Below are 57274 nucleotides of genomic sequence, written 5' to 3'. Positions count from 1 at the left end.
CGGCTGTTTTGCTTCTTCAGCCTGCGCGATCGGATTCTCGATGATAAAGGTCATCACATCCCAGCAGAGATCTTTCACCCCTAGCTGACTGGCGGCGGAAATCAGATAGTATTTCCCTTCCCAGCCCAACGCTTCGGCGATCGCTTTCGCTTTCTCTTCCGCTTCGGTTTTATCCATCAGATCGATCTTGTTGAACACTAACCAGCGCGGTTTAGCCGCCAGATCCTGGCTGTATTTTTCCAGTTCGCCAATAATGATACGGGCGTTTTCCACCGGATCGGAACCGTCGATCGGATCGATATCAATGAGGTGCAGCAGTACGCGGCAACGTTCGAGGTGCTTCAGGAAGCGAATCCCCAGGCCCGCGCCTTCCGCCGCGCCTTCGATCAACCCCGGAATGTCGGCCACCACAAAACTCTTTTCGCTGTCCATACGTACCACGCCCAGGCTCGGCACCAGCGTGGTAAACGGATAGTCCGCGACTTTCGGTTTTGCTGCCGATACCGCGCGAATGAACGTTGATTTACCGGCGTTTGGCATCCCCAGCATCCCGACATCCGCCAGCAGCATCAGTTCCAGCAGCAGGTCGCGCTTATCGCCCGGCGTACCATTGGTTTTCTGGCGCGGCGTACGGTTAACCGAGGATTTAAAACGGGTATTGCCTAACCCATGCCAGCCGCCCTTCGCGACCAACAGACGCTGACCGTGTTTGGTCATGTCGCCCATCGTTTCACCGGTTCCCTGGTCGATAACGCGCGTACCGACCGGCACTTTAATGGTCACGTCTTTACCGCGTTTACCGGTACAGTCGCGGCTCGCGCCATTCTGACCACGTTCAGCGCGGAACGATTTTTCAAAGCGGTAATCGATCAGCGTATTCAGGTTTTCATCGGCTTCCATCCAGACGTCGCCGCCGTCGCCGCCATCACCGCCGTCCGGGCCGCCTTTCGGGATATATTTTTCGCGGCGGAAGCTCACACAGCCATTACCGCCATCGCCTGCAACGACCAGAATCGATGCTTCATCAACAAACTTCATTTTATTCTCCGTAAATCATTCGCCTGAGCGGGGTTGCGAAACCACCGTTTCATGCTTGCGTAAACCGCCCCAAATACGATGACCAATGGCGGAATACATCGCGCCCGCAACCACGACAAACGCACCGAGATAACCTAAAAGGTTTAACATCGGTCTGGCGAAGAAATCGGGCCAGGCCATAGATAAAAGATCTGAAAACAGCAGGGTAAATAGCGGTGTAAGCGTGATTATCGCGCTCACCTGCGCCGCCTGCCAACGCGCCATCGCTTCCGCCAGGGCGCCATATCCTACCAGCGTATTTAGCCCGCAGAAAATCAAACAGGCGAGCTGCCAGTCGCTCAGTTGCGCTATCACCATCGGTTTTGCCAGCGGCAAGAGCGCTATCGTACATAAAGTGTACAGTAAAAACAGGATCTGCTGCGAGGCCAGACGTCGCAATAATACTTTTTGCGCCACGCCATAGCTCACCCACACCATCGCCGCGCCTACGCCAAAAATAACGCCCCAGGTGTAGTCGGTCAGTCGGGTAAAAATCTCGATCAGACTGGTGTTAAAAAACATCACCAGCCCGCTCAATAACATCAGCGCGCCAATCACCTGCGTACCGCGCATCTTTTCTTTCAGAATAAAGACGCTGGCGACCATCATGCCAACCGGCGAGAGCTGGCCGATAACCTGCGACGCGGTTGGGCTTAAATATTGCAGGGAAGAACTGAACAAAATGAAATTACCGAACAGTCCGCAGGTCGCTATCGCCAATAACACCAACCAACGCGGCTTACGAAAAATACGCAGCGGCGGCAGCTTTCTTTTTACTGCCAGTATCGCCCCGAGGCCAATACTGGCCATTAAGAAGCGGTAGAAGACAATGGTTGAAGGCTCCATCACCTCCAGCACTTGCTTCATTGCTATTGGCAACGCTCCCCAGCACATCGCGGTAGTGAGCGCTAAAAGAATGCCAATGCCTGCCTGCTGCTTCATGCCGTGTTCCCTGCAAAGACCCGTTAACGGCATTCGCACAGCCACACGGGTATATTTTAGTCGGCCATCGAATGTAAAAAGCCCCGCAACAGGTGCGGGGCTTTCATCCGTTACCGGACCACAAAAAACTTACTCAGCAACGATGCTGATGTATTTACGGTTTTTCGGGCCTTTAACTTCGAATTTCACTTTACCGTCTGCTTTAGCAAACAGAGTGTGGTCACGACCGCAACCAACGTTGGTGCCAGCGTGGAATTTAGTACCACGTTGACGAACGATGATGCTGCCTGCCAGAACTGCTTCACCGCCAAAGCGTTTTACGCCCAGACGTTTAGCTTCAGAATCGCGACCGTTACGAGTCGAGCCGCCAGCCTTTTTATGTGCCATTTAATCTGCTCCCCTAATCTTAAGCGCTGATGCCGGTAATTTTCACATCAGTGAACCACTGACGATGGCCCTGCTGCTTACGGTAGTGTTTACGGCGACGAAACTTAACGATTTTAACTTTCTCGCCACGACCGTGGGCAACAACTTCAGCTTTGATTACGCCGCCATCAACGAAAGGAACGCCGATTTTGACTTCTTCACCGTTTGCGATCATCAGAACTTCAGCGAACTCGATAGTTTCGCCAGTTGCGATGTCCAGCTTTTCCAGGCGAACGGTCTGACCTTCGCTTACTCGGTGTTGTTTACCACCACTTTGGAAAACCGCGTACATAAAAAACTCCGCTTCCGCGCACACCTTTCAATGATTCAGAGCGCGCTATAAATATTCACAATAGGGCGCGAATATTACGCAAATTGCACGGCTTTGACAAGTGCTACCATCAATACATGAAGAAAAAAAACACAACGCATACGGTAACGTTTATCTGCGGCGTTTTTTCAGTACAATCAGGGTATATTTCTAACCATAAACCCTACGTTACCTCATTCAGACATGGGATAATCGGGGCGATAAGCCCGGCTTTTGCGATGAATTTAGAAAAAATCAACGAGTTAACCGCGCAAGATATGGCGGGTGTCAATGCGACAATCCTTGAACAGCTTAATTCCGACGTTCAACTGATTAATCAGCTAGGATATTACATTATTAGCGGCGGCGGAAAACGCATTCGTCCGATGATTGCCGTTCTTGCCGCGCGTGCGGTGGGTTATCAGGGTAACGCGCACGTGACTATCGCCGCTCTGATCGAGTTTATCCACACGGCGACGCTGCTACATGATGATGTGGTGGATGAATCTGATATGCGTCGCGGCAAAGCGACGGCAAATGCCGCTTTCGGTAATGCCGCCAGCGTGTTGGTCGGCGACTTTATCTATACCCGCGCCTTCCAGATGATGACCAGCCTCGGCTCGTTAAAAGTGCTGGAAGTGATGTCGGAAGCGGTCAACGTGATTGCAGAAGGCGAAGTGCTGCAATTGATGAACGTGAATGACCCGGACATTACCGAAGAAAATTACATGCGGGTGATTTACAGTAAAACGGCCCGTCTGTTCGAAGCTGCCGCCCAGTGCTCCGGTATTCTCGCTGGTTGTACGCCTGAGCAAGAGAAAGGGTTGCAGGACTATGGCCGCTACCTTGGTACGGCTTTCCAGCTCATTGACGATCTGCTGGATTACAGTGCCGACGGCGAGCATCTCGGTAAAAATGTGGGTGATGACCTCAATGAGGGCAAACCCACCTTACCGTTGCTTCACGCCATGCGCCACGGTACGCCAGAACAGTCAGCGATGATCCGTACCGCTATTGAACAAGGTAATGGCCGTCATCTTCTGGAACCGGTTCTGGAAGCGATGACCACCTGCGGCTCGCTGGAATGGACGCGTCAGCGAGCGGAAGAAGAAGCCGACAAAGCGATATCCGCGTTGCAGATATTGCCGGATACCCCATGGCGTGAGGCGCTAATCGGTCTCGCACACATCGCGGTGCAGCGCGATCGTTAATGCCGTTCTCTTATCCCGCGTACTGCGCGGGATATCCCATTAAGTTCTAATAAACTCCAGATACCCTATCGCCTGTTTTTCACATACTCATCCAGGATTTCCCCTGGCATATTCTGAATATTGCCGCCACTTACATGAACTTTTTAGAACATTCCTTCACGAAGCGTTATAGTATCGAACGTCGTCGGGTTGTTAAAACCGTAAGTGATTAATCTAAGGAGTGATGGATGTATGGAAAGCAAGCTTATTGACTGGCATCCGGCCGATATCATTGCCGGACTACGTAAAAAAGGGACTTCAATGGCCGCTGAGTCACGTCGGAATGGATTGAGTTCATCCACGCTGGCCAATGCATTAACGCGCCCATGGCCGAAAGGAGAGTTGATTATCGCGAAAGCATTGGGAACGGAACCCTGGGTTATTTGGCCATCGCGTTATCACGATCCGCGCACGCATGAGTTTATCGACAGAACGCGGCTTATGAGAGCGCGTAATAAAAACAAACAGAATGTAGAGTAAGTGCCTGTAAAACAACCCCCGCATCGCGTTCGCGGGGGTTATTCAGCGTACAGAAGGTTATTCGCCTTTCACGCGTTCAATATTCGCGCCTAGCGCGCGCAGTTTGTCTTCGATGCGCTCATAACCGCGATCGATGTGATAAATGCGATCCACAATCGTCGTGCCTTCCGCAATACAGCCCGCCAGCACCAGGCTCGCAGATGCCCGCAGATCTGTCGCCATGACCTGGGCGCCAGAGAGCGTTTCTACACCATGGCATATGACGGTATTGCTTTCAATTTCCGCACGCGCGCCCATGCGGCTGAGTTCAGGCACGTGCATAAAACGGTTTTCAAAGACGGTTTCAGTGATAAAGCCCGTCCCTTCCGCCACCAGGTTCAGCAACGTGAACTGCGCCTGCATATCGGTCGGAAATGCCGGGTGCGGCGCGGTACGGACATTGACCGCCTTCGGCCGTTTGCCGTGCATGTCCAGACTAATCCAGTCCTCGCCCACTTCGATATCCGCGCCAGCATCGCGCAGTTTCGCCAGTACCGCGTCCAGAGTGTCCGGTTGCGCGTTACGGCAGAGGATTTTGCCGCGAGAGATCGCTGCCGCCACCAGGAAAGTCCCCGTTTCGATACGATCCGGCAGCACACGATAAACGCCGCCGCCCAGACGCTCTACGCCCTCGATCGTAATACGATCGGTGCCCTGCCCGGCGATCTTCGCCCCCAGCGTAACCAGGAAGTTAGCGGTGTCGACAATTTCCGGCTCGCGCGCGGCGTTTTCAATGATGGTCGTCCCTTCCGCCAGCGTGGCGGCGCACATAATGGTGACGGTCGCGCCGACGCTGACCTTATCCATCACGATATGCGCCCCTTTAAGACGCCCTTCGACGGAGGCCTTTACGTAGCCCTCTTCCAGCTTGATGGTCGCACCCAGTTGTTCCAGACCGGTAATATGCAGATCAACCGGACGCGCGCCGATAGTACAGCCCCCCGGCAGAGAGACTTGTCCCTGACCAAAACGGGCAACCAGCGGCCCCAGCGCCCATATCGAGGCGCGCATGGTCTTAACCAGATCATAAGGCGCGCAGAACACGTTCACCTGGCTGGCGTCAATGTGTACCGATCCATTGCGTTCCACTTTCGCGCCTAATTGGCTCAGGAGCTTCATCGACGTATCCACGTCTTTCAGTTTTGGAACGTTTTGGATCTCTACCGGTTCTTCTGCCAGCAGAGCGGCGAACAGGATCGGCAGCGCGGCGTTTTTGGCGCCGGAAATTGTGACTTCGCCCTGGAGCGTCGTTGGCCCCTGTACACGAAATTTATCCATTATTGTATTCTCAGTTAAGCATTCATCTCCGCTACCGGCAGGTTACCCGTAGCTTAAAATCCGTTAAGTTTACGATCGCGCGCCCATTCCGCCGGGGTATATGCTTTGATCGATACGGCATGGATACGGTTGTCCGCAATGTACTCCATTAGCGGCCCATAGACCGTTTGCTGTTTCTTGACCCGGCTCATGCCGTCAAACATCTCGCCCACGGCAATAACCTGAAAGTGACTGCCATCGCCGGAGACGTGGACTTCCTGGAGGGAGAGGGCATTCATCAGCACACTCTGAATTTCATGATTTTCCATGGGTTCTTTATTCGTCAAATAGTGAAAACAGCCCAACATCTTAGAGCAAAGTCGCGCCGTCTTAAATAAGCAAAAGATTACGCTGATAAATCAGCGCGGTAAAAGTGCCGGATGGTGCTGCTAACGCAACTTATCCGGCCTACGGGGATCATGCGAAGTGTAGGCCGGATAAACCATCCGGCATTCATTACATACGGGGAAGTACGTCTTCGGGCAAGTTATATAATTGCGCCAGCGCGTAAACCTTGTCGTTAACGCCAGACAGCGACACGGCATTGCCCTGCTTTTTTGCCTGGTTCACAAGGTGCGCCAGCAGCGCCAGTCCCCCCGTATCCACCCTGGAGATCTGGCTCAGGTCGATACGGGTAACGCCAGTCATCGCTTCTACGCGCGCGTCCCATAGCGGCGCCAACACGTCCTGATCCAGCTCTCCCGCCAGCATCAGAGTGTCCGCCTCACGCGTCCAGGTGAGTTGCGGCGTCATTACTGTTTCTCGTCCAAAGTAATTTTCTGTTGAGAGATAGATTTCAGTTGTGCGGTCAGGCCGTCGATGCCTTTAGTACGCAGCAGGTCGCTCCACTCATTTTGCTTGGTGGTGATCATGCTGACGCCTTCCGCAATCATGTCATACGCCTGCCAGTTGCCGGTCTGGGTGTTTTTGCGCCACTGGAAATCCAGGCGTACCGGCGGACGACCGTTGGGATCGATAATCGTTACGCGGATAGGCACAATGGTCGCATCGCCCAGCGGTTGCTCAGGCGCTATCTGGTAAGTCTGACCGTGGTACATCGCCAGCGCCTGACCGTAGGCCTGTTTCAGGTATTCGCGAAACGCGGCAAAATAGGCTTCACGCTGCGCCGGGGTCGCCTCTTTGTAGTAGCGGCCCAGCACCAGCGCGCCGGCATATTTTACCTGCACGTACGGCAGAAGTTCCTGATCAACAACGTCGCGCAGGTAATCCGGATTGGCACGAATTTTCGGCTGTTCGTTTTTCAGGCGATCAAACGTTTTCTGCGCCGCCTCGTTCATCAGTTTATAAGGATTGCTCTGATCCGCTGCCGTTGCTGCGCTTAATGGCGCAATGATCAGCAGGGCCACCATCATCAGTCGTTTAAACATGCCTCAATTCTCCTGAGATTATTTCGTTGCGCCCGCGGGCGTTGTGGCTTCAGTATGGTCTTCCGTTGCGGCTGGCGCATCGCCAGAATTCTTATTGTCGTCGCCTTTGCTGTTATAGAGGAACTGACCAATCATATCTTCCAGCACCATTGCAGACTTGGTGTCCTGAATCGTACTCCCATCTTTGAGGATAGACGTTCCCAGCTCAGGATCTTCAAAACCGACGTTTAATGCCAGATATTGCTCCCCCAGCAGTCCGGAAGTACGAATACTCAACGAGCTGGTATCGGGAATATGGTTATAACGCTCTTCGATGTCGAGCGTTACGCGCGGCAGGTATGTTTTCGGATCAAGCGAGATATCTTCAACCCGCCCGACAACCACCCCGCCGATGCGTACCGGGGAACGCACTTTCAGACCGCCGATGTTATCGAAGGTCGCATAAACCTTATAGGTCGGCTCCGTGCGCATAGAGGTCACATTTGCCGCCTTCAGGCAAACAAACAGCGCCGCCAGCAACGCTACCAGCAAAAAAACGCCTACCCAAATTTCATTTTTTTTCGTTTGCATGAACTCAATTCCCAAACATCAGTGCGGTCAGCACAAAATCCAGCCCCAGAACGGCCAACGATGCGTGGACCACGGTACGCGTCGTTGCCCGGCTAATCCCGGCAGAAGTCGGTATTGCGTCATAACCGTTGAATAACGCAATCCATGTTACCGTAATGGCGAACACCACGCTCTTTATCAGACAGTTCACCAGGTCCATACGCCAGTCGACGGCATTCTGCATCGCGGACCAGAAGAACCCGGCGTCGATTCCCTTCCAGCTTACGCCGACCAGCGAGCCGCCCCAGATACCGACCGCCACAAAGATAATGGTCAGTAGCGGCAATGAAATCACGCCCGCCCAAAAGCGCGGCGAAATCACCCGGCGCAATGGATCGACCGCCATCATCTCCATACTGGAGAGCTGCTCCGTCGCCCGCATCAGGCCGATTTCCGCCGTCAACGCCGACCCGGCCCGCCCGGCAAACAGCAACGCCGCGACCACCGGCCCCAGCTCGCGCAGCAGCGAAAGCGCCACTAACATGCCAAGACTGGTCTCCGCGCTGTAAGTAGTCAGAACCAGATAGCCTTGCAGCCCCAGCACCATACCGATGAATACGCCGGAGACAATAATGATAAGCATCGACAAGACGCCCACATTATAAAGCTGGCGCACCAGCAGCGGCGCATGTTTGCGAAACTCCGGCTTACCGATAATCGCATTGAATAACATTAACCCGGCGCGCCCGAACGTCCTGACGGTTTTGATCCCGCTGTGTCCGAGTGCTGCCAGCGCATTTAACAGCATGAGTGGCTTAACTCCCTGTTTCGAGTAAATCAAGGTGATAGTCGCCCGCCGGATAGCGGAACGGAACCGGCCCGTCGGCAATACCGTCAAGGAACTGACGCACGCGCGGGTCCGTATTCTCCTGCAACGCCTGAGCGCTACCGTGAGCGACGATTTTTTTGTCCGCCATGATCCAGGCGTGATCCGCAATACTGAGCACCTCTGGCACATCATGCGAGACCACCACGCAGGTCACGCCCAGCGCGCTGTTCAATTCTGAAATCAGCTTCACCAGAACGCCCATGGTAATCGGGTCCTGGCCGACAAACGGCTCATCGAACATGATGAGATCCGGTTCCAGAGCGATGGCGCGCGCCAACGCGGCGCGGCGCGCCATCCCACCGGAGAGCTCGGAAGGCATCAGTTTTGCCGCGCCGCGCAGCCCGACAGCTTCCAGTTTCATCATCACGACGCTTTTTAGCAGCGGCGCGGGTAAATTGGTGTGCTCCCGTAGCGGATAGGCCACATTGTCAAACACGTTCATGTCGGTAAACAGCGCTCCCGACTGAAACAGCATACTCATACGTTTACGGACGGTGTAGAGCCGCGAACGGGACATGGCCGGCACATTCTCGCCATCAAATAAGATCTCGCCCTTATCCGGCGGGATCTGTCCGCCAATCAGGCGCAACAGCGTGGTTTTACCGATGCCCGACGGCCCCATGATCGCCGTGATCTTCCCGCGCGGCACCGTCAGGGAAATATTATCGAAAATGCAGCGTTCGCCACGGGAAAAGCTGACGTCGCGCATATCGACTAAATTGGCCGCAGACTGACCCATTGATTCATCCTTCGTATTGCCTTGTTGAGGTAACCATGGCGCTGAATTTAACCATGGGTTCGACATAATTACAGAATATTAACTGACAGGGTTAGCGAAAGCTGGCATTCGTTTTACTTTTTAGCCGCATAAAGTCAAAATTAGGACTTCGTTACGGCTTCCAGATATCCCTTCCAGGGGACCGGCGAGTATACCTGAAGAAAGGACTTTAGATGCTTTTAGCGATGGCGCTACTCATAATTGGTTTGCTTCTGGTGGCCTACGGCGCCGATCGTCTGGTGTTTGCGGCCTCTATTTTATGCCGTACATTCGGTATTCCCCCGCTGATCATCGGGATGACGGTCGTGAGTATCGGCACCTCGCTGCCGGAAATTATTGTGTCGGTCGCCGCATCGCTACACGGTCAGCTCGATTTGGCCGTCGGCGCGGCGCTCGGTTCTAACATCACCAATATTTTGCTGATCTTAGGGCTGGCGGCGCTGGTTCGTCCATTTACCGTGCATTCCGATGTTCTACGTCGCGAATTGCCATTAATGTTATTTGTTAGCGTGGTAGCCGGTTCCGTACTGCATGACGGACAGTTAAGCCGCAGTGATGGTATCTTTCTCCTGCTTCTGGCTGTGCTATGGCTGTTATTCATTGTTAAAATCGCGCGTCTGGCCGAACGCCAGGGGAATGACAGCCTCACCCGCGAACAACTGGCGGAGCTACCGCGCGAAGGCGGGCTCCCCGTCGCGTTCTTATGGCTGGGCATTGCGCTGGTCATCATGCCGATGGCGACGCGCATGGTAATCGATAACGCTACGGTGCTGGCGAACTATTTCGCCATGAGTGAATTAACGCTCGGTCTGACAGTCATCGCCGTCGGCACCAGTCTGCCAGAGCTGGCGACGGCGATTGCCGGCGTGCGAAAAGGCGAAAATGATATTGCCGTTGGTAATCTCATTGGCGCCAATATTTTTAATCTCGCCATCGTGCTGGGACTGCCTGCGCTGATCGCGCCGGGGGAGATCAACCCGCTGGCGTTTGGGCGAGATTATAGCGTGATGTTGCTGGTTAGCGTGGTTTTCGCTTTACTTTGCTGGCGGCATCCGCGCCAGATTGGCCGGGGCGCAGGTATACTGCTGACCGGCGGGTTTATCGTATGGCTGGCGATGCTCTATTGGCTATCGCCACTTCTTGTTGGATAACTGGAAACGGATTATGTCGCATTTAGCGTTGCAACCGGGGTTTGACTTTCAGCAGGCAGGCAAAGAGGTCCTGGAAATTGAACGTGAAGGCCTGGCGGAGCTTGATCAATATATCAACCAGCATTTCACGCTGGCCTGTGAAAAAATGTTCAACTGCACCGGAAAAGTGGTGGTCATGGGGATGGGAAAATCCGGCCATATCGGACGGAAAATGGCCGCCACGTTCGCCAGTACCGGCACCTCTTCCTTTTTTGTACATCCAGGCGAAGCCGCGCACGGCGATTTGGGGATGGTTACGCCGCAGGATGTGGTTATCGCTATCTCCAACTCCGGCGAATCCAGCGAGATCGCGGCGCTAATACCGGTGCTTAAACGGCTGCACGTACCGTTAATTTGCATTACCGGGCGACCGGAAAGCAGCATGGCGCGTGCGGCAGATGTGCATCTGTGTGTTAAAGTGCCCAAAGAAGCGTGTCCGTTAGGCCTGGCGCCTACCAGTAGTACCACCGCAACGCTGGTGATGGGCGACGCGCTCGCCGTGGCATTGTTAAAAGCGCGCGGCTTTACCGCCGAGGATTTCGCTCTGTCGCATCCTGGCGGCGCGCTGGGACGTAAGCTACTGCTGCGCGTAAGCGATATTATGCATACTGGCGATGAAATCCCGCATGTTAATAAACATGCCACCCTGCGTGATGCGCTGTTAGAAATTACGCGTAAAAATCTCGGTATGACCGTCATTTGCGATGAATCCATGAAGATCGACGGTATCTTCACCGACGGCGATTTACGTCGCGTGTTCGATATGGGCGGCGATATGCGCCAGTTGGGGATCGCCGAGGTGATGACGCCAGGGGGCATTCGCGTGCGTCCCGGTATTCTCGCTGTCGATGCGCTGAATTTAATGCAGTCCCGCCATATCACCTCCGTACTGGTTGCTGATGGCGACCAGTTACTCGGTGTGTTACATATGCATGATCTCCTGCGTGCAGGCGTCGTGTAGAAACTCAAGGATAATTAACGATGAGTAAAGCAGGTGCGTCGCTTGCGACCTGTTATGGCCCCGTCAGCACCCATGTCATGACCAAAGCGGAGAATATCCGCCTGCTCATCCTGGACGTGGATGGCGTATTGTCTGACGGCCTGATTTATATGGGCAATAACGGCGAAGAGCTGAAGGCTTTCAACGTTCGTGACGGCTATGGTATTCGCTGTGCTTTGACCTCCAATATCGAGGTTGCCATTATTACCGGACGAAAGGCTAAACTTGTAGAAGATCGCTGCGCCACGCTGGGGATTGTCCATCTTTATCAGGGACAGTCGAATAAGCTGATCGCCTTTAGCGATCTGCTGGAAAAACTGGCCATTGCGCCGGAAAATGTTGCCTATGTCGGCGATGATCTGATTGACTGGCCAGTGATGGAAAAAGTGGGGTTAAGCGTTGCCGTTGCGGATGCGCATCCGCTGCTGATCCCCCGAGCTGACTATGTGACGCACATTGCCGGCGGGCGCGGCGCGGTACGTGAGGTGTGCGATTTGCTGCTGCTGGCGCAGGGCAAGCTGGATGAGGCCAAAGGGCAATCGATATGAGTAAAACCAGACGTTGGGTTATCATTCTACTGTCGCTGGCCATTCTGGTACTGATTGGTATCAATCTGGCGGATAAAGACGATCCTGCTGCCGTGATGGTCAACAGCAACGATCCCACGTATAAAAGCGAGCATACGGATACCGTCGTGTACAGTCCGGAAGGCGCGTTGAGCTATCGTCTGATCGCGCAGCACGTTGAATATTTTTCCGATCAGGCGGTCTCATGGTTTACGCAACCGGTATTAACCACCTTTGATAAGGATAAAGTGCCGACATGGTCGATCAAGGCCGATAAAGCCAAATTGACTAACGATCGGATGCTCTATCTGTATGGCCATGTTGAAGTCAACGCCCTGGTGCCTGACGCTCAATTACGCAGAATTACCACCGATAACGCGCAGATTAATCTGGTGACGCAGGATGTTACCTCGAACGATCTGGTGACGTTATACGGCACAACATTTAACTCCAGCGGACTGAAAATGCGCGGTAACTTACGCAGCAAGAACGCCGAGCTGATTGAAAAGGTTAGAACCTCTTATGAAATTCAAAACAAACAAACTCAGCCTTAATCTTATGCTTGCCGGCTCGCTGCTGGCCGCCAGCATTCCGGCCTTCGCCGTCACGGGCGATACCGAACAGCCTATTCATATTGACTCGGATCAACAGTCGCTGGATATGCAAGGCAACGTCGTGACCTTTACGGGCAACGTGGTAATGACCCAGGGCACGATTAAGATCAACGCCGATAAAGTCGTGGTTACCCGCCCTGGCGGCGAACAGGGGAAAGAGGTGATCGACGGTTACGGCAATCCGGCCACCTTCTACCAGATGCAGGACAACGGTAAGCCGGTGAAAGGCCACGCTTCCCATATGCATTACGAGCTGGCGAAAGATTTTGTGGTGCTGACCGGCAACGCTTATCTGGAGCAGCTTGACAGCAACATTACCGGCGACAAAATCACCTACCTGGTGAAAGAGCAGAAAATGCAGGCCTTCAGCGAGAAAGGCAAACGCGTCACCACCGTTCTGGTGCCGTCGCAGTTGCAAGACAAAAACAAAGGCCAGACTCCGGCGCAAAAGAAGAGTAACTAATTCGTTATGGCAACATTAACTGCAAAGAATCTGGCGAAGGCCTATAAAGGCCGTCGCGTAGTGGAAGATGTCAGTCTGACCGTTAACTCCGGGGAGATTGTCGGGCTGCTCGGTCCAAACGGCGCGGGTAAAACCACCACCTTTTATATGGTCGTCGGTATCGTGCCGCGTGACGCGGGCAATATCATCATCGATGATGAAGATATCAGTCTGCTGCCGCTGCACGCGCGTGCGCGCCGCGGTATCGGCTATTTGCCGCAGGAAGCCTCTATTTTCCGCCGTCTCAGCGTATTTGATAACCTGATGGCGGTACTGCAAATTCGTGACGATTTGACCGCAGAACAGCGAGAAGACCGCGCCAACGAGCTGATGGAAGAGTTTCATATCGAGCATCTGCGCGACAGCATGGGACAGGCGCTGTCCGGTGGTGAACGCCGTCGTGTAGAAATTGCCCGCGCGTTGGCCGCTAATCCCAAATTTATCCTGCTGGATGAACCCTTTGCAGGAGTTGACCCGATTTCCGTTATCGACATCAAACGCATTATCGAGCATCTGCGCGATAGCGGGCTCGGTGTGCTGATCACCGACCATAACGTCCGTGAGACGCTGGCAGTCTGTGAACGCGCCTATATCGTGAGCCAGGGCCACCTTATTGCCCACGGTACGCCGACAGAAATCCTGCAAGACGAACACGTTAAGCGTGTATATCTTGGGGAAGACTTCAGACTCTGATAGGGTAGAGGGCTATGCTGCTCTAGCGGGAGAAAACGACTCTGAATATGAAGCAAGGTTTGCAACTCAGGCTTAGCCAACAACTGGCGATGACGCCTCAGCTACAACAGGCCATCCGTCTGTTGCAGTTGTCTACGCTGGAACTTCAGCAGGAACTCCAGCAAGCGCTGGAAAATAACCCGCTGCTTGAGCAAACCGATCTTCATGACGAAATCGACACTCAGCAACCTCAGGATAATGATCCTCTCGATACCGCCGACGCGCTCGAACAAAAAGAGATGCCGGAAGAGCTGCCGCTTGACGCCAGTTGGGATGAAATTTACACCGCCGGGACGCCGTCCGGCCCCAGCGGCGATTATATCGACGATGAGCTGCCCGTCTATCAGGGCGAAACGACGCAGTCGTTGCAGGATTATCTGATGTGGCAGGTTGAGCTAACGCCCTTCTCGGATACCGATCGCGCTATTGCGACATCCATTGTCGATGCGGTAGATGATACCGGCTATCTCACCGTATCCCTGGACGAAATTCGCGAAAGCATGGGCGATGTAGAGGTGGATCTCGATGAGGTTGAAGCCGTTCTGAAGCGCATTCAGCGTTTTGATCCGGTAGGCGTCGCGGCAAAAGATCTTCGCGACTGTCTGCTGATCCAGCTTTCACAATTCGACAAATCCACGCCGTGGCTGGAAGAGGCGCGGCTCATTATCTGCGATCACCTTGATCTGCTGGCCAACCACGATTTCCGCACGTTGATGCGCGTTACCCGACTAAAAGAAGAGGTGCTGAAAGAGGCGGTAAACCTGATTCAGTCGCTCGATCCCAGACCCGGTCAATCGATCCAGACCGGCGAGCCGGAGTACGTTATCCCGGATGTGCTGGTACGCAAGCATAACGGTCGCTGGACGGTGGAGCTTAATAGCGACAGTATTCCCCGTTTACAGATTAACCAGCACTATGCCGCCATGTGCAATAGCGCGCGCAACGATGCCGACAGCCAGTTCATCCGCAGTAATTTACAGGATGCGAAATGGCTGATAAAAAGCCTTGAAAGCCGTAACGACACGCTGCTGCGCGTCAGTCGCTGCATCGTCGAGCAACAGCAAGCCTTTTTTGAACAGGGCGAAGAATATATGAAACCGATGGTACTGGCGGATATCGCCCAGGCCGTCGAGATGCACGAATCCACCATATCCCGCGTGACCACGCAGAAGTATCTGCACAGCCCGCGCGGTATTTTTGAACTCAAATATTTCTTTTCCAGCCACGTCAATACCGAAGGCGGAGGCGAAGCCTCTTCCACCGCGATTCGCGCGCTGGTGAAGAAGTTAATTGCGGCGGAAAACCCCGCGAAACCACTGAGCGACAGCAAGTTAACCTCTCTGCTGTCAGAACAAGGTATCATGGTGGCGCGCCGCACTGTTGCGAAGTACCGAGAGTCTTTATCCATTCCGCCGTCAAACCAACGCAAACAGCTGGTTTGACCCAACCGATAAGGAAGACACTATGCAGCTCAATATCACCGGACATAATGTCGAAATTACTGAAGCCCTGCGTGAATTTGTGACGACGAAATTCGCCAAACTTGAACAGTATTTTGAGCGGATTAATCAGGTATACGTGGTGTTGAAAGTGGAGAAGGTCACGCACATCTCGGATGCGACGCTACACGTTAACGGCGGCGAAATTCACGCCAGCGCGGAAGGCCAGGATATGTATGCCGCCATTGACGGCTTGATTGATAAACTGGCAAGGCAGTTAACCAGGCATAAAGATAAACTGAAACAACACTAATTGTCCGGGCAGTTAGCCAGTGCAGGACGGCCTGTTGTGTGACACAACGGGCCATTTGTACAGTTAGCGCTCCGAACCTGGCCATCAACCTGACAGGACAGGTTCTTAGGTGAAATTATGATAAATAACGATACGACTCTACAACTGAGCAGTGTACTTAACCAGGAGTGTACGCGTAGCGGCGTTCATTGTCAGAGTAAGAAACGCGCGCTGGAAATCATCAGCGAACTGGCGGCAAAACAGCTCAGTTTACCTCCTCAGGTCGTGTTTGAAGCCATTCTGACACGCGAAAAAATGGGCAGTACCGGTATTGGTAATGGTATCGCCATCCCGCACGGGAAACTGGAAGAAGATACCTTACGCGCCGTCGGCGTGTTCGTTCAGCTCGAAACGCCGATCGCGTTCGACGCCATCGATAACCAGCCGGTCGATCTCCTCTTCGCCCTGCTGGTGCCCGCCGATCAAACTAAAACGCATCTGCACACGCTGTCGCTGGTGGCGAAACGTCTGGCGGATAAAACGATCTGCCGCCGCCTGCGCGCGGCGCTGAATGATGAAGAGCTGTATCAAATCATTACTGACACCGAAGGTGAGCAGAATGAGGCATAACAACTCAATGGCATTTCTTTCTGTCGTTGTGAGGAGAAACGGTACATGGTACTGATGATCGTCAGCGGGCGTTCCGGATCAGGTAAATCTGTCGCTCTGCGCGCGCTGGAAGATATGGGATTTTACTGCGTGGATAACCTCCCCGTCGTGCTGTTGCCCGATCTGGCGCGAACGCTGGCCGATCGCCAGATTTCCGCCGCCGTCAGCATTGATGTGCGCAATATGCCTGAATCACCTGAGATTTTTGAACAGGCGATGAATAATCTGCCTGGCGCTTTCTCGCCGCAATTGCTGTTTCTTGATGCCGACCGCAATACCTTGATTCGCCGCTACAGCGACACGCGCCGTTTGCATCCGCTTTCCAGCAAAAATCTTTCTTTAGAGAGTGCGATCGATAAAGAGAGTGACTTGCTGGAGCCGTTACGCTCACGTGCGGATCTGATCGTCGACACTTCAGAAATGTCCGTCCATGAGCTGGCGGAGATGCTGCGTACCCGGCTGTTGGGCAAACGCGAGCGCGAACTGACGATGGTATTTGAGTCCTTCGGCTTTAAACATGGTATCCCGATTGATGCGGACTATGTGTTCGATGTCCGCTTTCTGCCCAACCCGCACTGGGACCCAAAACTGCGCCCCATGACCGGGCTTGATAAGCCGGTAGCCGCGTTTCTTGACCGACACACAGAAGTTCACAATTTTATCTATCAGACTCGCAGCTATCTTGAGCTATGGTTACCGATGCTGGAGACCAACAACCGCAGCTACCTTACCGTCGCTATCGGTTGTACCGGCGGGAAACACCGTTCGGTGTATATTGCAGAACAGCTGGCAGACTACTTCCGCTCGCGCGGTAAAAATGTCCAGTCTCGCCATCGCACGCTGGAAAAACGCAAAACATGACCGTAAAGCAAACTGTTGAAGTCACCAATAAGCTGGGCATGCATGCCCGGCCTGCCATGAAGCTTTTCGAACTGATGCAGGGTTTTGACGCCGAGGTGCTATTACGCAATGACGAAGGCACCGAAGCGGAAGCAAATAGCGTCATCGCTCTGTTAATGCTCGACTCCGCCAAAGGGCGTCAGATCGAAATTGAAGCCACCGGCCCGCAAGAAGTTGAAGCGCTGGCGGCGGTTATCGCGCTGTTCAATTCCGGCTTTGACGAAGACTAAACCTCCCCCTCTATACCCTATTTCCCCCAACGCCGTCCCGGTATTTGATGACAGTCCCCCCAAAACCGGGCGTGTTACGCCTGCCTGCCTCTTGTCCCGCAGCCCCGCCCTTTCGTAAGATTTGTACATTTCGTGCGCTTTACCTATGCATAAAAACATTAAGAAAACCTTAAAAAATTTCGTTTAGGTTTTGTTTAAGTTCTTTGTCCATACTAAATTTATGTGAATAAATTTTTCCAGGACTTGCCATGATCCTCTTATCGAAACAGACTCCGCTGGGCGCCGGTCGACATCGTAAATGCTATACGCATCCGGATAATGCCCGGCGTTGCATAAAAGTCATTTACAACCGTGACCACGGCGGTGATAAAGAGATTCGGCGTGAACTGAGCTACTATGCGCATCTGTCCCGCTACCTGACGGACTGGAGCGCTATCCCCCGTTATTACGGCACGGTAGAAACCGATTGCGGCACCGGCTATGTCTACGACATGATTACCGATTTCAACGGCGCGCCCTCTATTACCCTGACCGAGTTCGCCGCGCAATGTCGTTATGAAGAGGATGTCGCTGTCCTGCGGCGGCTACTGAAAAAACTGAAACGTTACCTGCTGGATAACCATATTGTGACGATGTCGCTGAAGCCGCAAAACATCCTGTGCCAGCGTATCAGCGAGTCAGAAGTGGTTCCGGTGGTTTGCGACAATCTGGGGGAAAGTACCTTTATCCCGCTGGCAACCTGGTCAACATGGTGCTGTGAACGCAAACTGGAGAGAGTGTGGCAGCGGTTTATCGCCCAGCCTGCGCTGACCGTTGCCCTGGAGAGGGACGCGCAGCCAAAAGACAAGAAACGGCTGGCGCTTACTTCTCACGAAGCTTAATGACCTGTGCTTATCAGGCCTGGACGACACAGATCGCAGGCCGGATAAGGCGTTCGCGCCGCCAATCGGCAAAATTAATTAAGCTGGTTGCGCGTCATAAAAGATTCCCCGCCCAGTTGGCGCATCTGGCGCATAATCCACGCCTGCCGGCTACGCACATAGCCGGAAGGCGCATTCGCCTTATAGCGTAACGGATTTGGCAATACCGCCGCCAGTAACGCGGCTTCGGACATATTTAAGCGGCTGGCGGGTTTATGAAAATACCGTTGTGCCGCAGCCTCCACGCCAAAAATACCATCGCCAAACTCCGCGATATTCAGATAAACCGTGAGAATGCGCTTTTTGCTCCAGACAGTTTCAATGCCCAGCGTTAGCCCGGCCTCCAGACCTTTGCGCACCCAACTGCGTCCATCCCATAAAAAGAGATTTTTCGCCGTTTGCTGCGAAAGCGTAGAGGCGCCGCGAATACGGCTCTCATTCCGCTCATTATGCGCCAGCGCTTTTTCAATCGCCGGAACATCAAAGCCCCAGTGCTCAGGGAACTTCTGGTCTTCCGCCGCAATTACCGCCAGCCCCATCCACGGCGAGATATCCGCCATACTGACCCAGTCAGAATGCGCCACATAACCGAACTCTCCGCCGAGCCAGGCGCTAATCTGCCGTTCCGCCATCACCGCCGAAAAAGGCACCGGAACCACGCTAAACAGCGCAATGCCGCCGCCCCAAAAGACGGCGAGCGCAGCAAGGATACGTAAAAGTAGACGGCGCAAAAACGTTAACGGCGCGATGCGTCGTTTGCTCATTCCGCCAGAACCAGCACGCGCGACACTAATTTATCAATGCCGCTTGCCGCCTGAGCGATATCCTGCGCCAGCATATAGGCAGGGGTGGTCACGACCTTGTTATCCTCGTCCACAACGATATCATCAACCGGGCAAGGTACGTGTTCGGCGCCCATCTCTTCAAGTACTTCAGCGGTATCAATATCCGTCCCTATTGTCAGACGTAGCGGGAAGTCAAAGATTTTCGGCAACATTGCGGGCGCGATACAGATGAATCCCAGCGGCTTGCCGGACTGGTGCATGGCCTTCGCCAGCGCGACGACATCGCTATCCACCCGGCATTCGCTCCCCTGGCTGGCGAAATTACTCAGGTTCTTCGCCGCGCCGAAACCACCAGGCACAATGAGCGCATCCAGCTCCTCTGGCTGAGCCTGGGACAGGGGACGAATATCGCCCCGCGTAATACGCGCCGCCTCAATCAGGACGTTACGCGTTTCCGCCATCGCTTCGCCGGTCAGGTGATTAATAACATCCGCTTGTGGTTTATCCGGCGCGAAGCAGATAGCCTGCGCGCCGCTGCGGGCAATGGCCAACAGCGTCAGAACGGCCTCATGAATTTCGGTGCCGTCATAGACGCCGCATCCGCTGAGCACTACGCCAATTTTTTTCATGGTGAACATCCTCCTGCAACCGACTCAAGCCCATTAATAATTTTGATTAAAATGCTACGCTTCACACATTTAAATGATTCATGTAACAAATCATTTAGGATTTGCTATCTTAACTGCGTGCGGCCTGAAAACAGGACTGCGCCTTTGACATCATCATAATAAGCACGGCGCAGCCACGATTTCCCTGGTGTTGGCGCAGTATTCGCGCACCCCGGTCAAACCGGGGTCATTTTTTTTCCGCGTTTGCCACCCAGGCTTTCAGCACCGCGACATCGTGCTGCCACTCCTGCTTCATCTCTTCAATCCATTCCGCGACATTATCTTCCCAGGCGGGAAGATCCGGCGACTGGATTTGCTGGCCAAGTTGTTGCAGATGACGCAGTCCTACCGAACCGGCGGCGCCTTTAATCTTATGCCCTTCCTCAACAACGCCTTTTTTGTCACGCGCCGTCAGATTGGACTCCAGCACGCTTAAATAGCCAGGCATCATTTTTTCAAACACCGCGAGACCGTCGGTGATCAATTTAGGCCCAACCAACTCGATGTACTGTTCCAGCATCGGGATATCCAGCAGCGCTTGCGCTTTATCGCTCTCTTCAGGCGTCACGGTACTCTCCTCTTTATCGGTGGCATCCCAGAATTTTTTAATCATCGCGGTTAAGGCCGGCACCGACAGCGGCTTACTCAGCACATCGTCCATACCAGCGTCCAGATACTCTTTTTTATCTTTCAGAACGTTAGCCGTAAGCGCTACCAGCGGCGGTAAATCTTCCCGCGTGTGGCGACGGGTCAGTTCTCTGGCGATATCCAGCCCCGTCATATCCGGTAGCTGAATATCCAGTAAGACCAGGTCATATTCGCCCGGCGCGAACATCTCCAGCGCCGCCTTGCCGGTCATCGCGACATCCACGCTGTTACCCAGTTTTTCCAGTACCGAACGCGCCACGATCACGTTCAGTTCAATATCTTCGACCAGCAGAACATGCAGCGCGGGCAGCGGCATGTCGTCTTCATCAAAGGCGTCCTCCACCTCTTCCGCCACCGCTGGCGCATGAACCGTTAGCGTAAAGGTCGATCCTTTGCCCGGCAGACTGGAAACGGTAATATCGCCGCCCATATTTTTCGCCAGCCGACGGGAGACCGCCAACCCGATACCGGTACCCGTCGCCGGTTTACCGCCATGACTGTCTTTCACCTGATAATACATGGCGAAAATTTTATCCTGCTCATCCTGCGGAATGCCGATCCCGGAATCTTCCACTTCAAAGTGCAGCATGTCGCCTTCATCATAGCGCGCCCGCACCGTCACCTGGCCCTGCTGAGTAAACTTCACCGCATTGCTGATCAAATTCCATAAAATCTGGCGCAGACGCGTTCCGTCGGTAATGACTTTGTGCGGCAGCGGCAGCGTCGGCTCAAGCACAAAACGTAGCCCTTTTTGCTGCGCCTGCAAACCGGAAAGGTTTTCCAGATCGGCCATAAAGCTGGTGAAATCAACCGGTTGGTTATCAAGCTGAACCTTACGCCGCTCCATCTTATCCATATCAATGATATCATTGAAAATATTGCCTAACGTCACGGCGGAGACATGGATTGTTTTAAGGTATTTTTCCTGTTCGACGGTGAGATCGGTATCCAGCAGGATGCGGCTTAAACCGACGATGCCGTTAAGCGGAGTGCGCAGCTCATGACTGATGGTAGAGATAAATGTGGTCTTGTCGCGGCTGGCGCGTTCCAGCGCGTCCTGATAACGCTTACGTTCGGTAATATCACGACCAAATCCCATCAGGCCATGACGTTTACCGACACGGTCGTAATAAGGCACTTTACGAATTTCAAAGCAGGCCTTTCGTCCGTCCGGATAATCCAGCCACTGTTCGTAGGTCAGGGAGACGTTATGGCGGAATACTTTTTCATCGGTTTCAATGACTTTCTCCGCCGCTTCGGGAGAGTACACATCTTCCGGCTTCAAATGCACCAGCTGTTTTTCGCTCTTGCCGGTTAGCAATTCCATTGCGCGGTTACAGCCGGAAAATTCTTTATCCTCATTACGATAAAAAACCAAATCCGGCGAGGCGTCCAGAAAGGAGCGCAGAAAAGAGGATTGCTGTTCTAGCTGGATTTGCGCTTCTTCACGCTCTTTAATTTCTACTTTTAGCTGTTCAAATGTCTCTTGCAGCTCCGCTTCCGCTTTTTCGCGATCGGCAATTTCCTGATTAAGCTGGGCAATATTGTCCTTCAACTGTACGTTAAGCTTGAGATCGCGCTCGCGCATCTCCTCCAGCTTTTGCACCAGACGCGACAGTCGCTGCCTTGACTCTTCCAGTTGTTCAACAACAACGGATAAGAAATAGACCGCCCAGGGCGTAATTAACAGGCCAAAAAAGATGGAACGAATAACGTCGATACTTTCAACCTGACCATGCAGCACCATGGTCACCGCCATCTGCACGACAATCGCCAGCACCACCAATGCCAACGCCAGGAGCATGGAAAAGCGCACCAGACCCAATTTCATCATCAGGTCGACATAGTATTGCGCCAGCATACGAATTTGCTTCATAGAGGATTCCTTCACCACAACTTCGCACATAATACCCAATTATGGGAACCGCGTTGAATATTGTGCGAAATATGCGTAGCGCCCCTCATCACGCTACGCTACAGGTGGTATCCAGGGACGGGCCAGCGCAGAGCCCTGCACGCCATGCTCATTCAGGTATTTGTCCAGCTCAACCATCCCCGTCCAGCGATTCTCGCACCACAGCGGGGCAAGCAGCGTCGGACGGCGAGCGCTGGCTGAAATTCGGTGATAAATTACCTCCGGCGGCGTATGACGAATCATCTCACCTGCCGTTAGCGTGTAGTCGTCCAGTTCGATGCCGTTCAGCCGCCCCGCTTCCCAGGCTTTGGCCATCGTACTGCCTTTCACAATATGCAGCGGATGCAGTTTAATACCATCAACGCCCGTCTCCACCACACGCTCCATGGTTTGCAGGCATTCTGCCTGCCCTTCTCCCGGCAGCCCCACAATCAGATGCGCGCACACTTTCAGCCCGCGCTCCCGGGCAATCCGGGTGGTACGCTGATAGCAGGCGAAGTCATGCCCGCGGTTAATTCGGCGCAGGGTTTTATCGTGCGCGGTTTGCAATCCCAGTTCCAGCCACACCTCGTAGCCTTGATCTTTATATTCACACAGTAAATCTACTACTGCCTGCGGGACGCAATCCGGACGCGTACCGACGCATAACCCGACGATACTGGCTTGGCTGACCGCCTGTTGATACATGGAACGCAGCACCTGCACTTCCGCAAAGGTGCTGGTGTAGGCCTGGAAATAGGCCAGATAGCGTTTAGCGCGGTTCACCAGATGCGCCTGATGTGCAAGCTGCTCGGCAATCGAATGATGCTGCTGCGCCTCATCGGCAAAAGAGGCGACATTACAGAAGGTGCAACCGCCACGCCCGATGGTGCCGTCGCGATTAGGGCAGCTAAAACCGCCATGAAGCGTCAGCTTATGAACCTTTTGCCCATACCGACGTAAAAGATCCCCACCAAACATATTGACTAATTTCTGTAACTGCATAATCTGATAGACCGCCTCTTAAAAAGAGGCCAAAGCCTGCCATTTTTAGTCTCCTTTGGCGATGACCTGGATCAATCGTCCCGGAAGGCTTTTATCCACTGCATAATCAAGCAAAATAAACGACATTTCATTCATAATCCCGCTGATGATTTTTCCTGATATTCCCCTCTTTTTTCAGCGTCTGCTGGGTCATCGATAAAAACAGTAGCATTCAATACTGCTCACGCTTAAAACAGCATAAAATGCCAAGATTTTTGAAAAAGCAAGGTCAGATAATGCCTGGCGAGCGGCTCTTATAGTGAGACAGATCACAGGCTTTCTGCCGCTCCGTATTAGCAGCCCTTCTATAAAAAACCTTTTAATTTCAACAGATTCAAAAAGTTATCTGTGCTACAGCACACTTTTGCATAAATCAGTTTGCCATTTGACCTGGGTGTGGATTCCCGATAAGTTGGGGATCCGCTGGAAGCTTTCTGGATGAGCCGTCTGCTCATCATATTTATGCAGTAATTGAGATTCCCTCTTAACCGTATTTACCAATGCGCAAAGGACACAAAGAGGGCGAATGCGAGGTAAGCGTATGATGCGCCAGCCCCGTCGCCATGCTCTTGCTGTGCCCGCGCGCCGTCGGTTGGGAGAGCGTCCCGTAGAGCCTGGGGAGGTTCACTGATATGTTGTACGATAAATCCCTTGAGAAGGATAACTGTGGTTTCGGCCTGATCGCCCACATAGAAGGCGAACCTAGCCACAAGGTAGTGCGTACCGCCATACACGCGCTGGCCCGGATGCAGCACCGTGGCGCGATCCTTGCCGACGGTAAAACCGGCGACGGTTGCGGCTTGCTGTTACAAAAACCTGACCGTTTCTTTCGCATCGTGGCCGAAGAGCGCGGCTGGCGCTTAGCCAAAAACTACGCCGTCGGGATGATCTTTTTGAATAAAGATCCTGAACTGGCCGCCGCGTCACGCCATATTGTCGAAGAAGAATTACAGCAGGAAACCCTGTCGATTGTCGGCTGGCGCGATGTGCCAACCAATGAAGGCGTGCTCGGTGAAATCGCCCTCTCCTCTCTGCCGCGTATTGAGCAGATTTTTGTCAACGCTCCGGCAGGCTGGCGTCCGCGTGATATGGAGCGCCGTCTGTTTATCGCCCGCCGACGCATTGAAAAACGCCTGCAGGACGACAAAGATTTCTACGTATGCAGCCTGTCGAACCTGGTCAACATTTATAAAGGTCTGTGTATGCCGGCGGATCTGCCGCGCTTCTACCTGGATCTTGCGGATCTGCGTCTGGAATCGGCCATCTGCCTGTTCCACCAGCGCTTTTCCACTAACACCGTGCCGCGTTGGCCGCTGGCGCAGCCGTTCCGCTACCTGGCGCATAACGGCGAGATTAACACCATCACCGGCAACCGCCAGTGGGCGCGCGCCCGTACCTATAAATTCCAGACGCCGCTGATCCCGGATTTACAGTCCGCTGCGCCGTTTGTTAACGAAACCGGTTCGGATTCCAGCTCGCTGGACAACATGCTGGAACTGCTGCTGGCAGGCGGGATGGACATCATCCGCGCCATGCGCCTGTTGGTGCCGCCCGCCTGGCAGAACAACCCCGATATGGACCAGGATCTGCGCGCCTTCTTTGACTTTAACTCCATGCATATGGAGCCGTGGGACGGTCCGGCAGGCATCGTGATGTCCGACGGGCGCTTCGCCGCCTGTAACCTTGACCGTAACGGCCTGCGCCCGGCACGCTATGTCATTACCAAAGATAAGCTGATCACCTGCGCCTCCGAAGTCGGTATCTGGGACTATCAGCCGGATGAAGTGGTCGAGAAAGGCCGCGTCGGCCCAGGCGAGCTGATGGTGATCGACACCCGCGGCGGACGTATTCTGCATTCCGCGGAAACCGATGACGATCTGAAAAGCCGCCATCCGTATAAAGCGTGGATGGAAAAGAATGTTCGCCGTCTGGTGCCGTTTGAAGAGTTGCCAGATGAAGAAGTCGGTAGCCGCGAACTGGACGATGACCTGCTCGCCAGCTATCAAAAACAGTTTAACTACAGCGCCGAAGAGCTGGACTCGGTTATCCGCGTGTTGGGCGAAAACGGCCAGGAAGCCGTCGGTTCAATGGGCGACGACACCCCCTTTGCCGTGCTCTCCAGCCAGCCGCGTATTATTTACGACTACTTCCGCCAGCAGTTCGCGCAGGTCACTAACCCGCCTATCGACCCGCTGCGTGAAGCGCACGTCATGTCGCTCGCCACCAGCATCGGTCGCGAAATGAACGTCTTCTGCGAAGCGGAAGGTCAGGCCCATCGCCTGAGTTTTAAATCGCCAATTCTGCTGTACTCCGATTTCAAACAGCTCACCACCATGAGCGAGCATCACTACCGCGCCGACTGGCTTGATATTACCTTTGATGTCACCGAAACCACACTGGACGCGACGGTTAAGGCGCTGTGCGATAAAGCGGAACAGATGGTGCGTAACGGCACCGTGCTGCTGGTCCTCTCGGATCGCAATATCGGTAAGAATCGCCTGCCGGTCCCCGCGCCGATGGCGGTGGGCGCGGTGCAGACTCGTCTGGTCGATCAAAGCCTGCGCTGCGACGCCAACATCATCGTAGAAACCGGAAGCGCCCGCGATCCGCATCACTTTGCGGTACTGCTCGGCTTTGGCGCAACGGCCATCTATCCGTACCTGGCCTACGAAACGCTGGGGCGTCTGATTGATACCCAGGCCATCGCCAAAAACTACCGTACCGTGATGCAGAACTACCGTAACGGCATCAACAAGGGGCTGTACAAGATTATGTCCAAAATGGGCATTTCGACCATTGCCTCTTACCGCTGCTCCAAACTGTTTGAAGCGGTCGGACTGCACGATGATGTGGTAAACCTGTGCTTCCAGGGCGTGGTCAGCCGTATCGGCGGCGCAAGCTTTGATGACTTCCAGCAGGATCTGCTGAATCTCTCCAAACGCGCCTGGCTGGCGCGCAAACCCATTAGCCCGGGCGGCCTGCTGAAGTACGTCCACGGCGGCGAATATCACGCCTATAACCCGGATGTCGTGCGTACCCTGCAACAGGCGGTACAGAGCGGCGAGTACAGCGATTATCAGGAATACGCCAAACTGGTCAATGAGCGTCCGGCGGCAACGCTGCGCGATCTGCTGGCGATACATCCAGACGGCGAGGCGGTGACTATCGACGAGGTTGAGCCCGCCAGTGAGATGTTTAAACGCTTTGATACCGCAGCCATGTCTATCGGCGCATTAAGTCCGGAAGCGCACGAAGCGCTGGCGGAAGCGATGAACAGCCTCGGCGGCAACTCCAACTCCGGCGAAGGCGGCGAAGACCCGGCGCGCTACGGCACCAATAAAGTGTCGCGTATCAAACAGGTGGCCTCCGGTCGCTTTGGCGTGACGCCGGCCTACCTGGTCAATGCCGATGTGATTCAGATTAAAGTCGCGCAGGGCGCGAAACCGGGCGAAGGCGGTCAGTTGCCGGGGGATAAAGTCACTCCGTATATCGCTAAACTGCGCTATTCAGTGCCGGGCGTGACGCTGATCTCCCCGCCGCCGCACCACGATATCTACTCTATCGAGGACTTAGCGCAGCTCATTTTCGACCTCAAACAGGTCAACCCGAAGGCGATGATCTCCGTGAAGCTGGTGTCCGAACCGGGCGTCGGCACCATCGCGACCGGCGTGGCGAAAGCCTATGCGGATCTGATTACTATCGCCGGTTACGACGGCGGTACCGGTGCCAGCCCGCTCTCTTCGGTGAAATATGCGGGCTGTCCGTGGGAACTCGGACTTGTTGAAACCCAGCAGGCGCTGGTCGCCAACGGTCTGCGTCACAAGATTCGTCTGCAGGTGGACGGCGGTCTGAAAACCGGCGTCGATATCATTAAAGCGGCAATTCTCGGTGCGGAAAGTTTCGGCTTCGGCACCGGCCCGATGGTGGCGCTGGGCTGTAAATACCTGCGCATCTGCCATCTGAACAACTGTGCAACCGGCGTAGCGACGCAGGATGAAAAACTGCGTAAGAACCACTATCACGGCCTGCCGTTCAAAGTAACCAACTACTTTGAATTTATCGCCAGCGAAGTGCGCGAGCTGATGGCTTCGCTTGGCGTGACCCGCCTGGTGGATTTGATTGGCCGCACCGACCTGCTGAAAGAGCTGGAGGGCTTCACCGCTAAACAGCAGAAGCTGGCGCTGTCTCGTCTACTGGAAACCGCTGAACCTCATCCGGGTAAAGCGCTGTACTGCACCGAGAATAACCCGCCGTTTGATAACGGCGTGCTGAATGCGCAACTGTTGCAGCAGGCGAAACCGTTTGTCGATGCGCGCCAGAGCAAAACCTTCTGGTTCGACATCCGCAACACCGATCGTTCCGTCGGCGCGTCGCTTTCCGGCTACATCGCACAGACCCACGGCGATCAGGGGCTGGCTTCCGATCCGATTAAAGCACACTTCAGCGGTACCGCAGGCCAGAGCTTTGGCGTGTGGAACGCGGGCGGCGTAGAGTTATATCTGACTGGCGATGCCAACGACTATGTCGGTAAAGGTATGGCAGGCGGTTTGATCGCCATCAGACCGCCGGTAGGTTCCGCCTTCCTCAGTCATAAAGCCAGCATTATCGGCAACACCTGCCTGTATGGAGCCACCGGTGGCCGTCTGTACGCGGCGGGCCGCGCGGGCGAACGTTTCGGCGTGCGTAACTCCGGGGCGATTACCGTAGTAGAGGGCATCGGCGACAACGGCTGTGAATACATGACCGGCGGCATCGTCTGCGTGTTGGGTAAAACCGGCGTTAACTTCGGCGCGGGGATGACCGGCGGCTTCGCCTATGTGTTGGACGAAGATGGCGAATTCCGTAAACGCGTGAACCCGGAACTGGTAGAAGTACTGGACGTTGATTCGCTGGCTATCCACGAAGAGCATCTGCGCGGTCTGATCACCGAGCACGTGCAGCATACTGGTTCGCAACGCGGCGAAGAGATCCTGTCCAGGTGGTCAAGCTTCTCAACCCAATTCGCGTTAGTTAAGCCCAAGTCCAGCGATGTCAAAGCCCTGTTGGGCCACCGTAGTCGTAGTGCGGCAGAATTGCGCGTGCAGGCGCAGTAAGGAATTGAAATGAGCCAGAATGTTTATCAATTTATCGACCTGCAGCGCGTTGATCCGCCGAAGAAACCGCTGAAGATCCGTAAGATCGAGTTTGTTGAAATCTACGAACCGTTTTCTGAAGGTCAGGCGAAAGCCCAGGCGGATCGCTGTTTGTCCTGCGGGAACCCCTACTGCGAGTGGAAATGTCCGGTACATAACTACATCCCGAACTGGCTGAAACTGGCTAACGAAGGGCGTATTTTTGAGGCGGCTGAGCTATCGCACCAGACCAACACCCTGCCGGAAGTGTGTGGCCGTGTGTGCCCGCAGGATCGCCTGTGCGAAGGCTCCTGTACGCTGCACGATGAGTTCGGCGCAGTAACCATCGGCAACATCGAACGTTATATCAACGATAAAGCGTTCGAAATGGGCTGGCGCCCGGATATGACCGGCGTGCGCCAGACGGACAAACGGGTAGCGATTATCGGCGCAGGTCCGGCAGGGCTGGCGTGCGCCGACGTGCTGACCCGCAACGGCGTGAAGGCGGTGGTCTTTGATCGCCATCCGGAAATCGGCGGCCTGCTGACCTTCGGTATTCCAGCTTTCAAACTGGAAAAAGAGGTGATGACTCGCCGTCGCGAGATCTTCACCGGCATGGGTATTGAGTTCAAACTTAATACCGAAGTGGGTCGTGATGTACAGCTTGAAGATCTGCTGAAAGATTACGATGCGGTATTCCTTGGCGTCGGCACCTATCAGTCGATGCGCGGCGGGCTGGAAAATGAAGATGCGGACGGGGTTTTCGACGCTCTGCCGTTCCTGATCGCCAATACGAAGCAGATCATGGGGTTTGGCGAAACCAGCGACGAACCATATGTCAGTATGGAAGGCAAACGCGTGGTGGTGCTGGGCGGCGGCGATACCGCAATGGACTGCGTACGTACCTCCATTCGTCAGGGCGCAACGCACGTAACCTGTGCTTATCGTCGTGATGAAGAGAACATGCCGGGTTCCAGACGCGAAGTGAAGAACGCGCGCGAGGAAGGTGTCGAGTTTCAGTTTAACGTTCAACCGCTGGGCATTGAAGTCAATGCCAACGGCAAAGTGAGCGGCGTAAAAATGGTGCGCACTGAAATGGGCGAACCGGATGCCAAAGGCCGTCGGCGGGCGGAGATCGTCGCCGGTTCCGAGCATGTGGTTCCGGCTGATGCGGTGGTGATGGCGTTTGGTTTTCGTCCACACAGCATGGAATGGCTGGCGAAACACAGCGTGGAACTGGACTCGCAGGGACGAATTATCGCGCCGGAACGCAGCGATAATGCTTTCCAGACCAGCAACCCGAAAATCTTCGCCGGTGGCGACATCGTGCGCGGTTCCGATCTGGTGGTGACGGCGATTGCCGAAGGCCGTAAGGCGGCTGACGGGATTATGAACTACCTCGAAGTGTAACCCTTCCGGCTCCCCGCTTACTGCCTTGGCTGATGGCTGGGGAGCCGATATTCCTCTCCTCAATATCTCTCCTGCCGATTCTGGAAACCCGCTCGTAAATCGAGATGTAATGCCATGTAAAATCCGTTCATGGATTGATCCGTTTACGCCTGAAGCGTATTGATAGCGTTCTAATTTCACAATGAAACTATCACGTAAGGGATGACATGACGAATCCAACTTTAGCGCCACAGTCTGATGAATATCAGCAAATTCATAACGGAATTGTTCAACTGCTGGACACAGCGCGGACACAAACCGTTCGCAGCATCAACACCATCATGACAGCAACCTATTGGGAAATGGGTCGACGCATTGTTGAATTTGAACAAGGCGGTGAAGCCAGAGCGGCTTATGGTGAACAGCTAATTGATCGTTTATCACAGGATTTAAGCCAAAGATATAAACGAGGTTTTTCTGCCAGTAATCTATGGCAATTTAAAAAGTTTTATCTTTATTTTCAAAAAATTGAGATTCTCCAGACAGTGTCTGGAGAATCTCTCCATTTGGCGCAACTGGCTAAATCTTTCCCACTCCCCTGGTCGGCGTATGTCCGCCTCTTGTCGGTAAAAAATCCCGATGCCCGCACTTTTTACGAGAAAGAGACGCTACGTAACGGCTGGTCCGTACGGCAACTCGATCGGCAAATCGCCACTCAGTTTTACGAACGAACGCTACTGTCCCACGACAAATCCGCCATGTTGCAGCAGCCTGCACCCGCCGAGCCAAACGTTTTGCCGGAGCAAGCCATACGCGACCCGTTCATTCTGGAATTTCTTAACCTGAAGGACGAGTATTCCGAATCAGATCTCGAAGACGCGCTGCTCAGCCACCTGATGGACTTTATGCTGGAGCTCGGTGACGATTTTGCTTTTGTTGGCCGCCAACGCCGACTACGCATAGACGACAGCTGGTTCCGCGTCGATCTGCTGTTCTTCCATCGTCGCTTGCGCTGCCTGTTGCTCGTTGACCTGAAGGTAGGCAAATTCGGTTATGCGGATGCCGGGCAGATGAATATGTACCTGAACTATGCCAAAGAGCACTGGACAATGCCCGGAGAAAACCCGCCAGTCGGCCTGGTTTTGTGCGCAGGGAAAGGCGCGGGGGAAGCGCATTACGCGCTGACTGGCCTGCCAAACACCATCATGGCGAGCGAGTACAAAGTGCAGCTGCCTGACGAAAAATTACTCACAGACGAACTTATTCGTTCGCAAACCATGCTGGAAACTCAACTCACACGCGGTGGTTCACTGACAACGGAGAAAAACTAGCGAACCATTAATGCCATGAATAATTATCAAGAAAATATCACACGAAAACGTTTGCTTTATTTTGAGAACTGTATATTATGCGGCGGATTTTTTGGGCAAAATTCATGGAGGCGTTGTGTCGCAGGACAACAATTATAGCCAGGGCCCCGTCCCTCTGGCGGCGCGGAAGGGCGTGATTCCACTGACGTTTGTCATGTTGGGTTTAACGTTTTTTTCCGCCAGTATGTGGACCGGAGGGACACTCGGCACCGGTCTTACCTATCACGATTTCTTCCTCGCAGTTCTCTTCGGTAATCTCCTCCTCGGTATCTACACTGCATTTCTTGGCTACATCGGCGCAAAAACCGGACTCTCCACCCACCTCCTTGCACGTTACTCCTTTGGCGTTAAAGGATCATGGCTTCCCTCGCTGCTGCTAGGCGGCACACAGGTAGGCTGGTTTGGCGTTGGCGTAGCGATGTTCGCTATTCCGGTCAGTAAAGCGACGGGCATTGATGCCAATATTCTGATTGCCGTTTCGGGTCTACTGATGACCCTGACCATTTTTTTCGGCATCTCGGCGTTGACCATTTTGTCTATCATTGCCGTACCCGCGATCGTTATACTGGGCAGCTACTCCGTCTGGCTGGCGATCAGCGGCGTGGGTGGGCTGGAGCATTTAAAAACGATAGTGCCGCAGACGCCGCTGGATTTTTCCAGCGCGCTGGCGCTGGTGGTGGGATCGTTTGTCAGCGCCGGTACATTGACCGCCGACTTCGTCCGCTTCGGGCGTCATGCCAAAAGCGCCGTACTGATTGCGATGGTCGCTTTTTTCCTCGGCAACTCGCTGATGTTTATCTTTGGCGCGGCAGGCGCTGCCGCCGTCGGTCAGGCGGATATCTCTGACGTGATGATAGCGCAGGGGCTGCTGCTGCCCGCGATTGTGGTGCTTGGCCTGAATATCTGGACCACCAACGATAACGCGCTGTACGCATCGGGTCTGGGCTTCGCCAATATTACCGGTCTTTCCAGCCGTACGCTGTCGGTGGTGAACGGGATTATCGGTACCGTGTGCGCGCTGTGGCTTTACAATAATTTTGTCGGCTGGCTGACGTTCCTGTCATCTGCCATCCCACCGATTGGCGGAGTGATTATTGCCGACTATCTGGTGAACCGCCGCCGCTATGCCGACTTCAACACCGTGCGCTTTATTCCCGTTAACTGGATTGCTATTCTTTCCGTCGCGCTGGGCATCGCCGCCGGACATTATGTTCCTGGTATTGTGCCCGTCAACGCCGTACTCGGCGGCGTCTTCAGCTATATCCTGCTGAATCCACTTTTCAACCGCAGCCTTGCTAAATCACCAGAGGTCAGCCATGCAGAACAATAACATCACCATTCGTCAGGCGCGTCTGCAGGGACACGAAGGATTATGGCAGATTACGATTGAAAACGGGCGCTTTAGCCAGATTGAGCCTCAGGAAGCCGCATCGTTACCGCAGGGCGAAGTGCTTGATGCCGAAGGCGGTCTGGCTATTCCACCGTTTGTTGAGCCACATATCCACCTGGATACCACGCAAACGGCGGGTGAACCGAGCTGGAACCAGTCCGGCACACTGTTTGAAGGGATTGAGCGCTGGGCAGAACGTAAAGCAATGCTCACGCATGAAGATGTGAAAGCGCGCGCGATGCAGACCCTGAAATGGCAGATGGCTAACGGCATCCAGTACGTTCGTACTCACGTTGACGTTTCAGATCCTACGCTCACCGCGCTGAAAGCCATGCTGGAAGTGAAGAAAGAGGTTGCGCCGTGGGTAGACCTACAAATCGTCGCCTTTCCGCAAGAAGGTATTCTGTCTTATCCCAACGGTGAAGCGCTGTTAGAGGAAGCCGTGCGTTTGGGCGCTGACGTTATTGGTGCCATTCCGCACTTTGAGTTCACGCGGGAATATGGCGTTGAATCGCTGCACAAAATCTTTGCACTGGCGCAGAAATACGATCGCTTGATCGATGTGCACTGCGACGAAATTGATGACGAGCAGTCTCGCTTTGTCGAAACGGTCGCGGCGCTGGCGCATCGTGATGGCATGGGGGCGCGCGTGACCGCCAGCCACACCACGGCTATGCACTCGTACAACGGCGCGTATGCGTCACGCCTGTTCCGCCTGTTGAAAATGTCGGGGATTAACTTCGTCGCCAACCCGCTGGTGAATATTCATCTGCAAGGGCGGTTTGACACTTACCCGAAACGTCGTGGCGTCACGCGGGTGAAAGAGATGCTGGAAGCGGGGATCAACGTCTGCTTTGGCCATGATGACGTCTTCGACCCGTGGTATCCATTAGGCACAGCAAATATGCTGCAGGTGTTGCATATGGGGTTACACGTTTGCCAGTTGATGGGGTATGGGCAAATCAACGACGGGTTAAATCTGATCACTACCCACAGCGCAAAAACCCTGCATTTACAGGACTACGGTCTGAGTGTCGGCCATGCCGCGAATCTGGTTATCTTACCCGCTGAGAATGGATTCGATGCGGTACGTCGCCAGACGCCTGCCCGTTACTCGATTCGCCACGGGCGGGTAATTGCCGAGACGGTGCCGAGCCAGACGACGCTGCACCTGACCCAGCCGGAAGCCGTGACGTTTAAGCGTTAACCCGTCATACCCGCGCTCTCCGGCACATTCACCACGCAGCCCCGTAAGGGGGCTGCGTTCGGAAGACTGCTCCGGCAAGAGATTTAGGCCGCCAGCAAACTGGCGCGTACTTTCACTACCACTTTCTTGATGTCATCCGGCTCACCCACTGCACATCCCGGTTTATGCGGTTCTCCCGGCATAAACACAGCAAACATCCCCGCTTGCAGCGTAATAGTCTGCTCGTCGGCAATTTGACTACAAAGCTGGTAATCCTCTTCAACGTGCATCTCCTCGCACTGGCGAGCGGCACCGGACATCCCAAACGCAATACGCTCGACGCCGGTTAGTAGTAGCTGAATATCAATGTATTGTTCATGCAATTCCGCTTTCTTCTCGGCCGGCATTTGCGTCGTTAACTGCATTACATTCATAAAGATATTGTCGCCCTGCAATTCATAGCGCCCCGGCGCTTTCTCCTGCGGCCTTGCCGCCAGCGCGAGAGTCAAGGCATCCAGCAGTCGCGGATGCAACCCGCAAGAAGGCAACGACTGTACTTCCCCCATCATCATAATGTGTCTCCTTGAGCTAACAAAGCAGCGCCTAATAATCCTGCGTCATGCCGATAGCGAGCGGCGCTCAGCGCCACGTGATAAGGCTCAGGCTCTTGCATCAAAAACGCGCGAACCTGCTCCAGGTATCCCTCAGCTAACCCTACGCTGCCGCCAATGACCACACACTGGCAGTCGGTAATCGCTTTCACATCGGCGATCATTCGCGCTATTACCTGCGCGGATTGGCTTACCAGATGTCGCGCCTGCTGATGACCTTCGCCAGCGCGAATAAATAGGGTTTTGGCGTCGCATCCCGCCAGATCGTCCCGCGCCGCCGCAGCCATCCCTCGTCCGGAGGCGATGGCCTCTACGCAGCCAACGCGTCCACAGCCGCATACGGGACCGTGTGGGTCCGCCAGGGTGTGTCCCAGGTGCCCGGCCAGACCGCCTTTTCCGGTAAGGAGCTTGCCGTCGCAGACAACGCCGCCGCCAACGCCGGTTGAAACGGTGATAAATACCATATCGCGGATATCATCAGGGAGCGCGTGATACTCCGCCCAGGCCGCCGCCTGCGCGTCGTTCACCGCCAGCGTCGGCAGGCCAGCGATCGTTTCCAGTGTTTGTACTAACGGAAAGTGTAGCAAGCCGCCCAGATTATGGGGGTTTAGCGCCAGCAGCATCCCTTCCTGAATGATCCCGGTAGAAGCTATCGCTACCTGACGCGCCTCTGCCCGTAGTGGTTCAACCAGCGCCTTTAATGCTTCACGTAACGCATCCGGCGTTTTGCTCGCGGGGGTCGGTAGCTCGCGACGCTGGCTAATGCGCAAGTTGTTGTCGATGAGCGCGGCGGCAAGTTTAGTACCGCCAATATCGATTGCTAACGTAGTCATGACGCCGCCTTTTTTAATGCGTCGTTATACCATCCACAGATATGTTCCAGACGGGTAATGGCGGACCCCACCGTCACCGCCCATGCGCCATAGCGGATCGCCTCCGCCGCCAGTGCTGGCGAGTTATAGCGCCCTTCGGCTATCACCCGGCATCCGGCGTCATGCAACGCTTTGACTAAGGGCAGATCGGGTTCCTCCGGCGTATCGGGGGTGGTGTAGCCGGACATTGTCGTGCCGATAATGTCCGCGCCCAACCGTTGACAGGCGAGACCATCGTCCACGGATGAGCAGTCGGCCATCGCCAGTAGATGGTGGTGATGAATGCGCGCCAACAACGCCTCAACGGCTACCGGCCGTTGCCGAGCGGTTCCATCAACGGCGATAATAGCTGCGCCGGCCTGCGCCAGCGCATCTACATCGTCGAGAAAAGGGGTAATGCGCACTGGAGAGTCGTCCAGATCGCGTTTGATAATGCCGATAATGGGTACCGAAACGAGCGAGCGGGTCATACGCAGGTTGTCTATGCCTTCAATACGCACCGCAACCGCGCCCGCCTGTTCCGCTGCCAACGCCATTGCCGCTACAATCTCCGGCTTATCCAGCGGACTGCCCGGAACGGGCTGGCAGGAGACAATCAGGCCGCCAGAAGCGGCAATATTTTTATCCAGTTGTTCAAGTAACGACATACTACTCCCTTACAAATATTGCCCGGTTGAAAACCGGGCAAGCGGATTAACTTTTCGTTTTTACAAAGGCACCTTTACCACTGCCAAGCGGTACGGCTCCGCTGAACGGTTTGTCGTCAATAGCATCGTGGGTGCGTAACGCTTCCGGACGTAGCCAACGCTGTACGCGAGACGGCATATCAAGCCCAATAAGCAGGATCACGACAAACGTCAGGCTGAAAGAGAGCGATGCCAGCGCAGTGCCCAGATCCAGACGTTGAGCGATCAGCGCTCCCAGGATCGGCGCCAGCGCGCCGCCGAGCGCGCCGACGTTATAAGTAAAGCCCAGCCCCGCCGCGCGCTGATCGGTATCGAAGTAACCGCCGATCAGTTTCGGCAGAATCCCGGCAATCCCCTGCCCCAACATCTGTTGGAAAAACAGTAGCAGACCCAGAACCCAGACGTTTGTGCCGCCAATCGCAAAGACCGGAATAATGAGGATTTGCGAGGCCAGCAGGCTACAGACATATGCTTTACGCGTTCCCAGCCAGTCGCCAAGAAAACCGCCTACGCAGCAACCAACCGCCGCGCCAAATCCGCTAAAGAACAGGACATTCGCCACCGTATGCGGATCGTAGGCCAGCTCAGTTTTCAGATAAGTAGGTAATAGCGCCTGAATCGGCCAGGAATAGAGGAAAGCAAACAGTACCACCAGCATCAGCATGACGCCAGTGGGCCAGCGTTTACCGCTGCTCTGCACCATAAAGCTGATAAAGATAACCGCGCACAGTAGTCCCAGCCCCGCCACAATCGCAGCATTTTGTAGGTTACCGGCAAAACAGAACCACAGCGCAGCGGCGGCGGCGAAAGTCATTAAAATGTTGATGATGCGATGTTCGCCCCGATAAAGAATGTCGACCATCGTACGTACCGGCGCTTTACCCGCGTGTTTCTCTTTCCAGTCTTCCGCTTCCGGAATGTTTTTTCGCAGCCAGAGAGCGAAGATAATTGGCAAAATGCCAATGAAAAACAGCGCGCGCCAGCCCCAGACAGGCACCACCAGGCTGTACACCTGCGCGGCAACGACCGCGCCGACGGAGAAGCCGGAAATCAGAAAACCGCTGGCTTTATTGCGTAAATGTTTTGGCCAGCTTTCAATCACATAGGTCGCGCTGGAACCATATTCGCCCGCCATGCCCATACCAATCACCAGTCGGGCGATGAACATGGTGGTGTAACCGGGCGCAAACCCGCAGGCCAGGGTTCCCACCGAAAACAGAATGATGCTGCTGACCATCGCCAGACGACGCCCATAGCGATCGCCCATCGCGCCCAGTAATAACCCGCCGAACCAGCGAGAGATAAAAGCCGCAGAAATCAGGCTTGCCGCCTGTACCGTCGTCAGCCCAAATTCGCTTTGTACCTCAGTCAGTACAAGAGCAATCAACACAAAATCAAAACCATCAAGCAGATATCCCAGCCAGGCAGCGGAAAATGCCCGCCACTGCGCCCGGTTGAGATGGCGATACCACGGGATGTTTTGGGTAGAAGTACTCATTTTACTCTCCCGACGATTTTTGTTGTCGTTATGCCGAATGGCGGCTCCGCCTTATCCGGCCTACCGCTCACACTGTTGTAGGCCGGGCAAGCGTAGCGCCCCCGGCATTATGCTGTTACGCCTTTTCTTCCATCAGTTGTTGAGCCAGCGCCTTGAGCGCCGGCAGGTATTTTTCATCAACAGGCGCGAACGGTTTACGACACAGCGGCACCGATACCACGTCCATATAATGCAGGACCGTTTTCAGGCCGCGGAATACGCCGGTTTTAATCAGTAAATCAATAACCTTATTGCACTCGGTTTGCAGACGCTGCGCTTTCGCCACATCGCCCTCACGTAATGCCTGCACAATCCCCTGGTAACGCCAGCCCATAATGTTGTATGTGCTGCCGATACCGCCGTCCGCGCCCGCCAGCAGGCCGGAAGCGAAGATTTCGTCATAACCGTTGTACAGCACCAGATCCGGATGCGCGCGGCGGATCTGCTCCATCTGGAAGAGATCGCCGGAGGTTTGCTTCAGCGCGCTCACGCCCGGTAATGTCACCAGCGTATTGATCTGATCGAGGGTAAGTTTTACACCGCTTAACGCCGGAATGTTGTATACCACCATCGGCAATCCATCTGCGGAATCAATGATTGCCCGATAATGGTCACAGTGCTCTTCAAAACTGAAAGGGTAATAAAAAGGCGTCACCGCAGAGACCGCATCAAAACCGTAACGCTTTGCGGCGCTGGCAAGCTGCTGGCTTTCTGCGGTGCTTACCGTCCCGACATGGGCGATCAGCGTGATTTTTCCCTTCGCCTCTTCGGCGACAATCTCCAGTACCTGCTCTCTTTCAGCAAGGCTCTGTACGAATGCTTCCCCGGTGGAACCGCCAACGTACAGCCCGTCGATACCCTGCCCGATGTTAAAACGCACCAGACGGCGCAGGCTTTCGCTATCCAGTTGCTGCTGATGATCAAATGGGGTCAACAACGCCGCCATTACGCCTTGCAATGCTTTTGCCATACCTACCTCTACGGATGATGAATATATTAACTACCTACCTTTATACCTGTTATACCAGATCAAATAAGCAGCAAATAATACAGAACGCTTATAGTGCGATCTGCTTCACTAAACCGGGATCGGAGGTGCGATCGCTACCGCATTTTTTGACTTTTTTTACCGAGCGCGTGCCAGGTAGCGGAAACGCTATTGAGGTGGGTTTGCAGAGCGCGATCCGCTTTATCGGGATCTCGCTGGCGAATAGCATCAACAATCACAATATGTTGTTGATAACTCACGTTATTATGTTCATGCAGCTCACGATCGGGAACGCTTGGGCGAGCGGCGATTAGCCAGTCCAGCAGAGCAACATGAATAGCCATAAAGATCGGATTGCCGGGAATTTCAGCCAGCACCCGGTGAAACTCGACATCCGAACGAATAAACAGCGCGTTGTCATCCAGCGACTGGCTATTAATTTCCAGCGCTTTCGTTAACAACGCGATCTGCTCGTCGGTAGCATGTTCCGCCGCATAGCGTACCAGGCTGGATTCAAAGAAAAGCCGTAGCTGTTCAAAGTGAGCGATGCCGCCAGGATGAGTAAGAAAATCTTTCGCCATACCCGACAGTTCACTGATGATGGTATCAGCAGAGGGGCGCGAGACGCGGGCGCGTTCGCCGTTATTGATTTGCACCAGACCTTTACGCTTCAGCGCAGCTAACGCTTCACGCACGGAGGGACGTCCCACATTGAAGAAGGCCATTAATTCACGTTCAGACGGTAGCTGTTCTCCCTCGCCAAACTCATGACGGCGGATCATCTGCTCCAGCTCCTCCTCAACCATTTCAGACAGTTTTTTACGCGCCAGCGGGCGGCGGCGCAAACTACGCCCGAGGGATGTCGGAGACTCTTCTGCTTGCGAATCAAATGCGTTCATAACGTCCATTCATGAGTGGTCGGTGGCAAATAATAGCAAGCTTATCGTAACACAGCTTCAAAAGCAGGGTGAACCCGCGAGGAGACCAAACAAAACAGGCCCTTCAGGGCCTGTTGATTATTTTACTACACGCAGCGCCGGACGTCCGCCACGCGGCGGAGGCGGCTCGTCATCAGGACTACTGTCGTCATCGTGGTCGGGCTTATCGCCATCAATGACGGACATCACGGTCTCGCTTTCCGCGCCTGCGGTATTGTCATCATCATTTAAGCTGACAACGTCTTCATCATAGGCGGCTTCAGGCTCAAACATGGTGCCTGCGCCATTTTCACGGGCGTAAATCGCCAGCACCGCAGCCAAAGGCACAGAAACCTGACGGGGAACGCCGCCGAAGCGCGCATTAAAACGCACTTCATCATTAGATAGCTCCAGATTACCTACCGCCCTCGGCGCAATATTGAGGACGATTTGCCCATCGCGCGCATATTCCATAGGGACATGCACGCCAGGCAGCATCACATCCACCACCAGATGCGGGGTCAACTGGTTATCCAGCAACCACTCGTAGAAAGCACGCAACAGATAAGGACGACGCGGCGTCAACTGTGACAAATCCATACAGGTTAACCCCGACCGAGGCGCATTTCACGTTCAGCTTCGGTTAAAGAAGCCAGGAAAGAATCACGTTCAAAGACGCGGGTCATATAGCCTTTCAGCTCTTTCGCCCCTGCGCCGCTGAATTCAATACCCAACTGCGGTAAACGCCACAGGAGAGGCGCCAAGTAGCAATCAACCAGGCTGAATTCGTCGCTCAGGAAATACGGTTTCTGACCAAATACTGGCGCAATCGCCAGCAGCTCTTCACGCAGTTGTTTACGTGCAGAGTCGGCCTCGGAAGCAGACCCGTTTACGATGACGTTCATCAGCGTATACCAGTCTTTTTCAATACGGTGCATGTACAGACGGCTTTCACCGCGCGCGACCGGATAAACCGGCATCAGCGGCGGATGAGGGAAACGCTCATCCAGATATTCCATAATGATGCGAGATTCCCACAGGGTCAGCTCACGATCCACCAGTGTCGGAACGCTTTGATTCGGGTTGAGGTCAATCAGATCCTGAGGTGGATTGTCCTTTTCCACATGTTCGATCTCAAAACTAACACCCTTTTCAGCCAACACAATGCGGACCTGATGGCTATAGATGTCAGTAGGACCAGAAAACAGCGTCATTACCGAACGTTTGTTGGCAGCGACAGCCATGAAAACCTCCAGGTATATTCAGAATTTTTACTGCTACCAGCCACAATGTGACCAGCCAGATGTTATGTCACCCAGGGCGAAAAAAGCCATCATTGCTCAGAAACGAGACAAAAAATGAACATTCCCCGCTATTTGGGCAGAAAATTGGATGATAGTTTACCAGATTTTGTGACCTTTGTGGTGAGTCGATTCTGGAATTGGGGAAAAAGAGACAACAATCCGCATTTCATTGTGACAGATAAATGCATTGCCCATAAAAAAACCCGCCGAAGCGGGTTTTTCGCTAATAGTTGTCTGCCGAAGCAGAACCCCATTAACGTTTGGAGAACTGCGGACGACGACGTGCTTTACGCAGGCCGACTTTCTTACGTTCAACCTGACGAGCATCACGAGTAACGAAGCCAGCTTTACGCAGTTCGCCACGCAGGGACTCGTCGTACTCCATCAGAGCGCGGGTGATACCGTGACGGATCGCACCAGCCTGACCAGAGATACCACCACCTTTAACAGTGATGTACAGATCCAGTTTCTCAACCATGTCGACCAGTTCCAGCGGCTGACGAACTACCATGCGGGCAGTTTCACGACCGAAGTACTGTTCCAGAGAACGTTGGTTGATAACGATTTTACCGTTGCCCGGTTTGATGAAAACGCGAGCTGCGGAACTTTTGCGGCGACCAGTGCCGTAGTATTGATTTTCAGCCATTGCCTATAATCCCGATTAGATGTCAAGAACTTGCGGTTGCTGTGCCGCGTGGTTGTGCTCGTTGCCCGCGTAAACTTTCAGTTTACGGAACATAGCACGACCCAGCGGGCCTTTTGGCAGCATGCCTTTAACCGCGATTTCAATCACACGCTCAGGACGGCGGGCAATCATCTCTTCAAAGGTCGCTTGTTTGATACCACCGATGTGGCCGGTGTGGTGATAGTACACTTTGTCAGTACGCTTGTTGCCGGTTACAGCAACTTTGTCAGCGTTCAGAACGATGATGTAATCACCGGTATCTACGTGCGGAGTGTATTCCGCTTTGTGCTTACCGCGCAGGCGACGAGCCAGTTCAGTAGCCAGACGGCCCAGAGTTTTACCGGTCGCGTCAACAACATACCAGTCGCGTTTTACGGTTTCTGGTTTAGCTGTAAAAGTTTTCATTAAAAGCTTACCCAAATAAATAAGTTACACGTTGGTGAACACCCAAACGTTTTAAATAGTTGAGGTTCACACGACAAAGTCCGGTAAACCTACCCCCTCGGATATGTTTGGCCGGCACAGAGAAAGTTTGGGAAAAAACTCTCTTGTAACGTGGGGTCGCAGGATTATAGAGAAGTCCAGGTCAAAGATCGACCCCTTTTTGCGATTTGCCGCGGGTTTTGTTCAGGCCTGGTTCACCCTCCGGTAGGGGAGGTTGCACAGATATGATACCGCACAATGCCGGGGCGCTGCGCTTGTCCGGCTTACGGCATATGCTCCCGCTTGAGATACTCCGCACTCTGCATCTCTTGCAGGCGCGACAGACAGCGCTGAAATTCAAACTTGAGTCGCTCCCCCTGATAAATCTCATATAACGGCGCGGCGGCGCTGACCACCAGCTTAACGTGGCGCTCGTAAAACTCATCCACCAGCGCAATAAAGCGGCGCGCTTCGTTCTCCATCAGCGGCGTCATGACCGGCACGTCAAACAGCAGAACCGTATGAAATAACCTTGAGAGCGCAATGTAATCATGCTGGCTGCGGGCCTCGACGCACAGCGTAGCGAAAGAGACCGCTAGCGTTTGGTTTTCAACGCCCAGGGTGGATAAAGGGCGATGATTGATTTCCAACGTCGGAGCGTGCTCGCGCGCGGCCCCCGCTAACGCCAGCCACAGTTTATCCATTTGCCGCCGGGTTTCATCATTAAGCGGCGTTAGCCATAAATGGGCCTGCGTCAGCGTCCGTAGCCGGTAATCGACGCCGGCGTCCACATTCATAATGTCGCAGTGCTGTTTAATGGCATCGATAGCCGGCAGGAAGCGGGCGCGTTGCAAACCGTTGCGGTAGAGTTCATCCGGCGGAATATTGGAGGTCGCGACCAGCGTAATGCCGCGTGCAAACAGCGCTTTCATTAAACCACCCAGCAGCATGGCGTCGGTAATATCGGTGACGAAAAACTCATCGAAACACAGTACGTCCGTCTCGGTTTTAAACCGATCGGCAATAATGTCTAACGGATCGATCTGTCCCTGTAACGCGGTAAGCTCTTCATGCACGCGCAGCATAAACCGATGAAAATGCAGGCGTAGTTTTCGCTCGCCCGGCAGGCTGTGGTAGAAGAGATCCATGAGCCAGGTTTTGCCGCGACCCACGCCCCCCCACATATACAGCCCGCGAACCGGTATTTGCGCGTCCGGTTCGTTTTTGCCTAATAATTTCCCCAGTCGCGCTATCAGACCGCCGGGTGGCGTAGCCGACGATTTTTTCGCGGTGAGCGCCTGATAAAGGGTTTCCAGACGGTCGACCGCCTCTTTCTGTACGTCGTCAGGCTGATGGGTGCCTTCGTTGAGTGCCTGGAGATAACGCGATGTAGGGGAAAGGCTTTGCATAATGTTATTGTTATTCCTTGAAAATCGATGTGCCGTCGTTCATGGCTGACGAAAAAAAGGCCGTTCTACACTACGCGATATGCTGTCGGGATTCCACTTCTACGGAATTAGCGGTTATAGTGGCATAATCAGGCGCGGGCATGGAGCCTGGAGCCAACACCCTACGGAAACATAAGACAACGGGAGATGTTCATGACCTGGGAATATGCGCTAATTGGATTAGTCGTCGGTATCATCATTGGTGCCGTGGCCATGCGTTTTGGTAATCGTAAGTTACGTCAACAGCAGGCATTGCAGTACGAACTGGAAAAAAACAAAGCTGAGCTGGAAGAGTACCGTGAAGAGCTGGTTAGCCACTTTGCCCGCAGCGCGGAACTGCTGGATACCATGGCGCATGATTATCGCCAGCTATATCAGCATATGGCGAAAAGCTCCAGCAGCCTGCTGCCGGAAATGTCTGCGGAGTCGAATCCGTTCCGTAACCGTCTGGCGGAGTCTGAGGCGAGCAACGATCAGGCGCCAGTACAAATGCCACGTGATTATTCTGAAGGCGCGTCTGGCCTGTTACGTAGCGGCGCAAAGCGCGATTAATCGCACGCCGTTAAAAAATTTATCGGGCGCATCGCTTGCGCCCTCTCTCTATCTTTCCTGTCCCAGCTATTATCATTGTTACCAGGCTGAAAATTCAATAACATCAATCTGTTTTGAATTGTCTATCCGTTCATTCAAGGTACGAGAGCAGCATCCATGAAAAAACACACCCAGCTGTTAAGTGCATTAGCGTTAAGTGTCGGGTTAACTCTTTCGGCGCCGTTTCCAGCCCTTGCATCGATACCAGGCCAGGTGCCAGGCCAGGCGACGCTGCCAAGCCTTGCCCCTATGCTGGAGAAAGTGCTGCCTGCTGTCGTCAGCGTAAAAGTCGAGGGAACCGCCGCCCAGAGCCAAAAAGTGCCGGAGGAGTTTAAAAAATTCTTTGGCGAGGATCTGCCAGACCAGCCGTCCCAGCCGTTTGAAGGACTCGGTTCGGGGGTGATTATCGATGCCGCGAAAGGCTATGTATTAACCAATAATCATGTGATTAATCAGGCACAGAAGATCAGCATTCAACTGAATGACGGACGCGAATTCGACGCGAAGCTGATCGGCGGCGACGACCAGAGCGATATCGCTCTGTTACAAATTCAGAATCCCAGCAAGTTAACGCAAATTGCCATCGCCGATTCCGACAAACTCCGCGTCGGCGATTTCGCCGTGGCGGTCGGTAATCCGTTTGGCCTTGGGCAAACCGCCACCTCCGGGATTATTTCAGCGCTGGGACGCAGCGGGCTTAATCTGGAAGGGCTTGAGAACTTTATTCAAACCGATGCCTCTATTAACCGCGGCAACTCCGGCGGCGCGCTGCTTAACCTGAACGGCGAGCTGATCGGGATTAATACCGCGATCCTCGCGCCAGGGGGCGGGAGCATCGGCATTGGCTTTGCTATTCCTTCCAATATGGCGCAGACGCTGGCGCAGCAGTTGATTCAGTTCGGCGAAATCAAACGCGGATTGCTGGGAATTAAAGGCACTGAAATGACCGCTGATATCGCTAAGGCATTCAAACTGAACGTTCAGCGTGGCGCTTTTGTCAGCGAGGTTTTACCCAATTCAGGTTCGGCGAAGGCCGGGGTGAAATCCGGAGACGTGATTATCAGTCTTAACGGTAAGCCGCTGAATAGCTTTGCCGAACTGCGTTCACGTATCGCCACCACCGAACCGGGCACGAAAGTGAAGCTGGGCCTGCTGCGCGATGGTAAGCCGCTGGAGGTGGAAGTCACGCTGGATTCCAATACCTCTTCTTCCGCCAGTGCCGAAATGATCGCCCCGGCGTTGCAAGGCGCGACGTTGAGCGACGGCCAGCTGAAAGACGGGACGAAAGGCGTTAAGGTTGATAGCGTCGAAAAAAGCAGTCCTGCCGCGCAGGCTGGTTTGCAAAAAGATGATGTTATCATCGGCGTTAATCGCGATCGCATCAGTTCTATCGCCGAAATGCGCAAAGTGATGGCGGCAAAACCGTCCATCATTGCTCTTCAGGTAGTACGCGGCAACGAGAACATTTATCTATTGCTGCGCTAATCCTGTCTTAAACCGGGCATCAGCCTGCGATGTGATGTCCGGTTAACTCATGGTATGCTGCTGCCGTTCCCTTTTTTAACGACGCCTCCATCATGTTTGTGAAGCTCTTACGTTCGGTCGCAATAGGTTTAATTGTCGGCGCTATTCTGTTGGCCGTCATGCCTTCTTTGCGCAAAATTAATCCTATCACCGTCCCGCAATTCGACAGTACCGATGAGACGCCAGCCAGTTATAATTTTGCGGTTCGCCGCGCCGCGCCTGCCGTCGTCAACGTCTATAACCGCAGTATGAACAGTACCGCGCATAATCAACTGGAGATCCGCACGCTGGGTTCCGGCGTGATCATGGATCAACGCGGTTATATTATTACCAACAAGCACGTGATTAACGATGCCGATCAGATTATCGTCGCGCTACAGGATGGCCGCGTCTTTGAAGCGCTACTGGTTGGCTCCGATTCGCTTACCGACCTGGCGGTGCTGAAGATCAACGCCACTGGCGGGCTGCCTACCATCCCGATTAATACAAAGCGTACACCGCATATTGGCGACGTCGTACTGGCTATCGGCAACCCATATAATCTGGGACAGACCATCACCCAGGGAATCATCAGCGCAACGGGTCGTATCGGCCTGAACCCGACGGGGCGACAGAATTTTCTCCAGACCGACGCCTCGATTAACCACGGTAATTCCGGCGGCGCGCTGGTCAACTCGTTAGGCGAACTGATGGGGATCAACACCCTCTCTTTTGATAAGAGTAACGATGGCGAAACGCCGGAAGGCCTTGGTTTTGCGATTCCCTTCCAGCTAGCCACGAAAATTATGGATAAGCTTATCCGCGACGGTCGCGTGATTCGCGGCTATATCGGTATTGGCGGACGAGAAATCGCGCCGCTGCACGCGCAGCAGGGTAGCGGCATGGACCCGATTCAGGGCATTGTCGTTAATGAAGTGACGCCAAACGGCCCCGCCGCGCTTGCCGGTATTCAGGTTAATGATTTGATTATTTCGGTCAATAATAAACCCGCCGTGTCCGCGCTGGAGACGATGGATCAGGTGGCGGAAATTCGCCCGGGCTCCGTCATTCCGGTCGTGGTAATGCGGGATGATAAGCAGCTCACGTTCCAGGTGACGGTGCAGGAATACCCGGCGTCGAACTAAAACGACGCGGCTTTTGCCCGCGTCGTTCGACGACTAGTCAATAAAGACTGGCCCTGCCGGAAAATGCGCCAGGAAACTCGTGAAGATCAGCAGAGCGGGGAGACTTTTCTCCCCGACGGCCTCTTCACGCAGCGCCTTATCGAGTGCCAATAAGCCAGACTCGCCCCCTTCCCCCAGAATGCCGCCCATCCAGAGCAGTCGTTGCGCCTGTTGACGCGCATACTGCGATGCGCTTTTCCAGGCAACCAGATGCAGCAACGTTTGTAACAGCAGGATCCGAGACGCGTGACCATCGCGTTGTAATCGCCTGAATACGGGTAATGCAATACTACGTACCGTCGAGAAACCGCTCGCCGCCTCCTCCTCAATCGGCGATAAACCAACAGCCGCCTGTTTGACGAAATCGCATAACTGATTGTGTGTTAATGGCCGCTCGCCTGCGCTCATATACCCTGCGGCAAAACAGAGTAACCCGATACCCTGAGCCCAATCGGTCGATGGCAGAATCCCCTGCAGAACATGCGGTGCCGACGTCTGTGCGGCACAAAGCCCCTCGTCGTAACACTGTGCAAAACGTTGCTCATATATTGCTGAGTTGACGCCGGACCACGGCAGCAAATGCAGCGCTGGCTCCAGCTCAGTTATCTGATTCACCGTCTCAACAACATAATGCAAGATGGTTTCTCTGGATGGCATGGATGTACCTTGCCGAAACGCAACCATTTCACTCATTACTGTGTCCTCATTTTGCGGGAGCAGAATCACTGCTCCCGATTAGATTGGATTACATTGCCAGCACGTACTTCAGCATCACGCCCGCCGCAATGGCCGAACCGATAACCCCCGCCACGTTCGGGCCCATCGCGTGCATCAGCAGGAAGTTCTGCGGGTCCGACTCCAGGCCCACCTTGTTCGATACGCGGGCCGCCATCGGCACCGCCGACACGCCGGCGGAGCCAATCAGCGGGTTGATTTTGTTCTTACTGCACAGGTTCAGCAGCTTCGCCATCAGCACCCCGGCCGCCGTCCCAATCCCGAACGCAATCACACCCAGCAGCAGAATGCCCAGAGTCTGCGGCTGCAGGAACTTATCCGCGACCAGCTTCGCGCCCACCGACAGCCCGAGGAAAATGGTCACGATATTAATCAGCCCGTTCTGTACCGTGTCGCTCAGACGCTCCACCACGCCGCTTTCGCGCATCAGGTTGCCAAAGCAGAACATCCCCAGCAGCGGCGCGGCGTCCGGCAGCAGCAGGGCCACCAGTAGTAACAGCACCACCGGGAACAGAATCTTCTCCCGCTTGCTCACCGTGCGCAGCTGCACCATGCGGATTTTCCGCTCCTTCTCCGTGGTCAGCGCCTTCATAATCGGCGGCTGGATTAACGGCACCAGCGCCATATACGAGTACGCCGCCACCGCGATGGCTCCCAGCAGCTCCGGCGCCAGCTTGCCCGACAGGTAAATCGCCGTCGGGCCGTCCGCGCCGCCGATGATGCCGATGGCCGCCGCCTGCGGCAGGGTGAAGGAAATCAGGCCGAAGTAGTTCAGCGTCAGCGCCCCGAGCACCGTGGCGAAGATACCGAACTGCGCCGCCGCCCCCAGCAGCAGGGTGCGCGGATTCGCCAGCAGCGGGCCGAAGTCGGTCATCGCGCCCACGCCCATAAAGATGACCAGCGGCGCGACACCGGAGCCAATCGCCACTTTATAGAACAGCGCCAGCACCCCCGGCGTGTAGCCCATGTCCACCGCCAGGTTCTCCATCTGTCCCTGCATCGACGGCAGCGCCAGCGCTAATGCCTCTTTAATGGCGTGCACGTCCGGCGCGCAGTTGAGCTTCGCGGCAATCACCGCCAGCTGCCCGGCGTCGTGATGCGCCAGCAGGCTTTCCAGCGCGGTCAGCGCCATGCCCGCTTCCGGGATGTTGGAGAGCAGCCCGCCGAAGCCAATCGGCAGCAGCAGTAACGGCTCGAACTTTTTCGCAATCGCCAGCCACAGCAGCAGCAGGCTCACCAGCAGCATGATGGCCTGGCCTGCGCCAAGGTGCATCAGCCCCATGCCCTGAAGCAGGGCGTTCAGACTTTCCATTTCAGTTCTCCGTTACGCCAGCGTCATCAGGGTGTCGCCCACGGAGACGGCGTCCCCGGACTTCACCGCGATACCGCGTACCGTCCCGGCCTGCGCGGCGCGGATTTCGGTTTCCATCTTCATGGCTTCCAGAATCAGCAGCACGTCGCCTTCGGCCACCGTCTGGCCCTCGGTGGCAATCACCTTCCAGATATTGCCCGCCAGCGGCGCGGTGACCGGTGTGCCGGCGCCCGCCGGAGCAACCGGGGATGCCGCCAGAACCGGCGCAGACGAAGCCGCCGTCAGCTGGCTGATATCGCCGCCGTCGCTGACTTTGACCACAAAGGCTTTGCCCTCCACTTCCACGGTGTAGATACCGGAGGCGGCAGGCTTCTCTGCTTTTGCCACCGGCTGCGCGGCTTCCGCCTGCGGCAGTGGCTCAAACGCCGCCGGGTTGTGGCGGTTCTCAAGGAATTTGAGGCCGATTTGCGGGAACAGCGCCACGGTGAGCACGTCGTCGATGGCGTTTCCCGCAAGCTGGATGCCCTTCTCCTGCGCCTGGCGCCTGACGTCCGCTTCCAGTTCAGCCAGTTCCGGTTTGAGTAAATCCGCCGGACGGCAGGTCACCGGGGCGCCCCCTTCCAGCACGCGGGCCTGTAACGCGGCGTTCACCGGCACCGGGGTGTGGCCGTATTCGCCTTTCAGAATGCCGGCCGTTTCTTTGGCAATGGTCTTGTAGCGTTCGCCCGTCAGCACGTTGAGCACCGCCTGGGTGCCGACAATCTGCGAGGTGGGGGTCACCAGCGGGATGAAGCCGAGGTCCTCGCGCACGCGGGGGATTTCCGCCAGCACCTGGTCGAGTTTGTCCGCCGCGTTCTGCTGCTTCAGCTGGCTTTCGAGGTTGGTGAGCATTCCGCCCGGTACCTGGGCCACCAGAATACGGCTGTCGTAGCCCTTCAGCTGGCCTTCAAAGGCGTGATACTTTTTGCGCACCTCGCGGAAGTACGCGGCGATATTTTCCAGCTTCAGGATATCCAGCCCGGTGTCGTGCGCAGTACCTGCCAACGTCGCCACCAGCGCTTCGGTGGCCGGGTGGCCGTAGGTGGCGCTCATGGACGAAATCGCCGTGTCCACGCCGTCAACACCCGCCTCGATAGCCTTCAGCAGCGCCATCTCCGCCATCCCGGTGGTGGCGTGACAGTGCAGGTGCAGGCGCACCTCAAAACGTTTTTTGATTTCGCTGACCAGCTCATACGCCGCCATCGGTGTAAGAATGCCGGACATATCCTTGATGGCAATCGAGTCAACGCCGGTTTCCAGCAGTTGCTCCGTTAAATCCAGCCAGGTCTGCAGGGTGTGGGCCGGGCTGGTGGTGTAGGAGAGTGTGCCCTGGGCGTGCGCGCCGTGGCTGCGCACCGCCTGTAATGCGGCTTTCATATTGCGCGGGTCGTTCATGGCGTCGAAGACGCGGAAGACGTCCATGCCGTTTTTCACCGCGCGTTCGACGAAGCGCTCCACCACATCATCGGCGTAGTGGCGGTAGCCGAGCAGGTTCTGGCCGCGCAGCAGCATCTGCAGGGGGGTCTTCGGCATGGCCTTTTTCAGCTCGCGCAGGCGGACCCACGGGTCTTCGCCGAGGAAGCGGATGCAGGCGTCAAAGGTGGCGCCGCCCCAGCATTCGAGGGAGCCGTAGCCCACGTCATCGAGCGCGGCGGCAATCGGCAGCATATCGTCAAGGCGCAGGCGGGTGGCGAACAGGGACTGGTGGGCGTCGCGCAGGACGACGTCGGTAATGGCAACGGTCATGGATTCCTCCGTGAATTAAGGGTTAAGGCGGCGATGGTGGTGGATAGCGGCGGCAATCACCGGCTTTAAGCGGGCGAAGTCGTCCGCGGGCGCGGCGGCAGGTGCCGCCTTCGGTACCGGGACCGGTTCAGGGAAGAAGCGGTTGACGGCGGCGGACATGCCCTGAATGGCGAAAATCAGCAGGAACAGAAACGCCAGCACGAACCCCATGCCGAGGAACATCAGGGTGAAGCCTTCACCTAATAGCAGAGCTGCATTAGTCATAAAATAGCCTTCAGGCAGGAGGCACGATAATGGGGCTATTTATGACGATGAAATAATAAGGGTGGATTTCCCTGAGCCGCCCCCGGCCAGAGCCCTTGGTTATTATTATCGTCATAACGTATTACCACCATTATCGTGCAATTTACGTAATCAGGTTTATTTGATGAAACTTACGTTCTGGCATATTTCATCAGCGACGATCTCTTTACGCTGATTAAAAATAATTTTGTTCTGTTCAAACAGATTATTTCCATGGGTATCAATAGAAACAATCAGCGGGCCAAACTCTTTAACCCGACAGACCCACAGCGTTTCCGGCATCCCCAGATCGCGCCATTGGGCATCTTCAATTTCTTCCACGCACACGGCGGCTACAACCGCACAACCGGCAGGGAATACGCAGTGCAGCGCTTTGTGTTCAGCACAGCCCTCTTCGGTACCTTTACCCATACCGCCTTTACCAACAATTAATTTCACGCCGGTTTGCGCAATAAACTCTTTTTCGAATTTCTCCATACGCATGCTGGTGGTTGGTCCAACGGAGACCATTTCAAACTTATCGTCTTCGCCTTTAATTGGGCGGACAATGGGGCCAGCGTGTAAAATAGCGCCGCCGCGAACATCTACCGGAAGTTCGCGACCACCTTCAATTAAACGGCGATGGGCTACGTCACGGCAGGTAACAATATGACCGTTGAGATAAATAATATCGCCAGCCTTAATATCCGCTAAATCTTCATCTTTAATTGGCGTAGTCAGGATTTTTTTAGTCATCAGAAATTCACTCCGCTGTGAGACGTAATGGTGTAATTCAAATCTTTATCGAAAACGATATGCCCTTTACGGTGCGACCAGCAGCCGACGTTTACCGCCACGCCGATGGTAGAAGGATGACGCGCGGTGTTTTCAATGTTCACGCCCATAACGGAGGTATTACCGGACATCCCCTGCGGCCCCAGGCCAATTTTGTTAATGCCGTCTTCCAGCATTTTTTCCAGCGAGGCTGCACGCTCATTCTCGTTATGCGAACCGATCGGACGCATCAGCGCTTTTTTCGATAGCAGTGCCGCCGTTTCAACAGAGGTCGCTACGCCCACGCCAACCAGCAGCGGCGGACACGCGTTGAGGCCGTAGCTGGTCATCACATCCAGTACAAAGCGGGTCACACCTTCATAGCCTGCACCCGGCATCAGCACCATCGCTTTCCCCGGCAGAGAACAACCACCGCCTGCCATATAGGTATAAATGCTGCACTGGTCGGAATTGGGAACGATCTCCCAGAAGACCGTCGGCGTACCTTTACCCACGTTTTTACCGGTGTTGTATTCATCAAAAGTTTCTACGCTGTTGTGGCGCAGCGGAGAATCTACAGTTGCTTTGATCACCGCCTCACGCAACAACGCTTCCAGCTCGCCAATCAGCGGAAAGTTCGTCCCGCACTCCACCAGAAACTGAATGACACCGGTGTCCTGGCAGGAAGGTCGATCCAGCTCTTTCGCCAGACGCTGGTTCTCAACCATGGTAGTAAAGATGACGTCGGCCAGTTTACTGGTCTCTTTCTTATGCAAATCTTCCAGTTTTGCAGTGACATCATCAGGCAAAACTTTGCCGGTATATCCCACAAACTTGGCCATAACGTCGGTCATATGGGATATCTGTTCACTTTTACTCATAAATGCTCCTTAGTCAGAACAGCTTCCGTTAATTACGGATGAAAAGGGAAAAGGATTGGCAGCAGGATCAAGCTGACAATGGTTGAAACGATAATCAGGGGGATACCGGCCTTAGCGTAGTCGACAAATTTATAGCCACCCGCGGAGAGCACCATCATGTTGGCAGGCATACCGATAGGGGTTGCGTAGGCGCAGGAACCGCCAATGACCGTCGCCATCAGAACCGCACGCGGGTCGGCCCCCATGCCTGCGGCAATCGACAGACTTACCGGCACCAGCAGCGCGGTCGTGGCGGTATTAGACATAAAGTTGGTCATCACAACGGATAAGGCGAAAACGGCGATCAGCAACATGAACGGTGAGGAGTTTTGCCCCAGCATGCCGATTACATAGTCCGCAACCAGCTTGCCTGCCCCGGTCATTTCCAGCGCTTTTGCCAGCGCCAGTGTGCCGCCAAAGATAAAAATAGTCTGTGAATCAATGGCTTTATAGGCCTGTTTTTCCGTGAGTACGCCGCTTACTACCAGCACAAGAGCGCCAATACAACCGGTCACGGCCAGGCTGACACCGATCTTCTTCTCAAAGATCATGCCGAGGATCGTTGCGATCAACACCACGAGTGAGAGCCGTTGTTTCCACTGTGGAACATGGCTGTAGTCACGTTGCTCCCCGACGCTCCCCACCTCACCGCCGGTCGCATTATTCGGCAGAAAGCGATAGCCAATAGTCAGGAAGTAGAGAATGCCGCAGATGAGCATCGGGAGACCGATTTTTGCGTATTCAAAAAAGCCAAAGCCGCCGCCAATATTCTGTAGCGCAGACTGCGCGATAAGATTTCCCGGCGCGCCAATTAACGACAGGTTACCGCCCAACGCAGCGGCGAAAACCAGCGGCATCAGTAGACGAGAACGCGAGAAGCCCGATTTTGCCGCCACGCCGATCACCACCGGAATCAAAACCGCAGCGGTACCGGTGTTAGAGAGGACGCCAGACATCAAACCCACCACCACCATAATGGTGAAGATCAGCTGTTTTTCTGTTTTCGCGAAGCGCGTGATGACGCCGCCCACTTTGTTTGCCATACCGGTCTCGAACAACGCGCCGCCCACGATGAACATCGCGACAAAGAGGATGACGTTAGTGTCGATAAAGCCAGCAAAGGCCTGTTTGATATTCAGAACTCCGGTGATCACTAAGGCCACGCAGACAATCATGGAAGTGACGGCCAGTGGCACTTTTTCCCATACAAACATGACGATAGCGAACACCAATAAACATAAGGTAAGGGTAATGGGTTCCATATTTATAATTATCCAATCAATGATATATGATATTGTATCCAATGTTGACAGGGAGAAATTATTCCCATACAAAAACTAAGTCAAATCGTTTCTCAGGAAAGATGCAGGAGTGGGATCTACATCAAGATCGTGGTTAGATCGTTACTGGACGTGATTAATAGAATTGAAGAATTGGTTGAAGCGCCTGCGATGCTCACGCAGGCGAAAAGATCAGGCAGAAGGGTCACCAACATAGCGGGTCAGCATATTCTCCATTGAGCGAATAATGTGTTCGCGCATGCGCTGGCGTGCCAATGTTTCATCATGAAGTTCAAGAGCTTGCAGAATACTTTTATGTTCCTGAATGGAAATCACGGCATACTCTTCTTCGGTGACCTTATGGCCCATCGACAGGCCGTTCCACATATTACAGAGCAACATTTTCATTTTTTCGTTGCCAGCAACATTCCATATTTCCATATGAAATGCCTGATTCAGGTCGGAGTATTCCGCCGAGTTATTTTCCGCGAGAGCCTTTTCAGCGGCATAATGCACCTGGGCTATCCGCGAGATATCGGTGCCAGGACGAGAAGCTTTAGCCACCGCCTCACTTTCTAACAGCGCGCGAATTTCATAGTGTTCACGGATCGTTTGTTCATTGATGCCCAACACCACCGCCCCTTTATTAGGGCGCACTTTTATCAGCCCATCCGCCGCCAGAATCTGAAACGCCTCGCGCACTGGCATACTGGACACGCCGACCATTCCGGCAATGCCTTCTAACGTAATCTCCTGCCCTTCCACTAACTCCCTCGAAAGAATCGCTTTACGCAGCACTGCCGCGACCTGTTCTTTCGCTGAAAGAAGCTTAATCTTCCCTAACTTAGGCTTCTGCACTTTCCCAATCCTTCATATGTTGACGCATTATTTCTGCTAAAGAGAGGAAATAACGCTGCATAACTTGCCCAATCTCATCACGCCGCCCCTGGCGTATGACGTCAGCCAGTTCAGCGAAAAGCTGCGCCGACTCCTGATTATCTTTTTTCAGATGCAAAATAACATAAGAGACATAACCGTCCAGGAACTGCTGATACACCTTTTCCAGATAGCGGTTATTCACATAAGAAATCAGCATCGCATGACACTCCAGTTCGCAGGATTTATCTTCTGCGACAGCCAGCGCTTGCGCACGTATCAGGAGGGCATCGCCTACTTCGCTGGGTATCAGCGAAAACATTTCGGCGGCCATCGCGGCAATTACGCGAAAAATATGACTCACGCGATCGGCCTCAAGATGCGCGACCTGCATGTGCCTGTTGGGCAGTCGGATTAAAAAACCTTCCTGTTCGAGTGACTGTAGCGCTTCTCGAACCGGCATTCGTGAAAGACCGAGCTGCTCCGCAATACTTTCCTGCGCGAGTTCTTCTCCCGCTTTTATATTGCCGGAAAGAATTTCATAGCGAAGCATTTGCGTAATGTGATCGCGGGTTTGCGTTCTTTGGATCTTTTTCACGACGTTCTCGTTAATAACCGATAAGACGTGAGGAGTTTAGCAGATTTAGTACTTGATTTCGTGGCTTGTTTACAGTCAAAGAAGCCGGAGCAAAAGCCCCGGCATCGGGCAGGAACAGCTTATTTATTAATAAAATCTTCACCCAACTGAATATCTTTTTTCAGCGTATCCAGCATAGCGTCCAGCGAATTTTGCTCGAAAGCGCTCAGTGTGCCGATGGATTTACGCTCTTCTACACCGTTTTTACCCAGCAGCAGCGGCTGAGAGAAGAAACGGGCATACTGACCGTCGCCTTCCACATAGGCGCATTCCACCACGCCTTTTTCGCCCTGCAGAGCGCGAACCAGAGAAAGACCGAAACGTGCGGCAGCCTGACCCATAGAGAGGGTTGCCGATCCGCCGCCGGCTTTCGCCTCGACGACTTCAGTACCGGCGTTCTGAATACGTTTAGTCAGCTCGGCCGCTTCTTGTTCGGTAAAACTTACGCCTGGAATCTGCGACAGCAGCGGCAGAATCGTCACGCCGGAGTGTCCGCCAATCACCGGAACTTCAACTTCCGTTGGCAGCTTACCTTTCAGCTCTGCAACAAAGGTATTAGAGCGGATGATATCCAGCGTGGTGACGCCAAACAGTTTGTTTTTGTCGTATACGCCTGCTTTTTTCAGCACTTCCGCCGCAATCGCAACGGTGGTGTTCACCGGGTTGGTGATAATGCCCACGCACGCTTTCGGGCAGGTTTTAGCGATCTGCTGCACCAGGTTTTTCACGATGCCAGCGTTAACGTTAAACAGGTCGGAACGGTCCATACCCGGCTTACGCGCCACACCCGCAGAAATCAGTACTACGTCAGCGCCTTCAAGCGCCGGGGTTGCGTCTTCACCGGAGAAACCTTTGATTTTTACAGCGGTGGGGATGTGGCTCAAATCAACGGCCACACCGGGAGTCACTGGAGCGATGTCGTACAGGGAGAGTTCTGAACCTGAAGGCAGTTGGTTTTTTAAAAGTAATGCCAGCGCCTGACCGATACCACCAGCAGCGCCGAGGACTGCGACTTTCATCCTAAACTCCTTATTATATGATTAGCTAAGTGTCTATTGCTCCGCGGCGGCGACCTTAATTCACAAATTCAATGATTACAATCCTCACTCATCAAGAATGCGGAGTCGCGCAATTTTGGCTTTTATGCATTTAATTTGCGTAATCCGGATCGACTGCAACCAGAGAGCAACGTTCCTACAGGTGGTGACAATATACCCTACTATCCTCTCAAAACAACATCATTTTGATAACAATTAATTTACTTTTAATCTTATTTGCGAGGCGTGACACAGGCATGTTTCTTGATAACGAAATTTGATAAAATTCCGCTCTTTCATAACATTATTTCAGCCTTAAACAAGGCAGACTGTTTGCATAAAAATTCATCTGTATGCACAATAATGTTGTTTCTACCGCCATATTACGGGTGACTTATGCGAAGCTCGGCTAAACAAGAAGAACTAGTAAGAGCGTTTAAAGCGCTCCTCAAAGAAGAAAAATTCAGCTCACAGGGCGAAATCGTCCTCGCGTTGCAGGATCAGGGCTTTGAAAATATCAATCAGTCCAAGGTCTCGCGCATGTTGACTAAGTTCGGCGCAGTGCGTACACGTAACGCAAAAATGGAAATGGTGTACTGTCTTCCGGCTGAACTGGGCGTCCCAACAACATCCAGTCCGTTGAAAAATCTGGTGCTGGATATCGACTATAACGACGCTGTCGTGGTGATTCATACCAGCCCCGGCGCGGCACAACTCATCGCGCGCCTGCTGGATTCACTGGGGAAAGCAGAAGGTATTCTCGGCACGATTGCCGGCGACGATACTATCTTCACTACGCCTGCCAGCGGCTTTTCCGTAAGAGATCTGTACGAAGCCATTCTGGAACTTTTTGAACAAGAGCTTTAGTCCCACTTCCTCCGTCGTCGTACGGCGGAGGCACCT

At 54.1% G+C, this 57274-nt stretch carries 59 protein-coding genes (1 of these 59 running past the window's edge); 23 read left to right on the top strand and 36 right to left on the bottom strand.

Going from position 1 to position 57274, the window contains the following annotated elements:
• The 4 genes from cgtA to rplU all read right to left on the bottom strand — a co-directional run.
• Positions 1-1038, bottom strand: the 5' portion of a protein-coding gene (gene cgtA, locus EOS98_RS02780) for an Obg family GTPase CgtA (RefSeq protein ID WP_000673556.1). The gene continues 135 nt to the left of window position 1, outside the view; only the first 1038 of its 1173 coding nucleotides appear in the window; the start codon lies at positions 1036-1038; its stop codon lies off the left edge, out of view.
• A gap of 15 nt (positions 1039-1053) precedes the next feature.
• Positions 1054-2019, bottom strand: a complete 966-nt coding sequence (locus EOS98_RS02775; protein ID WP_000813052.1) for a DMT family transporter — start codon at positions 2017-2019, stop codon at positions 1054-1056.
• Between the two features lie 129 nt (positions 2020-2148).
• Positions 2149-2406 (bottom strand): 50S ribosomal protein L27, encoded by a 258-nt coding sequence (gene rpmA / locus EOS98_RS02770; RefSeq protein WP_000940593.1) that lies wholly within the window; start codon positions 2404-2406, stop codon positions 2149-2151.
• Positions 2407-2425: 19 nt separating this feature from the next.
• Complete coding sequence (rplU, locus tag EOS98_RS02765) at positions 2426-2737, bottom strand: 50S ribosomal protein L21 (RefSeq protein WP_000271396.1); 312 nt, start codon at positions 2735-2737, stop codon at positions 2426-2428.
• A 257-nt stretch (positions 2738-2994) separates the two neighbouring features.
• On the opposite strand from rplU, the gene ispB reads away from it, so the two are divergent.
• Together ispB and sfsB are read left to right on the top strand one after the other, a co-directional pair.
• Entirely contained in the window at positions 2995-3966 is a 972-nt protein-coding gene (gene ispB / locus EOS98_RS02760; RefSeq protein WP_001047354.1) for an octaprenyl diphosphate synthase, read from the top strand.
• Positions 3967-4197: 231 nt separating this feature from the next.
• Positions 4198-4485, top strand: coding sequence for a DNA-binding transcriptional regulator SfsB (gene sfsB / locus EOS98_RS02755; RefSeq protein ID WP_000444168.1), 288 nt, complete (start codon positions 4198-4200; stop codon positions 4483-4485).
• 57 nt (positions 4486-4542) lie between these two features.
• Here the strand turns inward: sfsB and murA are convergent, their stop codons facing one another.
• The 7 genes from murA to mlaF form a co-directional block, all read right to left on the bottom strand.
• Complete coding sequence (gene murA, locus EOS98_RS02750; protein ID WP_000357288.1) at positions 4543-5802, bottom strand: UDP-N-acetylglucosamine 1-carboxyvinyltransferase; 1260 nt, start codon at positions 5800-5802, stop codon at positions 4543-4545.
• A gap of 53 nt (positions 5803-5855) precedes the next feature.
• Positions 5856-6110: a BolA family iron metabolism protein IbaG gene (ibaG, locus tag EOS98_RS02745; RefSeq protein WP_001518349.1), complete on the bottom strand. Its 255-nt coding sequence runs from the start codon at positions 6108-6110 to the stop codon at positions 5856-5858.
• A gap of 187 nt (positions 6111-6297) precedes the next feature.
• Positions 6298-6594: a lipid asymmetry maintenance protein MlaB gene (mlaB, locus tag EOS98_RS02740; protein WP_000188842.1), complete on the bottom strand. Its 297-nt coding sequence runs from the start codon at positions 6592-6594 to the stop codon at positions 6298-6300.
• On the bottom strand, positions 6594-7229 hold the full coding sequence (gene mlaC, locus EOS98_RS02735; RefSeq protein WP_000476467.1) for a phospholipid-binding protein MlaC: 636 nt from the start codon (positions 7227-7229) through the stop codon (positions 6594-6596). The genes mlaB and mlaC overlap by 1 nt, the downstream gene beginning before the upstream one ends.
• 18 nt (positions 7230-7247) lie before the next feature.
• Positions 7248-7799, bottom strand: coding sequence for an outer membrane lipid asymmetry maintenance protein MlaD (mlaD, locus tag EOS98_RS02730; protein ID WP_001193589.1), 552 nt, complete (start codon positions 7797-7799; stop codon positions 7248-7250).
• A gap of 4 nt (positions 7800-7803) precedes the next feature.
• Complete coding sequence (mlaE, locus tag EOS98_RS02725; RefSeq protein ID WP_000925786.1) at positions 7804-8586, bottom strand: lipid asymmetry maintenance ABC transporter permease subunit MlaE; 783 nt, start codon at positions 8584-8586, stop codon at positions 7804-7806.
• A 7-nt stretch (positions 8587-8593) separates the two neighbouring features.
• Entirely contained in the window at positions 8594-9406 is an 813-nt protein-coding gene (gene mlaF, locus EOS98_RS02720; protein WP_000531566.1) for a phospholipid ABC transporter ATP-binding protein MlaF, read from the bottom strand.
• A 212-nt stretch (positions 9407-9618) separates the two neighbouring features.
• Between mlaF and EOS98_RS02715 the strand changes: the two genes are divergently transcribed.
• The 12 genes from EOS98_RS02715 to yrbL all read left to right on the top strand — a co-directional run bounded on the left by EOS98_RS02715 (position 9619) and on the right by yrbL (position 18460).
• Positions 9619-10596, top strand: coding sequence for a calcium/sodium antiporter (locus EOS98_RS02715; protein WP_000922742.1), 978 nt, complete (start codon positions 9619-9621; stop codon positions 10594-10596).
• 13 nt (positions 10597-10609) lie between these two features.
• Positions 10610-11596, top strand: a complete 987-nt coding sequence (gene kdsD, locus EOS98_RS02710; RefSeq protein WP_000018617.1) for an arabinose-5-phosphate isomerase KdsD — start codon at positions 10610-10612, stop codon at positions 11594-11596.
• A gap of 20 nt (positions 11597-11616) precedes the next feature.
• Positions 11617-12183, top strand: a complete 567-nt coding sequence (gene kdsC, locus EOS98_RS02705) for a 3-deoxy-manno-octulosonate-8-phosphatase KdsC (protein WP_000030029.1) — start codon at positions 11617-11619, stop codon at positions 12181-12183.
• Positions 12180-12755, top strand: a complete 576-nt coding sequence (gene lptC, locus EOS98_RS02700) for an LPS export ABC transporter periplasmic protein LptC (RefSeq protein ID WP_000047845.1) — start codon at positions 12180-12182, stop codon at positions 12753-12755. Before kdsC ends, lptC begins: the two co-directional genes overlap by 4 nt.
• Complete coding sequence (gene lptA / locus EOS98_RS02695) at positions 12724-13278, top strand: lipopolysaccharide ABC transporter substrate-binding protein LptA (RefSeq protein ID WP_000669770.1); 555 nt, start codon at positions 12724-12726, stop codon at positions 13276-13278. The genes lptC and lptA overlap by 32 nt, the downstream gene beginning before the upstream one ends.
• Before the next feature lie 6 nt (positions 13279-13284).
• Positions 13285-14010: an LPS export ABC transporter ATP-binding protein gene (lptB, locus tag EOS98_RS02690; protein WP_000224104.1), complete on the top strand. Its 726-nt coding sequence runs from the start codon at positions 13285-13287 to the stop codon at positions 14008-14010.
• 47 nt (positions 14011-14057) lie between these two features.
• Positions 14058-15491 carry an RNA polymerase factor sigma-54 gene (gene rpoN, locus EOS98_RS02685; RefSeq protein ID WP_000809020.1) on the top strand — a complete coding sequence of 478 codons (1434 nt, stop codon included), beginning with the start codon at positions 14058-14060 and terminating at the stop codon, positions 15489-15491.
• Positions 15492-15513: 22 nt separating this feature from the next.
• A complete protein-coding gene (gene hpf, locus EOS98_RS02680) occupies positions 15514-15801 on the top strand; it encodes a ribosome hibernation promoting factor (protein WP_001176589.1) in 288 nt (95 codons plus the stop codon).
• A 117-nt stretch (positions 15802-15918) separates the two neighbouring features.
• Positions 15919-16410, top strand: coding sequence for a PTS IIA-like nitrogen regulatory protein PtsN (gene ptsN, locus EOS98_RS02675; protein WP_000609332.1), 492 nt, complete (start codon positions 15919-15921; stop codon positions 16408-16410).
• Between the two features lie 45 nt (positions 16411-16455).
• On the top strand, positions 16456-17310 hold the full coding sequence (gene rapZ, locus EOS98_RS02670; RefSeq protein ID WP_000243749.1) for an RNase adapter RapZ: 855 nt from the start codon (positions 16456-16458) through the stop codon (positions 17308-17310).
• Positions 17307-17579, top strand: a complete 273-nt coding sequence (gene npr / locus EOS98_RS02665; RefSeq protein WP_000216797.1) for a PTS phosphocarrier protein NPr — start codon at positions 17307-17309, stop codon at positions 17577-17579. Before rapZ ends, npr begins: the two co-directional genes overlap by 4 nt.
• A gap of 248 nt (positions 17580-17827) precedes the next feature.
• Complete coding sequence (yrbL, locus tag EOS98_RS02655) at positions 17828-18460, top strand: PhoP regulatory network protein YrbL (protein ID WP_000602198.1); 633 nt, start codon at positions 17828-17830, stop codon at positions 18458-18460.
• A 74-nt stretch (positions 18461-18534) separates the two neighbouring features.
• Here the strand turns inward: yrbL and mtgA are convergent, their stop codons facing one another.
• From mtgA to EOS98_RS02635, 4 genes are all read right to left on the bottom strand, one after another.
• Positions 18535-19263: a monofunctional biosynthetic peptidoglycan transglycosylase gene (mtgA, locus tag EOS98_RS02650; RefSeq protein ID WP_000044651.1), complete on the bottom strand. Its 729-nt coding sequence runs from the start codon at positions 19261-19263 to the stop codon at positions 18535-18537.
• Entirely contained in the window at positions 19260-19913 is a 654-nt protein-coding gene (gene elbB, locus EOS98_RS02645; RefSeq protein WP_000719821.1) for an isoprenoid biosynthesis glyoxalase ElbB, read from the bottom strand. The genes mtgA and elbB overlap by 4 nt, the downstream gene beginning before the upstream one ends.
• Before the next feature lie 226 nt (positions 19914-20139).
• Complete coding sequence (gene arcB / locus EOS98_RS02640) at positions 20140-22476, bottom strand: aerobic respiration two-component sensor histidine kinase ArcB (RefSeq protein WP_000809826.1); 2337 nt, start codon at positions 22474-22476, stop codon at positions 20140-20142.
• A 93-nt stretch (positions 22477-22569) separates the two neighbouring features.
• On the bottom strand, positions 22570-23499 hold the full coding sequence (locus EOS98_RS02635) for a TIGR01212 family radical SAM protein (RefSeq protein WP_001176887.1): 930 nt from the start codon (positions 23497-23499) through the stop codon (positions 22570-22572).
• 671 nt (positions 23500-24170) lie between these two features.
• On the opposite strand from EOS98_RS02635, the gene gltB reads away from it, so the two are divergent.
• From gltB to EOS98_RS02610, 5 genes are all read left to right on the top strand, one after another.
• Positions 24171-28631 (top strand): glutamate synthase large subunit, encoded by a 4461-nt coding sequence (gene gltB / locus EOS98_RS02630; protein ID WP_126523808.1) that lies wholly within the window; start codon positions 24171-24173, stop codon positions 28629-28631.
• Between the two features lie 9 nt (positions 28632-28640).
• Positions 28641-30059 (top strand): glutamate synthase subunit GltD, encoded by a 1419-nt coding sequence (gene gltD / locus EOS98_RS02625; RefSeq protein ID WP_000081635.1) that lies wholly within the window; start codon positions 28641-28643, stop codon positions 30057-30059.
• A 206-nt stretch (positions 30060-30265) separates the two neighbouring features.
• On the top strand, positions 30266-31369 hold the full coding sequence (locus EOS98_RS02620) for a PDDEXK nuclease domain-containing protein (protein WP_000184312.1): 1104 nt from the start codon (positions 30266-30268) through the stop codon (positions 31367-31369).
• 115 nt (positions 31370-31484) lie between these two features.
• Complete coding sequence (codB, locus tag EOS98_RS02615; protein ID WP_082330224.1) at positions 31485-32738, top strand: cytosine permease; 1254 nt, start codon at positions 31485-31487, stop codon at positions 32736-32738.
• Positions 32725-34005 (top strand): cytosine deaminase, encoded by a 1281-nt coding sequence (locus EOS98_RS02610; RefSeq protein WP_126523807.1) that lies wholly within the window; start codon positions 32725-32727, stop codon positions 34003-34005. The genes codB and EOS98_RS02610 overlap by 14 nt, the downstream gene beginning before the upstream one ends.
• A gap of 83 nt (positions 34006-34088) precedes the next feature.
• Here EOS98_RS02610 and nanQ read toward each other — a convergent pair whose 3' ends face one another.
• From nanQ to zapE, 11 genes are all read right to left on the bottom strand, one after another.
• Complete coding sequence (nanQ, locus tag EOS98_RS02605; protein WP_000979900.1) at positions 34089-34556, bottom strand: N-acetylneuraminate anomerase; 468 nt, start codon at positions 34554-34556, stop codon at positions 34089-34091.
• Positions 34553-35428 (bottom strand): N-acetylmannosamine kinase, encoded by an 876-nt coding sequence (gene nanK / locus EOS98_RS02600; RefSeq protein WP_000208982.1) that lies wholly within the window; start codon positions 35426-35428, stop codon positions 34553-34555. The genes nanQ and nanK overlap by 4 nt, the downstream gene beginning before the upstream one ends.
• On the bottom strand, positions 35425-36114 hold the full coding sequence (locus EOS98_RS02595; protein ID WP_000054439.1) for an N-acetylmannosamine-6-phosphate 2-epimerase: 690 nt from the start codon (positions 36112-36114) through the stop codon (positions 35425-35427). Before EOS98_RS02595 ends, nanK begins: the two co-directional genes overlap by 4 nt.
• A 46-nt stretch (positions 36115-36160) precedes the next feature.
• Positions 36161-37651, bottom strand: coding sequence for a sialic acid transporter NanT (gene nanT / locus EOS98_RS02590; RefSeq protein ID WP_000108071.1), 1491 nt, complete (start codon positions 37649-37651; stop codon positions 36161-36163).
• A 115-nt stretch (positions 37652-37766) separates the two neighbouring features.
• On the bottom strand, positions 37767-38660 hold the full coding sequence (gene nanA, locus EOS98_RS02585) for an N-acetylneuraminate lyase (protein ID WP_001029667.1): 894 nt from the start codon (positions 38658-38660) through the stop codon (positions 37767-37769).
• Positions 38661-38794: 134 nt separating this feature from the next.
• Positions 38795-39586: a transcriptional regulator NanR gene (gene nanR, locus EOS98_RS02580; protein ID WP_023193809.1), complete on the bottom strand. Its 792-nt coding sequence runs from the start codon at positions 39584-39586 to the stop codon at positions 38795-38797.
• Between the two features lie 108 nt (positions 39587-39694).
• Positions 39695-40195 carry a ClpXP protease specificity-enhancing factor gene (gene sspB / locus EOS98_RS02575; RefSeq protein ID WP_000366112.1) on the bottom strand — a complete coding sequence of 167 codons (501 nt, stop codon included), beginning with the start codon at positions 40193-40195 and terminating at the stop codon, positions 39695-39697.
• Between the two features lie 5 nt (positions 40196-40200).
• Complete coding sequence (gene sspA / locus EOS98_RS02570) at positions 40201-40839, bottom strand: stringent starvation protein SspA (RefSeq protein WP_000257298.1); 639 nt, start codon at positions 40837-40839, stop codon at positions 40201-40203.
• 313 nt (positions 40840-41152) lie between these two features.
• Positions 41153-41545: a 30S ribosomal protein S9 gene (rpsI, locus tag EOS98_RS02565; RefSeq protein WP_000829815.1), complete on the bottom strand. Its 393-nt coding sequence runs from the start codon at positions 41543-41545 to the stop codon at positions 41153-41155.
• 15 nt (positions 41546-41560) lie between these two features.
• Positions 41561-41989, bottom strand: a complete 429-nt coding sequence (rplM, locus tag EOS98_RS02560; protein ID WP_000847559.1) for a 50S ribosomal protein L13 — start codon at positions 41987-41989, stop codon at positions 41561-41563.
• 302 nt (positions 41990-42291) lie between these two features.
• Positions 42292-43416 (bottom strand): cell division protein ZapE, encoded by a 1125-nt coding sequence (zapE, locus tag EOS98_RS02555; RefSeq protein ID WP_001191220.1) that lies wholly within the window; start codon positions 43414-43416, stop codon positions 42292-42294.
• Between the two features lie 192 nt (positions 43417-43608).
• Between zapE and zapG the strand changes: the two genes are divergently transcribed.
• The 3 genes from zapG (at position 43609) to degS (ending at position 46694) form a co-directional block, all read left to right on the top strand.
• Complete coding sequence (zapG, locus tag EOS98_RS02550) at positions 43609-44007, top strand: Z-ring associated protein ZapG (protein WP_001519074.1); 399 nt, start codon at positions 43609-43611, stop codon at positions 44005-44007.
• 156 nt (positions 44008-44163) lie between these two features.
• On the top strand, positions 44164-45531 hold the full coding sequence (gene degQ / locus EOS98_RS02545; RefSeq protein WP_000716690.1) for a serine endoprotease DegQ: 1368 nt from the start codon (positions 44164-44166) through the stop codon (positions 45529-45531).
• A gap of 92 nt (positions 45532-45623) precedes the next feature.
• A complete protein-coding gene (gene degS / locus EOS98_RS02540; protein WP_000497707.1) occupies positions 45624-46694 on the top strand; it encodes an outer membrane-stress sensor serine endopeptidase DegS in 1071 nt (356 codons plus the stop codon).
• Between the two features lie 33 nt (positions 46695-46727).
• On the opposite strand, the gene EOS98_RS02535 is transcribed toward degS, so the two are convergent.
• The 10 genes from EOS98_RS02535 to mdh form a co-directional block, all read right to left on the bottom strand.
• Complete coding sequence (locus EOS98_RS02535) at positions 46728-47459, bottom strand: triphosphoribosyl-dephospho-CoA synthase (RefSeq protein WP_164550763.1); 732 nt, start codon at positions 47457-47459, stop codon at positions 46728-46730.
• Positions 47460-47478: 19 nt separating this feature from the next.
• Complete coding sequence (locus EOS98_RS02530) at positions 47479-48780, bottom strand: oxalacetate decarboxylase subunit beta (RefSeq protein ID WP_126523805.1); 1302 nt, start codon at positions 48778-48780, stop codon at positions 47479-47481.
• Between the two features lie 12 nt (positions 48781-48792).
• The gene (gene oadA / locus EOS98_RS02525; protein WP_126523804.1) at positions 48793-50565 is read right to left on the bottom strand and encodes a sodium-extruding oxaloacetate decarboxylase subunit alpha; all 1773 of its coding nucleotides are present in this window, start codon (positions 50563-50565) and stop codon (positions 48793-48795) included.
• Between the two features lie 15 nt (positions 50566-50580).
• Positions 50581-50829, bottom strand: coding sequence for an oxaloacetate decarboxylase subunit gamma (locus EOS98_RS02520; RefSeq protein WP_023181655.1), 249 nt, complete (start codon positions 50827-50829; stop codon positions 50581-50583).
• A 156-nt stretch (positions 50830-50985) separates the two neighbouring features.
• Positions 50986-51603, bottom strand: coding sequence for a L(+)-tartrate dehydratase subunit beta (gene ttdB / locus EOS98_RS02515; RefSeq protein ID WP_000162405.1), 618 nt, complete (start codon positions 51601-51603; stop codon positions 50986-50988).
• Positions 51603-52502, bottom strand: a complete 900-nt coding sequence (ttdA, locus tag EOS98_RS02510; RefSeq protein ID WP_021000824.1) for a L(+)-tartrate dehydratase subunit alpha — start codon at positions 52500-52502, stop codon at positions 51603-51605. The genes ttdB and ttdA overlap by 1 nt, the downstream gene beginning before the upstream one ends.
• A 32-nt stretch (positions 52503-52534) precedes the next feature.
• Positions 52535-53803, bottom strand: coding sequence for an SLC13 family permease (locus tag EOS98_RS02505; protein ID WP_000433390.1), 1269 nt, complete (start codon positions 53801-53803; stop codon positions 52535-52537).
• A gap of 210 nt (positions 53804-54013) precedes the next feature.
• Positions 54014-54679, bottom strand: coding sequence for a GntR family transcriptional regulator (locus EOS98_RS02500; RefSeq protein WP_001171581.1), 666 nt, complete (start codon positions 54677-54679; stop codon positions 54014-54016).
• A complete protein-coding gene (locus EOS98_RS02495) occupies positions 54666-55295 on the bottom strand; it encodes a GntR family transcriptional regulator (RefSeq protein WP_000723776.1) in 630 nt (209 codons plus the stop codon). Before EOS98_RS02495 ends, EOS98_RS02500 begins: the two co-directional genes overlap by 14 nt.
• A 119-nt stretch (positions 55296-55414) precedes the next feature.
• Entirely contained in the window at positions 55415-56353 is a 939-nt protein-coding gene (gene mdh, locus EOS98_RS02490) for a malate dehydrogenase (RefSeq protein WP_079942526.1), read from the bottom strand.
• Between the two features lie 414 nt (positions 56354-56767).
• On the opposite strand from mdh, the gene argR reads away from it, so the two are divergent.
• Positions 56768-57238 carry a transcriptional regulator ArgR gene (gene argR / locus EOS98_RS02485; protein WP_001257852.1) on the top strand — a complete coding sequence of 157 codons (471 nt, stop codon included), beginning with the start codon at positions 56768-56770 and terminating at the stop codon, positions 57236-57238.
• Positions 57239-57274: the final 36 nt, after the last annotated feature.

The sequence above is a fragment of the Salmonella sp. SSDFZ69 genome, from assembly GCF_004010755.1.
Classification (GTDB): Bacteria; Pseudomonadota; Gammaproteobacteria; order Enterobacterales; family Enterobacteriaceae; genus Salmonella; species Salmonella enterica.
The sequence above is the reverse complement of the archived record's forward strand: the minus strand, read 5'-3'. Positions and strand labels throughout refer to the sequence as shown.

Coding starts and splice junctions, on each gene's coding strand:
- EOS98_RS02775 (WP_000813052.1), bottom strand. CDS start 2,019: ATGAAGCAGCAGGCAGGCATTGGCATTCTTTTAGCGCTCACTACCGCG.
- rpmA (WP_000940593.1), bottom strand. CDS start 2,406: ATGGCACATAAAAAGGCTGGCGGCTCGACTCGTAACGGTCGCGATTCT.
- rplU (WP_000271396.1), bottom strand. CDS start 2,737: ATGTACGCGGTTTTCCAAAGTGGTGGTAAACAACACCGAGTAAGCGAA.
- ispB (WP_001047354.1), top strand. CDS start 2,995: ATGAATTTAGAAAAAATCAACGAGTTAACCGCGCAAGATATGGCGGGT.
- sfsB (WP_000444168.1), top strand. CDS start 4,198: ATGGAAAGCAAGCTTATTGACTGGCATCCGGCCGATATCATTGCCGGA.
- murA (WP_000357288.1), bottom strand. CDS start 5,802: ATGGATAAATTTCGTGTACAGGGGCCAACGACGCTCCAGGGCGAAGTC.
- ibaG (WP_001518349.1), bottom strand. CDS start 6,110: ATGGAAAATCATGAAATTCAGAGTGTGCTGATGAATGCCCTCTCCCTC.
- mlaB (WP_000188842.1), bottom strand. CDS start 6,594: ATGACGCCGCAACTCACCTGGACGCGTGAGGCGGACACTCTGATGCTG.
- mlaC (WP_000476467.1), bottom strand. CDS start 7,229: ATGTTTAAACGACTGATGATGGTGGCCCTGCTGATCATTGCGCCATTA.
- mlaD (WP_001193589.1), bottom strand. CDS start 7,799: ATGCAAACGAAAAAAAATGAAATTTGGGTAGGCGTTTTTTTGCTGGTA.
- mlaE (WP_000925786.1), bottom strand. CDS start 8,586: ATGCTGTTAAATGCGCTGGCAGCACTCGGACACAGCGGGATCAAAACC.
- mlaF (WP_000531566.1), bottom strand. CDS start 9,406: ATGGGTCAGTCTGCGGCCAATTTAGTCGATATGCGCGACGTCAGCTTT.
- EOS98_RS02715 (WP_000922742.1), top strand. CDS start 9,619: ATGCTTTTAGCGATGGCGCTACTCATAATTGGTTTGCTTCTGGTGGCC.
- kdsD (WP_000018617.1), top strand. CDS start 10,610: ATGTCGCATTTAGCGTTGCAACCGGGGTTTGACTTTCAGCAGGCAGGC.
- kdsC (WP_000030029.1), top strand. CDS start 11,617: ATGAGTAAAGCAGGTGCGTCGCTTGCGACCTGTTATGGCCCCGTCAGC.
- lptC (WP_000047845.1), top strand. CDS start 12,180: ATGAGTAAAACCAGACGTTGGGTTATCATTCTACTGTCGCTGGCCATT.
- lptA (WP_000669770.1), top strand. CDS start 12,724: ATGAAATTCAAAACAAACAAACTCAGCCTTAATCTTATGCTTGCCGGC.
- lptB (WP_000224104.1), top strand. CDS start 13,285: ATGGCAACATTAACTGCAAAGAATCTGGCGAAGGCCTATAAAGGCCGT.
- rpoN (WP_000809020.1), top strand. CDS start 14,058: ATGAAGCAAGGTTTGCAACTCAGGCTTAGCCAACAACTGGCGATGACG.
- hpf (WP_001176589.1), top strand. CDS start 15,514: ATGCAGCTCAATATCACCGGACATAATGTCGAAATTACTGAAGCCCTG.
- ptsN (WP_000609332.1), top strand. CDS start 15,919: ATGATAAATAACGATACGACTCTACAACTGAGCAGTGTACTTAACCAG.
- rapZ (WP_000243749.1), top strand. CDS start 16,456: ATGGTACTGATGATCGTCAGCGGGCGTTCCGGATCAGGTAAATCTGTC.
- npr (WP_000216797.1), top strand. CDS start 17,307: ATGACCGTAAAGCAAACTGTTGAAGTCACCAATAAGCTGGGCATGCAT.
- yrbL (WP_000602198.1), top strand. CDS start 17,828: ATGATCCTCTTATCGAAACAGACTCCGCTGGGCGCCGGTCGACATCGT.
- mtgA (WP_000044651.1), bottom strand. CDS start 19,263: ATGAGCAAACGACGCATCGCGCCGTTAACGTTTTTGCGCCGTCTACTT.
- elbB (WP_000719821.1), bottom strand. CDS start 19,913: ATGAAAAAAATTGGCGTAGTGCTCAGCGGATGCGGCGTCTATGACGGC.
- arcB (WP_000809826.1), bottom strand. CDS start 22,476: ATGAAGCAAATTCGTATGCTGGCGCAATACTATGTCGACCTGATGATG.
- EOS98_RS02635 (WP_001176887.1), bottom strand. CDS start 23,499: ATGCAGTTACAGAAATTAGTCAATATGTTTGGTGGGGATCTTTTACGT.
- gltB (WP_126523808.1), top strand. CDS start 24,171: ATGTTGTACGATAAATCCCTTGAGAAGGATAACTGTGGTTTCGGCCTG.
- gltD (WP_000081635.1), top strand. CDS start 28,641: ATGAGCCAGAATGTTTATCAATTTATCGACCTGCAGCGCGTTGATCCG.
- EOS98_RS02620 (WP_000184312.1), top strand. CDS start 30,266: ATGACGAATCCAACTTTAGCGCCACAGTCTGATGAATATCAGCAAATT.
- EOS98_RS02610 (WP_126523807.1), top strand. CDS start 32,725: ATGCAGAACAATAACATCACCATTCGTCAGGCGCGTCTGCAGGGACAC.
- nanQ (WP_000979900.1), bottom strand. CDS start 34,556: ATGATGATGGGGGAAGTACAGTCGTTGCCTTCTTGCGGGTTGCATCCG.
- nanK (WP_000208982.1), bottom strand. CDS start 35,428: ATGACTACGTTAGCAATCGATATTGGCGGTACTAAACTTGCCGCCGCG.
- EOS98_RS02595 (WP_000054439.1), bottom strand. CDS start 36,114: ATGTCGTTACTTGAACAACTGGATAAAAATATTGCCGCTTCTGGCGGC.
- nanT (WP_000108071.1), bottom strand. CDS start 37,651: ATGAGTACTTCTACCCAAAACATCCCGTGGTATCGCCATCTCAACCGG.
- nanA (WP_001029667.1), bottom strand. CDS start 38,660: ATGGCAAAAGCATTGCAAGGCGTAATGGCGGCGTTGTTGACCCCATTT.
- nanR (WP_023193809.1), bottom strand. CDS start 39,586: ATGGACGTTATGAACGCATTTGATTCGCAAGCAGAAGAGTCTCCGACA.
- sspB (WP_000366112.1), bottom strand. CDS start 40,195: ATGGATTTGTCACAGTTGACGCCGCGTCGTCCTTATCTGTTGCGTGCT.
- sspA (WP_000257298.1), bottom strand. CDS start 40,839: ATGGCTGTCGCTGCCAACAAACGTTCGGTAATGACGCTGTTTTCTGGT.
- rpsI (WP_000829815.1), bottom strand. CDS start 41,545: ATGGCTGAAAATCAATACTACGGCACTGGTCGCCGCAAAAGTTCCGCA.
- rplM (WP_000847559.1), bottom strand. CDS start 41,989: ATGAAAACTTTTACAGCTAAACCAGAAACCGTAAAACGCGACTGGTAT.
- zapE (WP_001191220.1), bottom strand. CDS start 43,416: ATGCAAAGCCTTTCCCCTACATCGCGTTATCTCCAGGCACTCAACGAA.
- zapG (WP_001519074.1), top strand. CDS start 43,609: ATGACCTGGGAATATGCGCTAATTGGATTAGTCGTCGGTATCATCATT.
- degQ (WP_000716690.1), top strand. CDS start 44,164: ATGAAAAAACACACCCAGCTGTTAAGTGCATTAGCGTTAAGTGTCGGG.
- degS (WP_000497707.1), top strand. CDS start 45,624: ATGTTTGTGAAGCTCTTACGTTCGGTCGCAATAGGTTTAATTGTCGGC.
- EOS98_RS02530 (WP_126523805.1), bottom strand. CDS start 48,780: ATGGAAAGTCTGAACGCCCTGCTTCAGGGCATGGGGCTGATGCACCTT.
- oadA (WP_126523804.1), bottom strand. CDS start 50,565: ATGACCGTTGCCATTACCGACGTCGTCCTGCGCGACGCCCACCAGTCC.
- EOS98_RS02520 (WP_023181655.1), bottom strand. CDS start 50,829: ATGACTAATGCAGCTCTGCTATTAGGTGAAGGCTTCACCCTGATGTTC.
- ttdB (WP_000162405.1), bottom strand. CDS start 51,603: ATGACTAAAAAAATCCTGACTACGCCAATTAAAGATGAAGATTTAGCG.
- ttdA (WP_021000824.1), bottom strand. CDS start 52,502: ATGAGTAAAAGTGAACAGATATCCCATATGACCGACGTTATGGCCAAG.
- EOS98_RS02505 (WP_000433390.1), bottom strand. CDS start 53,803: ATGGAACCCATTACCCTTACCTTATGTTTATTGGTGTTCGCTATCGTC.
- mdh (WP_079942526.1), bottom strand. CDS start 56,353: ATGAAAGTCGCAGTCCTCGGCGCTGCTGGTGGTATCGGTCAGGCGCTG.
- argR (WP_001257852.1), top strand. CDS start 56,768: ATGCGAAGCTCGGCTAAACAAGAAGAACTAGTAAGAGCGTTTAAAGCG.